Source organism: Neobacillus jeddahensis (assembly GCF_000612625.1).
Classification (GTDB): domain Bacteria; phylum Bacillota; class Bacilli; order Bacillales; family Cytobacillaceae; genus Neobacillus; species Neobacillus jeddahensis.
The window spans coordinates 1-57,671 of record NZ_CCAS010000021.1 but is presented as its reverse complement, the minus strand read 5'-3'; the positions used below and the strand labels follow the sequence as shown (position 1 = coordinate 57,671).

At 39.1% G+C, this 57,671-nt stretch carries 44 protein-coding genes (1 of these 44 running past the window's edge); 8 read left to right on the top strand and 36 right to left on the bottom strand.

The annotated features are described in order from the left end of the window. From TY15_RS24245 to TY15_RS24240, 12 genes are all read right to left on the bottom strand, one after another. Positions 1-3,683 carry the start of an InlB B-repeat-containing protein gene (locus tag TY15_RS24245; RefSeq protein WP_042374473.1) on the bottom strand. It extends 5,692 nt beyond the left edge of the window, so only the first 3,683 of its 9,375 coding nucleotides appear in the window; it begins with the start codon at positions 3,681-3,683; the stop codon falls past the left edge of the window. A 219-nt stretch (positions 3,684-3,902) separates the two neighbouring features. After that, entirely contained in the window at positions 3,903-6,947 is a 3,045-nt protein-coding gene (locus TY15_RS11545) for a hybrid sensor histidine kinase/response regulator (protein ID WP_040207305.1), read from the bottom strand. Further along, positions 6,944-8,083 carry a response regulator gene (locus tag TY15_RS11540; RefSeq protein ID WP_042374472.1) on the bottom strand — a complete coding sequence of 380 codons (1,140 nt, stop codon included), beginning with the start codon at positions 8,081-8,083 and terminating at the stop codon, positions 6,944-6,946. Before TY15_RS11540 ends, TY15_RS11545 begins: the two co-directional genes overlap by 4 nt. 715 nt (positions 8,084-8,798) lie before the next feature. Then, complete coding sequence (locus TY15_RS11535) at positions 8,799-9,584, bottom strand: hypothetical protein (protein WP_040207304.1); 786 nt, start codon at positions 9,582-9,584, stop codon at positions 8,799-8,801. Positions 9,585-10,538: 954 nt separating this feature from the next. Next, positions 10,539-11,873, bottom strand: a complete 1,335-nt coding sequence (locus TY15_RS11525) for an MFS transporter (protein WP_040207302.1) — start codon at positions 11,871-11,873, stop codon at positions 10,539-10,541. 24 nt (positions 11,874-11,897) lie between these two features. Then, on the bottom strand, positions 11,898-13,610 hold the full coding sequence (gene ilvD / locus TY15_RS11520) for a dihydroxy-acid dehydratase (RefSeq protein ID WP_198138244.1): 1,713 nt from the start codon (positions 13,608-13,610) through the stop codon (positions 11,898-11,900). Positions 13,611-13,885: 275 nt separating this feature from the next. Beyond that, positions 13,886-15,238, bottom strand: coding sequence for an FAD-dependent oxidoreductase (locus TY15_RS11515; protein ID WP_042374470.1), 1,353 nt, complete (start codon positions 15,236-15,238; stop codon positions 13,886-13,888). A gap of 25 nt (positions 15,239-15,263) precedes the next feature. Further along, on the bottom strand, positions 15,264-15,917 hold the full coding sequence (locus TY15_RS11510; protein ID WP_042374469.1) for a GntR family transcriptional regulator: 654 nt from the start codon (positions 15,915-15,917) through the stop codon (positions 15,264-15,266). Between the two features lie 528 nt (positions 15,918-16,445). Further along, on the bottom strand, positions 16,446-16,661 hold the full coding sequence (locus tag TY15_RS11505) for a hypothetical protein (protein ID WP_040207299.1): 216 nt from the start codon (positions 16,659-16,661) through the stop codon (positions 16,446-16,448). A gap of 533 nt (positions 16,662-17,194) precedes the next feature. Then, complete coding sequence (locus TY15_RS11500; RefSeq protein WP_040207298.1) at positions 17,195-17,485, bottom strand: 3-hydroxyacyl-CoA dehydrogenase NAD-binding domain-containing protein; 291 nt, start codon at positions 17,483-17,485, stop codon at positions 17,195-17,197. A 324-nt stretch (positions 17,486-17,809) separates the two neighbouring features. Next, positions 17,810-18,664 carry a sensor domain-containing diguanylate cyclase gene (locus tag TY15_RS11495; protein ID WP_179301807.1) on the bottom strand — a complete coding sequence of 285 codons (855 nt, stop codon included), beginning with the start codon at positions 18,662-18,664 and terminating at the stop codon, positions 17,810-17,812. Between the two features lie 60 nt (positions 18,665-18,724). Continuing rightward, on the bottom strand, positions 18,725-18,901 hold the full coding sequence (locus TY15_RS24240) for a hypothetical protein (RefSeq protein ID WP_157042259.1): 177 nt from the start codon (positions 18,899-18,901) through the stop codon (positions 18,725-18,727). A gap of 59 nt (positions 18,902-18,960) precedes the next feature. On the opposite strand from TY15_RS24240, the gene TY15_RS11490 reads away from it, so the two are divergent. Next, positions 18,961-19,965 (top strand): DUF3231 family protein, encoded by a 1,005-nt coding sequence (locus TY15_RS11490; RefSeq protein ID WP_040207297.1) that lies wholly within the window; start codon positions 18,961-18,963, stop codon positions 19,963-19,965. Positions 19,966-19,994: 29 nt separating this feature from the next. On the opposite strand, the gene TY15_RS11485 is transcribed toward TY15_RS11490, so the two are convergent. Continuing rightward, complete coding sequence (locus TY15_RS11485; RefSeq protein WP_179301819.1) at positions 19,995-20,966, bottom strand: NAD(P)H-dependent flavin oxidoreductase; 972 nt, start codon at positions 20,964-20,966, stop codon at positions 19,995-19,997. A 421-nt stretch (positions 20,967-21,387) separates the two neighbouring features. Between TY15_RS11485 and TY15_RS11480 the strand changes: the two genes are divergently transcribed. The 4 genes from TY15_RS11480 to TY15_RS11465 all read left to right on the top strand — a co-directional run bounded on the left by TY15_RS11480 (position 21,388) and on the right by TY15_RS11465 (position 24,397). Beyond that, positions 21,388-21,579 (top strand): hypothetical protein, encoded by a 192-nt coding sequence (locus TY15_RS11480; RefSeq protein WP_244440916.1) that lies wholly within the window; start codon positions 21,388-21,390, stop codon positions 21,577-21,579. A gap of 344 nt (positions 21,580-21,923) precedes the next feature. Further along, positions 21,924-22,253, top strand: coding sequence for a YolD-like family protein (locus tag TY15_RS11475; protein ID WP_040207296.1), 330 nt, complete (start codon positions 21,924-21,926; stop codon positions 22,251-22,253). An 11-nt stretch (positions 22,254-22,264) separates the two neighbouring features. Continuing rightward, positions 22,265-23,530 carry a Y-family DNA polymerase gene (locus TY15_RS11470; RefSeq protein WP_040207294.1) on the top strand — a complete coding sequence of 422 codons (1,266 nt, stop codon included), beginning with the start codon at positions 22,265-22,267 and terminating at the stop codon, positions 23,528-23,530. Between the two features lie 165 nt (positions 23,531-23,695). Further along, the gene (locus tag TY15_RS11465; protein ID WP_040207292.1) at positions 23,696-24,397 is read left to right on the top strand and encodes a metallophosphoesterase family protein; all 702 of its coding nucleotides are present in this window, start codon (positions 23,696-23,698) and stop codon (positions 24,395-24,397) included. 692 nt (positions 24,398-25,089) lie between these two features. On the opposite strand, the gene TY15_RS11455 is transcribed toward TY15_RS11465, so the two are convergent. The 12 genes from TY15_RS11455 to TY15_RS11405 all read right to left on the bottom strand — a co-directional run bounded on the left by TY15_RS11455 (position 25,090) and on the right by TY15_RS11405 (position 38,861). After that, a complete protein-coding gene (locus tag TY15_RS11455; RefSeq protein ID WP_040207321.1) occupies positions 25,090-26,172 on the bottom strand; it encodes an NAD/NADP-dependent octopine/nopaline dehydrogenase family protein in 1,083 nt (360 codons plus the stop codon). 89 nt (positions 26,173-26,261) lie between these two features. Then, entirely contained in the window at positions 26,262-27,266 is a 1,005-nt protein-coding gene (locus tag TY15_RS11450; RefSeq protein WP_042374467.1) for an ABC transporter ATP-binding protein, read from the bottom strand. Next, complete coding sequence (locus tag TY15_RS11445; protein WP_040207289.1) at positions 27,251-28,210, bottom strand: ABC transporter ATP-binding protein; 960 nt, start codon at positions 28,208-28,210, stop codon at positions 27,251-27,253. Before TY15_RS11445 ends, TY15_RS11450 begins: the two co-directional genes overlap by 16 nt. Before the next feature lie 78 nt (positions 28,211-28,288). Then, entirely contained in the window at positions 28,289-29,221 is a 933-nt protein-coding gene (locus TY15_RS11440) for an ABC transporter permease (RefSeq protein WP_052353757.1), read from the bottom strand. 32 nt (positions 29,222-29,253) lie between these two features. Continuing rightward, a complete protein-coding gene (locus TY15_RS11435; protein ID WP_040207288.1) occupies positions 29,254-30,189 on the bottom strand; it encodes an ABC transporter permease in 936 nt (311 codons plus the stop codon). 120 nt (positions 30,190-30,309) lie between these two features. Next, positions 30,310-31,929 (bottom strand): ABC transporter substrate-binding protein, encoded by a 1,620-nt coding sequence (locus TY15_RS11430; protein ID WP_052353756.1) that lies wholly within the window; start codon positions 31,927-31,929, stop codon positions 30,310-30,312. 246 nt (positions 31,930-32,175) lie between these two features. After that, positions 32,176-32,325 carry a lyase family protein gene (locus TY15_RS25315; protein ID WP_142305384.1) on the bottom strand — a complete coding sequence of 50 codons (150 nt, stop codon included), beginning with the start codon at positions 32,323-32,325 and terminating at the stop codon, positions 32,176-32,178. Positions 32,326-32,552: 227 nt separating this feature from the next. Then, on the bottom strand, positions 32,553-33,266 hold the full coding sequence (locus TY15_RS11425; protein WP_040207286.1) for a GntR family transcriptional regulator: 714 nt from the start codon (positions 33,264-33,266) through the stop codon (positions 32,553-32,555). Positions 33,267-34,129: 863 nt separating this feature from the next. Beyond that, on the bottom strand, positions 34,130-34,345 hold the full coding sequence (locus tag TY15_RS11420) for a hypothetical protein (protein WP_040207285.1): 216 nt from the start codon (positions 34,343-34,345) through the stop codon (positions 34,130-34,132). A 726-nt stretch (positions 34,346-35,071) separates the two neighbouring features. After that, entirely contained in the window at positions 35,072-36,496 is a 1,425-nt protein-coding gene (gene araA / locus TY15_RS11415) for an L-arabinose isomerase (RefSeq protein WP_040207283.1), read from the bottom strand. A 36-nt stretch (positions 36,497-36,532) separates the two neighbouring features. Next, positions 36,533-37,228 (bottom strand): L-ribulose-5-phosphate 4-epimerase, encoded by a 696-nt coding sequence (locus tag TY15_RS11410; RefSeq protein ID WP_040207282.1) that lies wholly within the window; start codon positions 37,226-37,228, stop codon positions 36,533-36,535. 22 nt (positions 37,229-37,250) lie between these two features. Then, positions 37,251-38,861: a xylulokinase gene (locus tag TY15_RS11405; protein ID WP_040207280.1), complete on the bottom strand. Its 1,611-nt coding sequence runs from the start codon at positions 38,859-38,861 to the stop codon at positions 37,251-37,253. A 291-nt stretch (positions 38,862-39,152) separates the two neighbouring features. On the opposite strand from TY15_RS11405, the gene TY15_RS11400 reads away from it, so the two are divergent. Then, positions 39,153-40,244: a GntR family transcriptional regulator gene (locus tag TY15_RS11400; protein ID WP_040207279.1), complete on the top strand. Its 1,092-nt coding sequence runs from the start codon at positions 39,153-39,155 to the stop codon at positions 40,242-40,244. Between the two features lie 396 nt (positions 40,245-40,640). Here TY15_RS11400 and TY15_RS11395 read toward each other — a convergent pair whose 3' ends face one another. From TY15_RS11395 to TY15_RS11370, 6 genes are all read right to left on the bottom strand, one after another. Then, a complete protein-coding gene (locus TY15_RS11395; RefSeq protein WP_040207278.1) occupies positions 40,641-40,895 on the bottom strand; it encodes a hypothetical protein in 255 nt (84 codons plus the stop codon). Between the two features lie 193 nt (positions 40,896-41,088). Next, entirely contained in the window at positions 41,089-42,312 is a 1,224-nt protein-coding gene (mmsB, locus tag TY15_RS11390; protein WP_040207277.1) for a multiple monosaccharide ABC transporter permease, read from the bottom strand. Further along, positions 42,312-43,874, bottom strand: a complete 1,563-nt coding sequence (locus TY15_RS11385; protein WP_040207276.1) for a sugar ABC transporter ATP-binding protein — start codon at positions 43,872-43,874, stop codon at positions 42,312-42,314. The genes mmsB and TY15_RS11385 overlap by 1 nt, the downstream gene beginning before the upstream one ends. An 86-nt stretch (positions 43,875-43,960) precedes the next feature. Next, positions 43,961-45,169, bottom strand: a complete 1,209-nt coding sequence (locus TY15_RS11380) for a substrate-binding domain-containing protein (RefSeq protein ID WP_042374463.1) — start codon at positions 45,167-45,169, stop codon at positions 43,961-43,963. 1,044 nt (positions 45,170-46,213) lie between these two features. After that, a complete protein-coding gene (locus TY15_RS11375) occupies positions 46,214-48,211 on the bottom strand; it encodes a glycoside hydrolase family 127 protein (RefSeq protein WP_040207275.1) in 1,998 nt (665 codons plus the stop codon). A gap of 55 nt (positions 48,212-48,266) precedes the next feature. Further along, positions 48,267-49,619: a glycoside-pentoside-hexuronide (GPH):cation symporter gene (locus tag TY15_RS11370; RefSeq protein WP_040207274.1), complete on the bottom strand. Its 1,353-nt coding sequence runs from the start codon at positions 49,617-49,619 to the stop codon at positions 48,267-48,269. A 382-nt stretch (positions 49,620-50,001) separates the two neighbouring features. Here TY15_RS11370 and TY15_RS11365 point away from each other — a divergent pair, with 382 nt between their 5' ends. Beyond that, positions 50,002-50,955 carry a helix-turn-helix transcriptional regulator gene (locus TY15_RS11365; RefSeq protein ID WP_040207272.1) on the top strand — a complete coding sequence of 318 codons (954 nt, stop codon included), beginning with the start codon at positions 50,002-50,004 and terminating at the stop codon, positions 50,953-50,955. 314 nt (positions 50,956-51,269) lie between these two features. Here the strand turns inward: TY15_RS11365 and TY15_RS11360 are convergent, their stop codons facing one another. The 3 genes from TY15_RS11360 to TY15_RS11350 form a co-directional block, all read right to left on the bottom strand. After that, positions 51,270-51,461 (bottom strand): hypothetical protein, encoded by a 192-nt coding sequence (locus tag TY15_RS11360; RefSeq protein WP_040207270.1) that lies wholly within the window; start codon positions 51,459-51,461, stop codon positions 51,270-51,272. A gap of 101 nt (positions 51,462-51,562) precedes the next feature. Continuing rightward, positions 51,563-52,015, bottom strand: coding sequence for a MarR family winged helix-turn-helix transcriptional regulator (locus TY15_RS11355; RefSeq protein WP_052353755.1), 453 nt, complete (start codon positions 52,013-52,015; stop codon positions 51,563-51,565). Between the two features lie 234 nt (positions 52,016-52,249). Beyond that, complete coding sequence (locus tag TY15_RS11350) at positions 52,250-53,881, bottom strand: P-loop domain-containing protein (RefSeq protein WP_052353754.1); 1,632 nt, start codon at positions 53,879-53,881, stop codon at positions 52,250-52,252. Positions 53,882-54,779: 898 nt separating this feature from the next. Here TY15_RS11350 and TY15_RS11345 point away from each other — a divergent pair. Next, positions 54,780-56,027, top strand: a complete 1,248-nt coding sequence (locus tag TY15_RS11345) for a DUF4153 domain-containing protein (RefSeq protein ID WP_040207269.1) — start codon at positions 54,780-54,782, stop codon at positions 56,025-56,027. A gap of 256 nt (positions 56,028-56,283) precedes the next feature. Here the strand turns inward: TY15_RS11345 and TY15_RS11340 are convergent, their stop codons facing one another. Both TY15_RS11340 and TY15_RS24650 read right to left on the bottom strand, forming a co-directional pair. Beyond that, positions 56,284-56,634 carry a VOC family protein gene (locus TY15_RS11340; RefSeq protein ID WP_040207311.1) on the bottom strand — a complete coding sequence of 117 codons (351 nt, stop codon included), beginning with the start codon at positions 56,632-56,634 and terminating at the stop codon, positions 56,284-56,286. Between the two features lie 756 nt (positions 56,635-57,390). Beyond that, the gene (locus TY15_RS24650; RefSeq protein WP_096911882.1) at positions 57,391-57,534 is read right to left on the bottom strand and encodes a hypothetical protein; all 144 of its coding nucleotides are present in this window, start codon (positions 57,532-57,534) and stop codon (positions 57,391-57,393) included. Positions 57,535-57,671 lie beyond the last annotated feature (137 nt).

Below are 57,671 nucleotides of genomic sequence, written 5' to 3'. Positions count from 1 at the left end.
TAAAACTGTAAAGCAGGAATGGCCTGTAAATATGGATAAAGGTTTGCATCTATTGCCCAAATATTCAGGAAGTCCCATCTAGCAAGTTCAAAGGTTAATCTCGATTTCATATCAACAGTGGACATCGGAATGCCTTTGCCTGTATCTACTTGGCCTGTTGCTTCTTTATCATAAAAACTAGCTTGTACATCGCCATCAAAATTATCTCCAACAAGACCACCCACAGAGCTAACTCCAGTTACTTTTCCGGCAGCATAACTTTCACTAATATTAGCACGCATATTAAACCCAACAAGACCGCCTACCTGGACTTTACCCGTAACTGATCCTTTTGCATAACTATTGCTTATATATGTTCCCAGCAGAGCACTCGAGCCATCATTAATCCCGATAAGACCACCAATAGTAGTTGCTTCATTCATACCCGTCACTTTTCCAGTGGCATAGCTGCTATCTACAATCCCATGATTTTCACCAACAAGACCGCCTACAGTATAGTTTCCAGTGATTGTAGCTGTAGAAAAGGAATTCACAATGAAAGCTTCTGTTGAATTGCTGCCTGCTAAACCGCCTACAATACCAAGACCCGTTACATGGCCGGTTACATAGCTATTCAGGATGGCCCCATGATTGTAACCAACTAATGCGCCAATACCAAAACCATAAAGGTCAATATTGACAGCAACTAAACCAACATTCTCGATCATTCCACTATTATCAGCAAATAAACCGATCATTTCATTTATCGAAGCGCCTTGAATAGTAAGTCCTTTAATAACATGTCCATCACCATTCAAAGTTCCTGTAAATGGACTGAACGAATTCCCGATCGGCTCCCAATTTGAATAGTTGCTTAAATCGATATCATTTCCTAGCTTGTAAGAGGCACTTAAGTCCTCACGAATCCGATCAAATTGCTCTGCAGTTTTGACAATATACGGATCCTCTACCGTCCCAGACCCTTTCATCGCATTTGGATCGATCCACTGTGCATATAAAGTGACGTCTTGGTCACCCATATTAAACGTTTCATCTGCAGTATAATCTGTCCCGCTGCCATCCGCTTTTGTATTCCAATGATCGAAAACAAAGCCTGTCTGGACTAAATCTCTGCTGTTTCCTATAACTGTGATCGTGTCACCATTCTTATACTCTGTGCTATCACTTGGAACAGCTCCTCCTGTAGCACCATTAGCGTCATAGGATACCGTATACGTCATCTCTTTCCATTGTACGTACAAGGTGATATTTTGCTCACCCATGCTGAACGTATCATCTGCAGCGTAGTTCGTTCCGCTTCCATCAGCTTGTGTATTCCAGCCAGCAAACGTATACCCTGTTTTTACTAGATTCTCAGAGTTCCCTTTTACTGTAACAGGGTCACCGTTTTTATATTTAGAGCTATCAGCAGGAGCCAGTCCTGCAGTTGCACTGTTCACATCATAGGTTACACGGTAAGTTTTAACCACCTCAAGTGACCGGAGATTTGGATAGTCTCCTTCACTGATATCCCAAATGGTGTCAAAATCCCAACCAAAGTCGACGAAAAACCATTTAGTCTGCATATCTTGTGTTGGAAGCGCGTCACCTTTGCCCGTGTCCGATTGTCCGGTTGTTACCATATCGTAGAAACTATTACTTTCAGGACCTCTGTTTACTCCGATTAAGCCGCCTGTAGAAGAGGTTCCTGTAACTTTTCCTATAGCATAACTACGAGTAACCCCCCCTGCATTTTGCCCAATCAATCCACCGACATTTGTTTTTCCTGTTACATTCGCTTTTGAAAAACTGTCACTAATGATATATTGAGAATTAAAGTTAATAATATTATTACCAACTAATCCTCCCGTATTGCTCGCATAGGCGTACGATGTTGCTACACTTCCAGTTGTAAAGCTTTTCGTAATCTTTCCGCTATTTGTTCCAACTAGACCGCCTATGTCATTGCCCCCACCTGTTACAATTCCATTTGCATTACTATCACTAATCGTTCCTATATTAGTTGCAACTAATCCTCCAGCAACACTAGAAGTTCCAGTAACCGTACCACTTTTCAGGCTACTATTACTAATCGTTCCGTAATTTATTCCTGCTAAGCTACTAACTCTAGAATATCCCGCTACATTTACATTTTCTAAAATTACATTTTTCACCACTCCATCTGAACTAATAGTGGAGAATAGCCCAACATCTGAAGCACTACTATTCATTTTCAGCCCGGTAATAACATGATTGTCCCCATCAAAACTACCTGTAAAAGTAGGATTGGTACCGATCGGCTGCCAGTTCGAGAACCCACTTAAATCAATGTCATTTCCTAATTTATAATGAGCGGTTACATCATATCTCAGACTATTAAGTTCATCTGCAGTAGTAATAATATAAGGATCCTGCTCTGTACCTGATCCATTCATGGTAAAGACAACTTTCCATTTGGCATACAGGGTGACATGCTGATCGCCCATAATAAACGTTGTATCTGCAGGATAATTTGTCCCACTTCCGTCTGCCTTCGTATTCCAACCGCTAAAGGCAAAGCCCGTCTTTTCTAAAGTGCCGCTATTCCCTTTAACCGTAACGGTTTCGCCCTTTTTATAGGATGAATCGTCGATTGGAACCGTTCCTACCGTAGCCCCGTTCAGATCATATGTCACCTGATAAGTACGTTCAACTCCAAAAGGTAAAAGTGTAGGATACTGTCCAGCTTGGATCCCCCAGGTATTGCTAAAATCCCAGCCAGAAAAAGTTGCTTTTTTTTGCATATCTGCCGTGGTCATTGGAGTTCCATTCCCATAGCTAGTTTGACCTGATGTCTGTTGATCAAAATAACTAGACATCACATAGCCGCCATTACTGAAACCAACTAAGCCACCAACATATGTATTTCCAGTAACTTTTCCAGTTGAGTAACTAGATTTCACCGATCCATTGTTAATACCAGCTAATCCACCGACATACATTGTGCCTGTAACACTAGCTTGTGAGAAACTGTCTGAGATAGCAGTATATTGATAATTGGTCGCCACTAAACCGCCAACTTGTTCCGTTCCCGTCACCGTTCCGGTTGCATAGCTTTTCGAAATCGCTTTCTCATTCTGACCGATTAAGCCACCAACCTGGCGTCCGCCTTTGATTGTTCCACTCGCATGACTATCACTCACAGGTCCAGCGTTTGCCCCAATCAGTCCGCCAATTTGATGGGAGGTTCCTTCTATTGTTCCATTTTCAGAACTACTGTTACTAATGGTTCCCTTATTATATCCGATCAGACTGCCAACCAAGGCCTGTCCTTTTACAGCCGCATTCTTTAAATGGACATTTTTGATCGTGCCATATGTATCGACACTGCCGAACAAACCAACTCCCATAGAGCTACTAGTGATGGTCAACCCACTAATCGTATGATTGTCACCATCGAAACTTCCCCTAAAAGCTTGTCCAGCATACTCCCCAATTGGATTCCAGTTCGTATAGCCACTTAAATCAATGTCATTTCCTAATTTATAGGAAGCATTCAAATTATCGCGAATGCTATTCAGTTCATCCGCCGTTGTAACGATATACGGGTCTTGCGCTGTGCCCGACCCGGCCATAGTCATACCTACCGCATAACTGGATGCAGGAGGCTGAACGAATGAAAACAACATGACACAAACAAGTATCAATGAAAATCGACGTTTCATTTTTTTCTTCCCCTCTTATTTTTATTAAGTTGATGATTTCTAAACTATCCTAGTTCTATGAACCTATTAGCTTATAAATCCACCCTTTTTAATGTGATAAATGTCACCCTTCTACAATTCAACATCATATGACAATATACCTTAAAAAAACCTTAAAAAACCTAAAAAAAACCGAATATATTGTCATAATTTGACAAGTAATTCGGTCTTTTGATTTAATCAATTTTTCTCTGGCTCACAAGGAATCCGCACAGCTACTTTTGTCCCAACGCCTTGCTCACTATAAATTTCCAATCCCAATCCATACTCAACCTTCATTCTTCTCCTAATATTTTCGAGACCTACCCCTTTGTTTTCGTTCGTTTCATTACCTGAACTTTCCAAAAAAACCTCGGTCATTCCTACTCCATTATCCTCAACTTCGATGTGAACATATCCCCCATCTCGATAAGCAGATATTTTCACTGTTCCTCCTTCAAGCTGCTTTCCAATCCCATGCCGGATGGCATTCTCAACAAGCGGTTGAATTAAAAGCGGAGGAATCTTAATATCGTTCATTACAGGATCAATGTGGTATTCGACTCGAATACGATCTCTGAACCGAGCCTTTTCAATCTCAATATAGGATTGAATCAAATTTAATTCCTGGCTGAACGGAACTCGCTTTTGCAAATTATTAAAATGAAAACTTCCCCGTAAATAATCAGCGAGATTTAGCGTTAAATTTCTCGATCTTTCCGCATCCGTATAGCTTGAAGCAACAATACTGTTCAACGCGTTATAAAGAAAATGCGGTTTAATCTGTGACTGCAAGAAAGCTACTTCTAAATTTAAGGCTTTGCTGAATGATTCCTTCATCGCTAGCAAACTACCAATCCTTGCCTTTAATTCGTCCAGGTCAAATGGTTTTGGTAAAAAGTCATTCGCTCCCGCCTCAAATGCAGCCACCTTATCCTTCGGTTGAATGGCTGCTGTTACCATTAGAACAGGAAACTCTGTTAATGAATAGTTTGTACGAATCTCCTGGCAAACCTCATAACCAGACATCCCCGGCATCATTAAATCCAGTATAGCCAAGTCAATCGAATGTGGTCTATTCAGCTGCTCCATCACCTCGTGACCATTTTGGACCGCAATGACATTACAATGAATGGATTCAAGGGTATCCATCAATATCCTTAAATTAGAAAAATTATCATCCGCAATTAGAACCGTATATTTACCTTGCTGTTCCAAATAATAAGGAGTTAGAAAGGAATACTCCGGATGCTTTACAGCTTTACTAGTGTCCTGATACTTTTTATTAGGTTTGTCCCCTATTTTTGCGATCGGAAGAGTGATGGTAAAAGTTGTCCCCTCGCCCTTTGTGGATGTCACACGTATGTCCCCGTTTTGTAGTTCAACAAGCTGCTTGACAATAGTTAACCCCAGTCCTACACCTCGCTGGGTTGCCTGCGACTCCAACGTTTGGAACGGTTCAAAAATAAGCGGAATCTCTTCCTCTTCCATTCCCACTCCTGTATCACGAACGGCAATCTCTATCTTTCCATGTTGGACTTCAGCCAGGACTTTAACAACTCCATTTTCAGTATGCTTAATGGCATTATCGAGTAAGTTGCTGATTATTTGAACGATACGGCTTTCATCCGCAAACACATAAGGTAAATCCTCAGGCACATGATTTTCCAACTGAATATTTCGATCAGTCGCCAGGAAAGAATAAATTTGCAAATTGAGACCAATCGTTGTACGGACATCGACCGGTTCAAAGTTGATGGTCAATTCTCCTTCTTTTAGCTTTGAAAAATCTAAAATGTCATAGACTAACTGTGAAAGCCTGTCTGTCATATTGGTAATCAATTGCAGTCTTTCACGATGTTCATCTTTTAACGAATGAGACGAATCATCAAGCATCGACCTTGATATATTCATAATCCCATGCAATGGTGACTTAAACTCATGGGAGGTTCTCGCAAGAAATTCATCCTTCAATTTATCTGCTTTTATAAGTTGGACAGAGAGTTCTTTAATTTTTCGAAAGGCATTTGAAAATCTAAGGGACATCAATAACGCAAGCATTAATATAAACAGGAACGGTTCAAAGGGAATCACCTTATAAACCGGCACTGCAAAATTGGAATAAGCAGTTTGATTGAGTGCATATGCCATTAAAGCAACCGCCGCAACAGCGAGATAGACACTGCCCTCTATTCGATGGAGAGCTGCTAATACGAAAACATGTGTAACATACAATAACGAAAACGTGATATATCCTGATGTGATTGGTAAAAACATGCCTGTATATAAATGAGTAAGAAAAGTGAGCGCCAACAACCCCATAATCGTTCCGGCTATCAATCCCATCTGAATGGTTCTCTGTGAGCAATATGACTGAAATGCCGTATATACAAAGAGTAACAAGCCCATTCCCGTGCCAATCGAAGATAAAATCTGTATCCGATAATGTAACCAAAAGGGCAGATGAGGGAAAATATCAAAGATTACTCGCTCCCCACTAGCTGCCGCAAACAACGCTGAAAAAATACAGACCAATCCAAAAATAATCAAGGAACTGTCTTCCTTACGCTGTGAATATAACCCAACAAAATATAGACCCATAATCAGAAAGGAGATAACGATAATCCAATCATGGGAGAGTGCCTTATTATCTAAGGCAGAAATTTGCTTGGCTTTGCCAAGATAGATAGGTCCATTTATTCCACCGCTGCCGGGTAATTCATAATTGGCCACTTGAACAATGACTTCATTCCAGCCCTGCTGCAAATTGATATAGCTTGTATAAGGCTTATTCCTTGCTTCATATTCCTCTCTTTTTGCTGGATTTCCACTCTTTCCAATCGTTTTACCATTAACCACAATTCGATTGGCTAATTGAATCGAAGATAATTTCAAGCCATACACTTGATTTGAATCGGTTATTTTAACATGCAAGCGATAGGTCGCCACCCCCAACGACTTCATCTTTTGATTGAATTTCCCAGGCACTTTGATCGTATCCTGATTTAATTTACTTCCATCTGAATCAAAATCAGCCTGGAACAATAGCTGATTGGGGTAGAACTCCCACTCTCCATTTAACGGAACAGACTGGTCTGTAGAAAAATCCCAAGTGGAAAGATTTAAATATCCTTTTATTGCTTTTGGAGTTGGTTTCGTCTGCGAGGTAAAAGCAAAGTACAGAACAAAACAAATCAAGACGAAGATCAAGAAAGTAATAGAAATGGATTGGATCTTTTTTTTCATACATGCCTCTTTAAATGTAATATTAAGTTCAGTTGCTTACATAACTGAACCGTTTCAAGTTCTAATTCCACGCCCAGATCATTTACAGTTTGCTCCAATTGCCTATATACCGCAATGGCTGCATTCCGCCTGCCTGATTCTAGGTATATCTGAATCAATTCCCGGCCATATTTTTCAGAATCAGGGATAATCGTTACTATACACTGTAAACATTCCTCTGCAAGCGACAGATTTTGAGTTTTGAAATATTCATAACACTGGATCAATGCACGAATGTACAGATTCTTTAACTCTACTTGTCTAGAGACTCCCCACTGATAACCAGAGCCCTCCAGATAATCCCCTTTATACAGGTCATTTATTTGCTGAAACAGTGTTTCATCAAAGTCCACATTTGAATTTAGTTCCAGTAATTTCTCTCTCACCATTTGCTCATCACTTTTTAAACCATTTGCAGAAAGGACAAATCCTTTGCCCATTTTCTTTATCTCCACCTGAAGGCCAGACTCTTTTAAATCTTTCCGTAAGTAGGACAAACAAGTATATAAATAGCTTTTTGCCTTTTTCAAATCATGCTGGGGCCAAATGGCTTCAATCATAATATCTGTATCGACAGGCATATCAAGATGATGAATCAAAAAGGCACATACTTCTTTCTCTTTCTTTGTTTTCCATGATAGTGTTCGTTTCTGATCGCCAGGCAAATGGAGAAAAAAACCTCCCATACACTGGATATGAGGTTGGACCATCTCATTCTGAGATTGGTGTTGTTCTAAAGCACTCGGCCCCATTCGTGAAATACATAGCTGCAATCTTTCCAGCGTAACCGGCTTTAGTAAATAATCATTCGATTGAATTTCAAATGCTTCAACGGCATATTCTGAATAAGCCGTTACAAATACAACCATTAATTGAGGGTTGATGGACTTCATTTTTCTGGCAACCTCTGTTCCCTTAAGGCCTGGCATATCAATATCAAGGAAAACAAGATCAATCGCAGTCCCTTCAATGGCCTGTAAAGCTTGGAACGGATCTGTAAAACGTCCGACAACTGCTACATTTTTGTTCTGTTGTAATAATATTTCTAATAGATCAAGTGCGTCCTCTTCATCGTCAATTAGCATCACGCGTAACACTTCACATCTCCCCTTTAGCAGGCATAAATGATAGAAAACTGGAATTTTTTCGAAAAAGTTGTTTCCTTGAATCACTAATGTAATCTAGTGAATTTCCCCCTTAGTAGACATATAAAACAAACCGTTCTTTCATTAGCCTTGTTATTATAGTCTCATTAAAAAAATTCGTAAATAAAATTTTGTTGGAAAAGAACAAGATCGCTAACTTTGTTTTTTTAAAAGACCTGTCCCCCGTTCATTCGAACAAGTTCGATATAGGCTATACTATTCAAACGTTTAATTAGTTATGGGTTGAATGGCATTATAGTTCCACTTTTTCACCCCTTGATGGAAAAAACTTGTCGAAATCCCTCTTTTAAGCCCTTATCCAATCTCCGGATAAGGGCTTTTCGTTGCATAACTAGGAATTTCACGGATAAATTCGTAATATGTCCAGCCTTTTGCCTTAGCTTAGGGTTATTTTCTTATTTTCTAGAAAGTTTTTCCGAAAGAAATAGCGCTCTAACTTCACGTATTATTTCCATTAGGCTTTTCGACAATTTCAAGAAATGTTTCCATGATTATCACCTCCTTCCCAAAAAGGAAAGAAGCGCAGGACGAAATTATACCCTCCGAACAAACATTATCATCAACTTTATTGCAATAACTTTTACTTATTTAAAGTGTTCTGAATAATAGTCAGTCTTAGCCCATAGTACCGCCATATTCTAAGTAATTAACCGGTTTCATCTTCTGGATTCCTATTAAGTTTATCTTTCTTTGGAAACTCAGACCATTTTAAAGGAGGATTCAATAAAATGAATAAACTCCTAAGTAACTTATTTAGCTGATCTCTTTGCTTAATAGATACATAATTCACGTAGTACTTATTTTTAAAACTTTTTTCTATTCTTTTTAATAGGTTTAATACTAAATTATGCATAAATGTATGTGCTTTTTCATTATAATTAGCTTGTAAACTATTATTATATAAAATCTCTTTTACTTGTTCGTATTCTTTCAACTGGTGATCAATTATTTGGCTCAAGCATTTTTTTATATTTTCCTCTGGTATATCCTCAAATGCCTCTTCCTTTGCAGCCTTTTTTATGACATCAATAATGGCTTTATTAATATTTCTATTAATATATAAATCAGCAATAAAATTTTTGTCCTCCTCACTTAGATTTAAACTATGGATATCAGTAAATGCATGTCTGCCGGCACCTGTTTTTTCCCCTCTTCTTATCCATTCCAGATTTACATCCAATCCTTGTATATATTTGTTTAATGTCTTTTCTGTTACATTACATAATCCTGCAATTGACTTCACATCATATTTTTCAGTTTTTAACAAGTGATTTATCATCTTTTCTAACTGATATGCAGTTCTTCTTTTAGTGTGTAATTCCATACTCAGCCGCTTAACAATTCTCTCATCTTCTGATGATAACTTTTCAATAATACAGTCAGCTTTTAGCTTTCCTAAAAATTGAAGGGCAAAAAAAACGCCGATAACCATCAACTAATACATAACAGCCTTTACTTTCTTCCTCGACAATTAACGGTACCCTTAACCCCTGTTTATTAATGCTTAGTTCTAAACCTAAGTCCTTTTCCCTTAATCGAAACTCCGGTTCTAGTCTAATTTGGGATAGTTTAATCCTCATCATCTGCTTGCTCATTCGTAACCACCCATTTCATTTTTATAAATAGGTATTCAATAAGCGAATTGTCCTATTACATTAATCTCAAATAATAGTAAACTATATATCTATTTAATCCGGTAACTTTGAAATTTTCGAAATAATATTGCACACAATCAGGACCGCGGCACGAGCGTTAATCAGAAGAACCTTCCCTTATCGTTCTGAAAATTTTATTATAAGACACTCTATGAATCTCATAATCTGGTGAAATTATGCCCGAAGGGTCCGATCAGCATGAGGGAAAAACAATTACTGCAAAAAAATTAATGATCAAGGATATTAAAGCTGATACGGATAGAATTTATATTAATAAAACAAGGAGAAAGAACTTTGCGCTACTTACTAATATAATGGCAGTATGCTTAATTAAGGTTAGAAAATTACTAATCAGTTTTACTTTTGGGAGGTTTTCCATATTATTATACACAGCCCGAAAAGATTCGATTATGATCGTCCAATGTACTGGCCATGACTATTAAGATGTGTCCTCTGTGGATCGTTTACTTAGAGTACTAGAAGCCACGTCACCTGATTAACCACCAAAAAAGGTAAGAGCAAAATCGCTCTTACCTTTTTTGGCGTTAATTGAATTAATATATCATCGCCTCTCCCAGCCTTTACCACTACTTTAGAAGGCCAGTAATATTTACTAAATAATACTTAGGCACTAGCAGTAACAGTCAACCAAACTAATTCCTTAATGGTCCGAGGGAGATATCCAGCCATCCAAAAAACTTCTAAAATACCGAGGAACCGTCCCCATGGTTTTAATTTGCAGGGGGGATATTTACGGCCTGGCTCCTCTCTTCCGTTTGCTTTGATGTCTTGATAAAGATGGAAGCAATGATACCAACAACCGTACAACCCGTAATGAAGATCCAGCCCATACTATAATCTTTTACACCATTTTGGACAACGACTAAACTTCCAAATATTTTGGCACTGAATGCCGCCACAAAATAGCCAACACCATTAACAAAGCCCATCGCCTTCCCGTATACCTCAGGAGTAAAAATCTCTGCCGGAACTGTCAAAAATGGACCCCATGCCATGTTGGCAAAGAAACCCATACCGCATAAAGCAAGTGCGAGCAGCGTATGATTGGCTTCATTTAGAGTAGCAAGTAATAAAATAAATGGTGTCAAACCAATAAAGCAGGTTAGAATCATAATACGACGATTTCCCCTAAAGACCTTATCTGATAAATAGGAGGAAACAAAACTTCCAATGGCTCCTGCAGCAAAGTACATCGCACTCCAATAACCCATGGTCGCCAACTTAAATCCGAATACATCTGCTAAATAAAGTGGAATCCATGTTAGAGCACCATATAAGACAATTTGCATAACCACGTCAACGAAAACAATTGCAACATAAGTTTTACTTTTAAATAGATCAAAGAAAGTAAAGTTTTTCTTGCTCATGATTTGCTTTTGAAGGGTTTTGGTATCATTAATATCGACCAATCCAGCATCAATTTCATCCTGATAGGCATACTCTAATTCTGCTTTTGAAATCTTTTTATAATGTTCTGGCCGGTCATAAACAAACCAGAGAATGATGACCAATGGTATAATTCCCATAGCTCCAGTGATAAAGAATACAATTCGCCAGTCTGATGCATGGACGGCAATTTGAGTAGCAAAAATACTGGCCCATGCTGGAGTCAAAATCCATGCCCAAGAAAGTAATGCCTGTGCTCTTGCTCTTCCTTCTTTATTAAACCATCTCATGAGAATACGGGCGGAAGGAACAAACTCTGTACCTACAAGTAATCCGAAAATAGCCATCCTCCAGAAGTATTCTTCCTTCGTTTGAATGAATCCCATAAAGGCAGTAAGAGCTGACCACGAAATGACAGAAAAAATAAGGATTTTTTTGGCACCGAATTTATCAGTTAATATACCAGTGATATATTGGCTAGGGCCGTAAAATAGTAACATTAAGAATGCACCTGTACCAATATCAGCCGAGGATAATCCAAGATCCACTGCAATGGAAGGATTTAAGACGCTCGTCTTTACACGATCAAGATACTGGATACTATAAGCCACAAACAACACAATAGCAATTACCCAACGATATCCCATTTTGGCTATCATAATTTTCCTCCTTTAGAAACGGAATTATTTATTTTCTGAAGACTGAATCGGGACTTTGTTCTTTAATGGTGTTCGTTCTCCTAGAACTGCCCCTTGTGAAATAGGTTGAACTAATTGTGCATATTGTGATAACCAACTGGGTTTAAGTTCTCTTTGAATCGGTTTCCAATTTTTAAGCCGGCTCTGAAGCTCCTCTTCTGTTACCTCAAATGAGATCTGCCTTTTGGTTAAATCAATGGTAACTTGTTCACCTTGTCGGAGTACAGCCAATGGTCCACCAGCTGCCGCTTCTGGCATCAACTGTCCAATAACAATTCCCCGATTTAATCCAGACAATTCTCCATCCGTAATGACGGCCACATGCTGTGCATTTCCTGCCCCATTCAATGCCGCTACAAAGCTCGCAGCAAAAACAGTTCCAGGTCCTCCGACTGGACCCATTCCCCGAAGAACAACAACATCTCCATTTTGAATTCTACCATTACCAAGTGCTGCAATTGCTTTATCCTCATCGTCAAAAATAGTAGCAGGCCCACTGAAAAATTGAATCTCATCTGGGACCGCTGACAATTTCACGATCGAACCTTCTGGAGCTAGATTCCCCCGTAAAATGGCAATCCCAGGCTTATGGCTATGTGGTTTCTTCAACGAATGAATTACATTTCCATCATTAACGACAGCGCTTTCAATATTCCCTTCAATTGACTTTCCAGAACTGGTTAAGGTGTCCAGATGAAGGTGTGATTCCAGTCTTTTCATAACAGCCCTCGTACCACCAGCCATTTCCAAATCTTCTGTTCTGTATGGCCCGTTAGGTCTCACTGCCGTGAGTAGTGGTATATGATCTGATAACCGCTCATATGTTGCAACAACATCCATATTTAATTCCGCTTCTGTTGCTACAGCTGATAGATGACGGACGGTATTCACAGATCCTCCGACAGCGAGTGTTACCATAATCGCATTTTCAATTGCCTTTTCAGTGATAATGTCTCGAGGACGAATATCCTCATTGACAAGATCAACAATCCTTTCCCCTGCCCTCTGTGCATATTCATATAGTTTTCTGCTATTCGCAAGGACAGGAGAATTACCTGGGAGTGACATACCAATGGCTTCGGCAATAATATGCATGGAATTGGCAGTACCTAATCCTGCACAAACACCCGGTGTTTGGATGGCTACTTCCGTCATGGCCGTTAACTCATCAAGTGTTTTATGGCCACACTCCACTGCCCCAATCGATTCATAGACATCATCAATATCTACAAACTCACCTGTATGGCATAACCCGCCAATTTGATACCCGCAGGTTAAGAGGATACTAGGAATATTTAATCTAGCGGCAGCCATTAAATGGGCAGGCGTAGTTTTGTCACAGGAAGATAGACAGACCATTCCATCTAAGACAGCCCCCTCTATCATGACTTCTACTTCATTAACAATTAAGTCTCTTGTGGGCATTAAATATCGGGCCTTCTTCCCAGCACTGGTAACAAAATCACTTGGTGCCACTGTACGAACTTCAAACGGCAGCCCCCCAGCCTCACGGATCGCCTGCTGAACTGCCCTCGATACCTCATCCAAATGAATATAGCAGCTTGATAACGTAGATGAGGTGTTAATGACCGCAATCTTTGGCTTTTCAAAATCCTCCTCCTTAATCCCCATGCTTCTCCATTGACTTCTTCGAACAGCCCATCGTGTGGTACCTTTTTCAAAATTACTTCTGTACATGAACATTCCTCCCTATAATAGGTAAATCAACTTTGGTAAATTGGAAATAAAATGAGATTACCAATTTTATAATTTCAGAAAAATTAACCAAAAATTTAGATAATTTAAAACAGACTTTTCCAATGAAGAGAATTAATTGATACTAGTTTAAAAGATTTCTTTGCTTAGTGTAAGTAAAGAAAAGAAGTGCTAACGCATTAAAAGAATCGTTGTGGGATTAATTCATGATGTAGGCTGATAGGATTGTAGTTGCCAAGAAGAAATGATTTCATACCTTATGGAAGTCTAGCCCCATCTTTATTTAGTAGTTCCCGAATTTCCCTCCCATCTATTTTTCGAAGAGATTGCTTCTGTTTAATGGATTCACTCGCGGCAATTCCTGCTGCATGCCCATAAGCGAAACACTGGGCCGTTACTCGCGCAGACGCCAAAGCTTCATGCTCAGCACTAAGGCACCTGCCTGCTACAATGATATTTTCCCCTTTTTCAGGGATAAGTGTTTGAAATGGTACATCATAATAATCATCTAACAACCATTCTACTCTCGGTTTTTCACCAGCATGGAGTTCTATTGGCCAAGGAGAACAAGCAATGCCATCCTCCCGTTTCCGCTTCGATAAAACGTCTTCATTTGTAAGTTTTTCAACCCCTTCCACAGTTCGTGTTTGCCTGATACCTACCTCGACTCCTGTGTCATTGACAAAGAGATTTTCACATCCTCTTATATGCTCTTTCAAAAAGCGTGCATATTCTCTGACCTGCCTGCGGCCAAGATACTCAGCCTCCGTGTGATCAATGGGATTGATGACATTTAATTCCCGCTTATCTTGACCAAGAAGTCGTGTCGCATTGACTAGAAGTTCTCCAGGCCGCGATGTTTTAAACACCCAAATCTTTGATCTAGGCAAATCATACTTTCCAGATTTATTCAATGAATGTATAAGACTTGTTACTTCAGAAGAGCAAATGGTATCATTCCCCCAATATCGTAAGAACGTTTCCACATTCACACCGCCAACCCTAAAGATCATTGTTGGGTTTTGAATTCTCCCTTCATCTCCCATGGAAAAGGCAAATCCCGCCCGGTAGATCACATCAGCATCACCACTTGCATCAATTACAACTTTGGCATGAATCACGGCCATTCCTGATTTGGTATTAATAATGACCCCTTTTATTTGTTCATCCTCCTTTAAGACCCCAACCAGCGAGGTATGATATAAAATATTCACGCCGCTCTCTAACAAAAAATCCTCAGCGACTTCTCGCCAAACAAGTGGATCATGCGTGACAGTCCACGTTTTTCCATATTTAAGAGGGGGAGTAATTCCTCCACGTCGTTCCATTTCAGAACGGAATTTTTCTGTAAACCCAAACACAACCTGTTCTGGTTGCTTCATACGATCACTTGATAAGTACATTCCACAAATGGTTCCCGACAGCCCGGCAACCGCTGCGCCGCCACAAAATCCATACTTTTCGATAAGTATGACGTTCTGCCCGTGCCGACTCGCTGTTTCTGCTGCGGCCACTCCTGCAGCTCCACCACCGACAACTAAAACATCTACATCAGCAAATACGGGCAAATCATGCCTTTTTCCTATAACAACATCTCGTTTCCAGTTCAAAAGGTTCCTCTCCCCTACGTTTTAACTAATTCCCCATTGAATACCAGGTATCGATATTAATTTCATATAGTTTTTCTGTCGAGAACAAAAGATCTTCAAGGGCTTGAAGTGCAATGCTTTCATCTCCGGACGCAACTGCTCTCATCAACTTCACATGTCCCTCATTGATTTCTTTAGTGAGCTCCATATTTAACTTATATTGAAAAAAATACATTCTTCTAGCGAGTGCATGAAGGGGTGTTAAGGCATTCGCTGCAAAAGGATTACGAGAACATTTCGCAAGGAATTTATTAAATTCATCATCAATCCTTACGGCTTTGATATCATCATTTTCAATTGTTGCTGTTTCATAGGCATCCGCCAATTTTAAAAATTTTGTGCGTTCAATTGGCAAAGAAAATTTTGTAGCCCTTTTTACGATTAAGGCTTCTAATACCCTCCTAAGTTCCATTTGTAAAAAAATTTCCTCTGTTTTTATTTCTGTCACCATAATCCCTCTGTGTGGTAATACTCTAACAAGATGGGCCATTTCTAAACGTTTAATGGCCTCTCTTACTGGCATCCTTCCAATTCCTAGCATTTGGCTTATTTCATTTTCTGAAATTAATTGTCCTGGATTTAACTTTAGTGTAATAATCATTTCTTCTAGTTCTATATAAGCCTTTTCAGCTAAATTCATCTTCTTCCTCTCACTTTCCTAACTCTGAGTAAACTTAATCAAGCACAAACATTGATTCCATTTGGCATCACCGCTAAGGATTTAAGATCAACTACTTGCTATCAAAAGGATTTGAGTTCCTCTAATATACAACTAATATATTAGTGATTATAAATCTAAAGCACTTCCAAAATCAAGTATATTTTTACGAAGTTTCAGAATTTTCAATATTACCTGATGGTTATAATTTTTGCTTACCATTTTCATTTAATAGTCAGTGCATGCTACGAGGCTGATTGTTCTATTATTCGACAAAACTGCTACTAACTAAACGATTGTTTAAAATCTCTACCAACGCTGCAATAGAGGAAGTTTCCGTCTTTCACTCTTGCGAAAAGTGTAAACCCGTCCATACAAAAAGAACAATATTTCCTCAGAAATCTATGCGATTCTCAGGATTCAACAATCCTCCACACATTCCCCTTTGAACCGACACTACACAAACGATTAATTTGTTTTAACTCAGGCCTTATCTTACTAAGTGCATCGTTATGAATTTGTAGTTAATTTCAAATGTTTTTCACCTAAGAGAATAATGTTAATATTCCATCTTGGATGCATAACTAAATGATTGTTTTCGTCGAATTCTAAAATCATATGAATTTCATCATCCACAGTTGTAAGAATAGCCATTCGTTTATTTTCAATATCTGTATACGGTTTTAAACCGTCGGCCAGTTCGATTTTCCAATCAAAAAAGTCCATTATCTTGCCTCCATTTACGAATGACGTTAATACGATCTATATAAATATTTTAGCCAGTTCTGCTTTCACTAATCTGTTCCGTTCGTCCAACAAGAAAAAAGATCGCCGTAATAATCTCCATCTTTAATTTGTACACCATTAGTAAAACGAGAGCACAACCACAAAAATAATCTCAAACATAAGATAAACACTCATTAAAAAAATTCCTTTTATCGTCCTATTACTTTACTAAATTTCAGTATGATTTCCTTTTGAACAAAAGAAATATTCCCTTTTCCAAAAAGATGTTTTATGGCAGAAAAGCGTAAATTTTCGTTACATTTTTTACAAAGAGTTGTACTCCCCGACGACTATTAGGTAAAAAGAAACTTGATGTATGGTAGTTGAGATTGAAGGTATTCTGATGCTGGCATGTAATCCAGATTGAGTTCAGCATATTGATGCAGTATCCGCTCAATTAAATAATAAGCCCCATTCTAGTGAGAACGGGGCTATTCATCAGCTACTTTCATCTTATCAGAGCGAGGAAGCACTCAGAAGTCACGATTTAACAGTGGCTTTATCGTGGAATCATTCTGCAAAACAGTAATATTCAGCCAATCCGAAACAGTAATACGGCCAAGAGCCTGATTGCCTTCGAACTCGGTAATAAAATGAAATTCCTTATAGACAGCAAACTGTTCTTGAATTTTTTCCTTAGCCGCCGAAAGCACCGAGATATTTTGCTCAATAATGTGAACGGTTACATCAAACTGAGCTAACAGCTGTGCAATTCCCCTGCCCATCGTCCCGGCACCAATGATGGTAATCCTTTTCGCTTCCACCAATCATTCCTCCTTGCCTAATAAACTAAAAAACCTAGCCCCCATTAAAAATAAGAACACAAAAAGGCCCTTATTTTGCAATGGAAAAGCTAGGTATTCTTAAATTCTATGAAATGGGTAATTCCACCATTAAGAAGATGCTTCTCTTTCCTACAAACGCTATTTTTTAACTTTTCTTACTATCATAATATTGCGATTTAATAGTGACGTCAACAAAAAAGGCCACAGGGACGGTTCTAACGGCTTCTGATGAGATAAAGGTTAACCATTAGAACCGTCCTATGGGCAGACAAAACAGGTCTCAACTTCATAACTGACTTTTTCTTATTTTTTTGCACGGTACATCGAGGCGTCAGCATTTTTAATGAGCATCTCTACCGTGTCTCCGTCTTCTTGGGAAAATGCGGCACCTATACTGGCAGTAATGAAAATGGTATGGCCTTCAATGACAATGGGTTCGGCGATTAAATTCTTAATCTCCTCCAGTAATAGCGTAGAATCAGATCTGCTTTCTATTCTCGATTGAAAAATCGTGAACTCATCCCCGCCCCAACGAGCCACAATACCTTTATCTCCAACTGCGCGTGTCAACCTGTTGGCCACTTCGACAAGAAGCAGATCGCCAATGTCGTGCCCAAAGGTGTCGTTGACGTATTTAAACCCATCCAAATCCAGTAGCATCAGCCCGTGAAGCTCATGTTTGGATTCTTCTAAAAGTATACTGACATGTCTGTTAAACATACGTCGGTTTGGGAGATCAGTTAAGCTATCGCGGTAGGCCAGGTGGGCAATTGTCTCTTCTGCTTCTTTACGTTCTGTAATATCTCGACCTACAGTAATGGTTTGAATAATTTCCCCAGATTCGTCGCGGATATACAGAGCTGTAGTCTCATACCACCGATATTCCCCATTTTTATGCCGAACACGACCGATAAATAGCACCGTGTCTTGATGGATAAACAACATTTTGCGATGCTCTAGGAATTTTTTATGGCAGTCAGGATGATTGAAAGAAGCTGCGAGTTTCCCAATCACTTCTTCCGGAGTATAACCAAGTAATGCTTGCACATTTGGAGAAATATAGGTGAAAAGTCCATCGACTGAAATAGAAGCGATGATGTTTTGGGATTTTTCCGAAATTTTAAAAAACATTTCTTGAATATTAGATATTACATGCATGTTAACTATGCTCCGAATTAGATTTGATTCTATCATTATATTTCCTCATAATACGAAAAATCAAAGGAATTTTTTACCTGTTACTAGCGGTGCCAGACCCCAGATCTTAGTTGCTTCCAACGTTATGAACAGCACCATTTTGGTGGTGACATCGAAACTAATTCCTTCATTGTCCTGAGAAATCAAGCCATCAGAAAAATTTCTAAAAAAGCCGGGAGAACCGTCCCCCTGGTCCATGTGTAAGAACACCCTATTACGGGGATAATAAAAAAAATATGTGTTGGGGGTGAAATATTATGGTTGAACACTTACCTAAAATAACATCTGCTGAAATTTCGATGCTATGGAGTACCTATATTGGTGACACCATGTCGATATGTGTTCTAAAACATTTTTTACAAACTTGCGAAGATCAGGATGTTTTACCTATTATCGAACTCGCCCTTAGCTATTCTGTTGATCATGTAACTCAAATATCCGAGTTATTCAAAAAGGAAGGGATTCCTGTCCCTAATGGATTTGGAGACCAGGATGTTAACTTGCAAGCAAAAAAACTTTTTTCGGATGTAACTTATATGCGGTACCTGCTTCATATGGGTAGAACGGGATTGAATTCATACAGTTTGGCTAAGTCTGTTTCTGCCCGTAAAGATATCCGTACCTTATTTAAACAGTTTTCAAATCAAACGGAAACGTTATTTGACCGTAATACAGAACTAATGCAGGAAAAAGGGATTTTTATCCGTGCTCCTTATATTTCTTATCCTGATAAAGTAGAGTATGTAACAGAAAGAAAATTCATTGGTGGTCTAATAGGTCATCGCCGACCGCTCCTTGGAATAGAAATTGCCCATTTAGGCATTAATATCGAAGTGGCAAATGTCGCGAAAACCATGCTTTTAGGATTTAGCCAAGTCGCTCAGTCCAAAAAAATGAGTGACTACTTTAAAGATGGATATGAATTAGGAAAGAAAATGGTTGAGGATTTTATGATAAAACTAAAAGAGGATGATAATTCTTATCCCTCTACATGGGATTCTACCATTACAAATAGCACAGACCCACCTTTTTCCGATAAATTAATGTTATTTCATGCTAATGTACAAAGTGCTATTGGGATTGGAGATTTTGGATTTGCCATTGCAGCCTCACTACGAAAAGATTTAACGGTTAATTATGAAGGGTATATTCTTAGAGTAGGTACCTTTGCGGAGGAAGGGGCAAAACTCTTAATTGATCATGGATGGTTTGAAAAACCGCCCCAATCCATTGATAGAGAATCACTTAGAAATAAAAGGTAGTTTTGCCTTAACAAAACTACCTTTTAAAATTAAACAAAAGCCGCATATTCAGTTTTGATGTTATTAATGATCGTCTGAACGGGTAGGATTTCGTTAATTTCATGAACTCTTGCTCCCGCAAATACAAGACCATTCTCGCAATCCCCATCCATGGAGGTAACCAAGGAATCCATCGTACAAAAGCGATAAGAGCAGTTTTTCAGGCAATCAATACATTTCTTTATTTTCACCTTTTTATTGTCAGCTATTAGCTCAGTAAAGTGGTTCTTAATGGCACGCCCTTCCAGTCCTACAGTCGTTTTCACCATGACGATATCTTCCTGCTTCGCATGGACATACTTTTCTTTGAAGGATAATGGGGCATCACACTCGTGACTGGCAACAAATCTTGTTCCCATCTGAACACCAGAAGCCCCGAGCCGAATGGCACGAGCAACATCCGCTCCTGTCATGATCCCTCCAGCAGCAATGACAGGAATCTTAACGGCTTCGATGACTTCCGGTAAAATATCGAACAACGGTCTTTCCGTTCCTAAATGGCCACCGGCTTCATTACCCTCGACGACAACGGCAGAAGCACCGAGCCGCTCTGACATTTTGGCTAGCCTGGCAGTGGACACAATCGAGATGACCGGTGTGCCAGATTCTTTGCCCCAACTGTACATATCTCTTGATATTCCCGCACCTGAAATAATGAAATCCACCTTTTCCTCAATAGCTGCCTTCATTTTTTCCGCAAAATCATTCATGGCAAAAAGAACATTTACCCCAATATAGCCCTCACCCTTGATCGCTGCCCTAGCCTTTCTTATATGCAATCGTAACTCTTCGATGCTAATTCCTGTACCAGAAATAATGCCAATCCCCCCGGCATTCGCAACCGCTGATGCCAGCCCACTTAAAGAAATACCTACGCCCATTCCACCTTGCATGATGGGAAACTTAGGCATCATATGACCGATTTTTAATTGTGGAAATTTCAAAAAAATACCCCATTTCATCGTCAAATTGTTTCTTCTCCATTATTGTGCGATGGGGGCTCAGCAAATAGTGACAAATATAATACCTGCTACTAAAATCAGGTGATGATTTCGCAACTGTCACAGAATGTTCAAGAATGACGAAAGAAAAGGTCCAAGCTCATTTCATCGTATGTCTGATAGGCTTAGGAATCTACAAAGACATCTTGTACTATAATAAAATTAATGGTATATAAACATTTTAAACTTCATATTTGCAAAAATAACCATTCCGATAAGCAACAGAAAAAGGACTGCCATTACATTTATCGTATTAAAGTGGATTTCAGCTTCCCAAAATACCGTTCAATGATTTTTCACTAATTGGGGATTTTTTAAGCATCGATGGGTGGGGGTGAAATTTGTTCTCTATATAATCCAAACCATCGTGGGAATCTTTGTTGTGGACAAATTGATGGTAGCAAATATGGAATTATTGGAAACGCAAAAAGAATTAGCCTTAAGTAATCCGGTTTTCATTCAAAATCATGAGATAAGGCAAGTTGCGGTCTATTTTCAAGTTATCGTCACCAGTTTCATCTTTATTATTTCATTTCTAAAACCGTGGAAAAAGAAAAAAATTCAATCGAAATAACTGACCATCTCGTTAAAACTCCCCTTATTTTTAAGAAAATATGGGTATTTCCCAATTTAAGCGAAATTTTTCCGTTTATTTATGAAAATGACACTTGGATCTGAAACGAACTCCAATTACCCACAGCACAGAAAAAACGAGAGGCATAAAGAGTCTTACCACCAAAAGCATCCGAATGGACTGATTCGGATGCCTTTTTATGCTGTTGGATTGGGCATTCATACTAGGAGCTGCTACTTTTGCCCAGCAGCTCCATTTCCATTATTTCACACAAACATTTGTTCGTTTTTAAGTTGTATTCGAACATAAGTTCGCATATACTAAGTAAAAAGGAGATGTCATTTATGATTAGAGACCGTGGAGCTATTAAATGGACGTCAATGATGTTGCCCGAGCACGTAAACAGTCTGAAAGAAATTTTAGTGGATGAACAAAAAGTAAAACAGCCAGAACTGGATGAACAGGCTATCCAAGAGTTTGAACTTATTATTTGCGAGGCAATGGCCTTTAATAAGCAAGTCACACTAAAATTTTATGAGAATGGATTTATAAAAACGGTACCTGGATTTGTGCATTTTATTGATCATTTAAAAAACAAAATGGTGATACGTGATTCACGCGATGAATTTCACCATATCCCCTTCCACCAATTAGTTAACATCCAACCAGAATGAGGTATGACAACATGATCGACTATACTCAGTTTCCAGAACGTAAAATATTATGTATCGATATGAAAAGTTTCTATTCGAGCGTGGCAGCTGTTGACAAAGGGCTAGATCCACTCACCTGTTACCTGGCTGTGGTCGCCAATACAGATCGATCAGGCAGTGTCGTATTAGCAGCTTCCCCAGCGCTAAAAAGGGATTATAAGATAAAAACGGGGTCCCGGATGTTTGAGATCCCAAACGATCCAAAAATTTTGATCGTTAACCCTAAAATGCGCTTATTTGTTAGAGTCTCAACTGAGCTGACTAAGCTGTTTTATCGCTATGTGCCACCCTCTGCTGTCCACACATACAGCGTTGATGAAAGCTTTCTTGACGTAAAGGGATTGGAAAAGATATGGGGCACCCCTGACGAGATAGCCGCGCTTATCCAGGCCGATATTCGAAAGAGTTTTGGTTTGCCATGCACGGTAGGAATAGGACCAAATATGCTGATCGCGAAGTTAGCATTAGACCTAGAATCAAAAAAAGCCCCTAACGGGATTGCCGAATGGACATACGATGACATACCAAGAAAATTATGGCCTCTTCAGCCTTTATCTGAAATGTGGGGAATCGGAAGCAGAACACAAAAAACGTTGCATAGCATGGGGATTTTTACTGTTGGCCAATTGGCGAGATTTGACCTATCGCTACTGGAAAAGAAATTTGGGATTATGGGGAACCAATTGTATCACCATGCCTGGGGAGTGGATTTATCTGAGATTGGGGCCCCCATCGTGCAAGGGCAAGTCAGTTTTGGGAAGAGTCAAATTCTCTTACGCGATTACAAAGAGGAAAAGGAAATTAAGGCTGTGGTCTTGGAAATGTGTGAAGAGGTTGCGCGGAGGGCAAGAAACGCCCGAAAAGTCGGTCGGACGATTAGCTTTGGACTAAGCTACAGTAAAGACGAATTCGGGGGTGGCTTTCTGCGGTCGAGAACAATAGAGGAACCTACCAATGTGACGATTGATATCTATCAGGTTTGTCTCGAATTAATGAAAGAAAATTATCGAGGGCAAACGGTACGGCAGATCTCTTTATCGATCGGTAAACTATACGATGATTACGAGATGCAGCTTGATCTATTTGATGTAGATGGATGGAAAAAACGTGCACTCGGATATACAGTAGATAAAATCCGGAATAAGTTTGGTTCAGCTGCCCTTTTACGCGCTGTCTCTTATACGGCCGCAGGCACAGCAAAACATCGTGCATCACTCGTCGGTGGCCATCAAGGTTAACCTCTCACCCTCATCGGTGAGGGTTTTTGGTTTGTCACAAAATACCCGTAAAAATTTACAACAGGAGAATTACATCATCCGAGGCGTGACAGGCACCGGAATGGATAGAGTATGATAGAATCATTAAAAACAACGATTGTACCAGTTCATTAGGAGGTGTGACGATTGAAACGAATGCTTGCCATCAGTGACATACATGGGGATTTAGAAAAATTCGAACGTCTTTTGGCGCTTGTTCAATATGACCAAGACCGGGACCAGCTATTGTTATTAGGTGATTTTGTCGATCGCGGGCCCGATTCGAAAGCCGTTTTAGATAAAGTCATTCAGCTGAAAAGCGAGGGAGCGATTGCTTTAATGGGAAACCATGAAAAGATGATGATAGATGCTTTTCATGGGGATCCGATGAACTTGAAAAGATGGTATTACAATGGCGGAATAAAGACGCTTCAGAATTACGGCTATGAAATGGAAAAGGACGATGCCGAGTATTGGTATACTACGGACGAAATGCCGGAGCCTATTCAAATGAATAATAGTATCCGAACACATCTTGAAATCCTAAAAAAGTTTCCATACTACTATGAAACAGACACCCACATCTTTGTACATGCAGGTGTTCATCCAAATACACCAGTCGCTTCAACTGAACCTCATACACTCGTGTGGATTCGCGAGGAGTTTCATAAGGGATACAAGGGAGAAAAGACGATTATATTTGGACATACACCGACAACAGAATTGCACGAAAGCAACGATGTCTACTTTGGCGATAATCATATCATTGGAATCGATGGCGGCTGTGCATATGGTGGAAGATTGTATTGTCTAGATGTTGAGAGTTCGCAGGTTTTTTATGTTGAATAAATTGGTTGTCCCGTATCTTAACTAGGTCAAATAAATACAACGCGTAGTTCATTCCATCACTCTTCACCTGCAATGTAGGAAAGGGTTATCTGCGTTTCAATAACAGGTGAACACTTTATGAACCCCTTCATCACCTCGTCCTTTGCGAAGGCTTTATGTAAAGCCCGCGCCTTAGTACTTCTACGATACCCAAGATTAGCGGGGGAAAGCGAATATTCACTTTTCACCTTTGTGGGCTTTTTTAGAGGGAAGGTCAAAAAAACGCCTTCAAAAAGGAATTTTGAAGGCGACTTTTGTATTTTTGAATGGGTTTGCTATCAATTTGAAGGAAGTTCTATAATTTCATGACTAGATTTAGTCTTCCCCTTCTATAAAATAAAAGTAGAAGTGCTGCTAACACTTCTACCTGCAACTACAAAAGTCAGGGTGTTGGTTGTCAAAGTATATTATTTTCGGGAACCACCCTTAAGCTGGCGACGGCGTCGGGCACTTTTCTTGTTGTCTAGGACGTTTTTCCGAAAGAAATATACGCCTATTTCTCGCAGAATCCCCTTCCGATCTATGTTCTACTGCATTAATTACCTATCAATCTTCGAGATTTGACAAAATTCGAGGCGTGCAGGCACCGGAATTTTGAAAGAGCCAGCGGAACCGTCCCCACGGCCCTAATCATTTACTTAATATTCAGTAATTTAATGATATGCTTTTGTATTTCCTTTTAAGTATTCAACAATTTCTTCTGGTGTTTTATCGTCCAGTCCTAAATCCGTTAATTCCAAGGCATTTGCTCGGAGATTTTCTTTTCTAATGATGGATGCCAGTTCAATGAGTAAATTGGATGCAGGCGTTTCTACACCCAACTTTTCGCCTAACTTCACCATGGGGTGCAGCCCATAAGGAATATCTTCATAAATATACCGATAATTTAACGTTGACGGTGCTTTACCATTCTTATATGCTGGATTATTTTGCAGTGCATCGTATATATTATCTTCATCCACATCATAGAATCTATGAAGAAGTTCTGGACAAGTAGATAGATTGATATTTAATTTTTTGCCGATTTCTAATCTTTCATTTTCAACTGCCTCAATGACATTGACAACAGACGGGGTGGCACCCTCTGGGTAAAAGAGAAAATCTCCCTTCGATTCTATTCTACCAGTATTTAATAACGCTATAGGTACATGAAATTGAGGATTCAAATTGTTTAAGGTAGTCGTAAGAACACTGTCCGTAGCAACTAATTGTGGATAAACTTCATTTAGTCTTTCCTTTACGATGGAAGCGTCAGTTGCAGGCAGAGTAGCAAACTCTAAATGTTGCTTGACCCCTCTAATATTCACATGCCCCGGTTCAATATAGCGGCAAGCATAAATAAGAGATTCCGTTTCAGCAACATACACTTTTTTATTCATGCCGACTTCGTTAAATATATTTCTAAACTCAAGAGCTCCCCAATAGCCCGGGAATATCATAATAATCTGATTGTCTTGAAGATACGGTGCAATAGAACGAGCAACACCTTTATGTGCAGTTCCAGTAGTTGTCACCATGATGACCTCGGCATCACTCATAGCAAACTCCAAATCTGTTGTTGCAGTAACAGGGGCAAATCCGTCAAGAACACCCTCAGCTTTAATACCGCCCTTTTCTTTGATTTTTGCGATTAATTCAGTTTGAATATCATATAAAACAACTTCATGATTTAAAAGTGTGATATGTGCAGCCATACTTTGACCGCCGTTTCCAGCCCCAATAATAGTAAATTTCATTTTATTATCCCTCGATTTCGCTGATATTTTTTGATCTACTTTTTTAGAACGAAAGAACTTCTGAACGAAAACACTAACTAAAATGAAACCTAAGCCAATTGCCCGCTTTCCACCAAATGACATGCCACGGAATGGTTGGGGGTCACTTTCATAAATTCAGGATATACCTCCTTACATTTATCTGTTCTATATGGGCATCTAGGGTGAAAATGACAACCTGTTGGAGGGTTTTCCGGACTGGGAACATCCCCTTCCAAAACGATTCTTTTCTTTGTAAATTTGGCCTTTGGGTCTGGTAAAGGGATCGACGACATGAGCGATTTTGTGTAAGGGTGCTGTGGATTTTGATAGATTTCCTCTCGTGTACCCATCTCGATAATTCTTCCAAGATACATGACCGCGACATGATCACTAATATGTCCGACAACACTTAGGTCATGTGAAATAAAGATAAACGTCAAATTGAGTTTTTCCTGTAACTCTTGCATTAAATTCAACACCTGCGACTGAACTGACACATCCAAAGCGGATACCGGTTCATCACAGATAATGATCTCGGGATTTAATGCCAAAGCTCTGGCAATTCCCAGTCTTTGTCGTTGTCCCCCTGAAAATTCATGAGGGTATCGATATAAATGATGGGCACCTAAGCCTACCATTTCTAATAATTCGACCACCCGATCTTCCAGTTCCTGACCTGAGGCGATTCGATTAATGACAAGGGGTTCGGCGATAATCTTTTTAACAGTCATTTTCGGATTTAATGAACTAAAGGGATCTTGAAAAATAATTTGTATATTTCTCCTTACTTTTTTCAGTTTCCGTTTATCTTTACCAAAAATGTTTTCCCCATTAAAAAGGATTTCACCTGAAGTGGGGGTCACAAGCTGAATTAAACTCATTCCTGTTGTGCTTTTCCCACAGCCCGATTCGCCTACGATACTGAAGGTTTCCCCTTTTTTTACCGAAAATGTGACATCATCGACGGCTTTGACTTTACTAATGGCCCTTCCAAGAAATCCCCCATAAATAGGGTAATAGGTTTTAAGATTCTTAACTTCCAATATCGTGTTATCCGTTACAGTTTGTGCCAACACCGTACCCTCCTTCCGTCACTTGTGATTTCCAGCTCGGGTGCTTCTTTGCGACAAATATCGGTGGCAACCTCACACCGTGGATTAAATCTACATCCTTGGGGCATCGCGTCCATGTCGGGTACGCTCCCTTTAATGACATGCAATTTCCCCCTCGCATCACCCAGTCTCGGAATGGAATCCATTAAGCCTTTCGTATATGGATGTTGTGGATGTTCAAATAACTCTTCCACCGAACCTTCTTCCACGACTTGCCCGGCATACATGACAATCGCTCTTTGGCAGGTTTCAGCGACAACCCCGAGATCATGGGTAATCAAAATGACGGTTGTATTGAACTGTGTTTGCAATTCCACAAGTAAGTCTAATATTTGGGCTTGAATCGTGACATCCAAAGCGGTAGTCGGCTCATCGGCAATAATGACTTTTGGATTACACGCCAACGCCATGGCAATCACCACTCTTTGTCTCATGCCTCCTGACAACTGATGTGGATATACTTTGAGTTTGGCCTCAGGGTCGGGTATTTTGACTTTCGTTAACATTTCAATGCATTTTTTCCTAATTTCTTCGGAATTTAAATTAGAGTGTATTTTGAAGATCTCACCAAGTTGATTTCCAATGGTAAAGGAGGGGTTCAGGGTTGTCATTGGCTCCTGAAATATCATGGCAACATCTTTTCCCCTTACTTTGTTCATTTCCTTCTGACTGAGGTTAGTCAAGTTTTTTCCTTGTAAAAGGATTTCTCCCGATACTAAACTAACGACGGGCTCAGGGAGCAGCCCCATGACGGTCAGTGCTGTCATACTTTTCCCACAGCCACTTTCGCCAACAATCGCGACGGTTTCACCGCGTTTTACTGAAAAATTAACCTGATTTAAAATTAATTTTTGATTGTCTTTTGTTCCAAGGCCAACACTTAAGTTTTTAACATCTAATACCATGTTTATTTCACCCCTCTCGTCGTAAAAGTCACTCGTCATAACGAAGCTGGACTATTCATTTTATACAATGATTCGTGTTTAACCCCGCTTGCGTATAATATACGGGTCTGAAGCATCGCGGATCGTATCACCAATCAAATTAAAAGCAATAACTGTAATCATTAACGCCAGTCCCGGAAAGATGGCGAGACTCGGAGCCGTAGTTAAATAGGATAACGAATCTTTTATCATGTTTCCCCATGTCGGTGTAGGTGGTTGAATACCGATTCCCAAAAAGCTGAGGCTTGCTTCAATTCGTATCGCCGAAGCCATGTTAAGCGTTACAACAACAAGTAATGATCCCATTATATTCGGTAAAATATGAACGACCATAATCCGAAAACTGCTTGCCCCACTCGCTATAGCAGCTTTTACATACTCCGATTCTTTGATTTCCAAAGCCGGGCCACGCGCAATTCTTGCACAGCTGGGTACTAGACCAATGCTTAACGCGGTTACTAATGTTGTCATATTTGATCCTAGAGCGACAAGTAACATAAGTCCAAGTAATAACATCGGAATGGACATGATAGACTCTATGATCCTCATGAGGATTTCATCGAACTTTCCGCCCTTGTAGCCGGCGAATATGCCAATTGCGGTTCCGATTACCCCACTTGCCAAGACAGATAGTAATCCAACCGTTAGTGAGGTTTGGGCACCGAAGATAATTCGACTCAATATATCGCGACCGTAGGCATCAGTTCCAAGCCAATGTTCCGCAGAGATGCCTTGCACCCTTTGCGTAATATTCTGCGTTAAAGGGTCATATGGCGCCAGTATAGGTGCTGCAATGGCGGCAAATATAATCAATACTAAAATAACTAAGCCTGATATACCTAAAGGACTTGTTTTAAAAACTTTCCAATAAACTTTCGATGGATTGGAAGACTTCGCCTTTTTATCAACTGGCATCTGATTATTTTGTGCTAACACGCCTTCGTTGTTCTCTTTTAACTTTGCTTCAATCATCTTGGCCCTCCTTTTCTCTCAAATTTGTTTTTTTATTTGGCTCTGATTTTTGGATTAATGACGGAGTAACTTAAATCAACTAATAAATTAACAAAAATAATGAGAATGGCGAATAAGATTAAACAGGCTTGAAGAGTCGGATAATCACGGGTTTTTATGGCACCTACAGCTAAACTTCCCAAGCCCGGTCTACTGAAAACAGTTTCAGTTAAGACGGCCCCGCTAATCAAGGTTGTAATATCCAAGCCAATAACGGTGATGACAGGAATTAACGTATTTCGTAAAATATGTTTACCTACCACCTTACTTTTTGGAAGTCCTTTTGCACGAGCTGCACGTACATAATCTCTATTCACCTCTTCAAGCATGCTTGCCCGCGTAATTCTCATCACTAAGGCCGCATTAATAAGTCCTAAAGAAAAAGCCGGTAATACCAAGTGATGCAAATTCTCCACTATACCCTTACCAGCTCCCAATGAAGGAAATAATGGGATTTTAAGTGAAAAGGCGATTAACAATAACAGTCCGAGGAAAAACGCCGGCATTGAAATACCGATTAGGGCCCCCAATCTGAAGAAACCATCAATGAATGTATTTCGTTTTACAGCCGTAATGATACCCACGGGTATTCCTATCAATGCACCGATAAACACTGCAGCAAGTGCTAACTCCAAAGTATGGGGGATCAAACTGAGGAGCTGTTCGGTAACAGGTCTTCCCGTGGTTAATGAGTTACCAAAGTCACCTTGAATAATATTGACCGCGTAATGGATATATTGCTCCCATATAGGTAAATCGGTACCTAATTTCGCTTGTAAATTTGCGATTTGTTCGGCACTTGCAGAGTCACCTAATATCAATACGGCCGGATTACCGGGCAGTACCCGTAATACAAAGAAGATAATCGATACAGTTAATATAACCGTAGGGACGGTGAAGATAATTCTTCTTACGGTGTATTGAAACAATGATCATCCCCTCCTTTCCATTTAATAAGTACTATCTAATAATTAGAAACACCTGTTTGAATGGTTGGGCTTGCACCTTTTGGATGTGCAGGCCCATTTGGAAATGACGGCTACACAGGACTATTGTTTTATGTCTGTTGTTTCGTAGATAGGATAGCCGTCGAACATGGATCCAAAGGCGCCATCTACTGGCTTATAACCCAGATCCACTTCATTTCTGCGCATAAATGGATGTCCTTCTTCAGCTATCGGAATAGCAACCACATCTTCATTAATTTGTTCTACAATTTGTTTGTATAGTTGTTTTTGTTGTTCAGGGTCTGCCGTAACCCTGACTGTTTCAAGTAATTCATCCACTTTATCGTAATGGATAAAATTCGTAACAGCTGTATCCTTTCCAACTGTCGCTGGACCATAAAAGAATTGGCTCAGAGGGAAATCTAAATATGGCTGCCGAACGTAACCGTAGATAACAACATTATTCAAATCTTTACGTATATTGGCTTGATAGGTGGCATGGTCAACTTGTTCTATTGGCATTTCAATTCCGACTTTTCTTAGTTTATCTTGCGCCCAAATCGCCACGTCCAGATGATTCTTATCCGTTGTCATATACTGTTTCGGCAAGGTTAACCCATTTGGATATCCCGCTTCTGCCAGCAATTTCTTTGCCTTTTTTGCGTTATTTCCAATTAAATCCACCTCAGTTGATCCAAAGTATGAGCTAGGCAAAGGTGAAGTAGGAATGCTTGCCGCGGTAGTACCCAGATACCCCTTAACATATTCGGATGCGTTTAGTGCATAGGCAAATGCTTGCCTTACCCGTATATCATCGAATGGTTTCTTTGAGGTATTGAGATAGATTGCCCGAAATACTTTTGGTTTAGGGACCTCAATGGAAAAGTTATTACTTTGTTTCTTTTGTTCAACCCAATTTTTATCCGCTTGCCCATTTCCTAAATGAAGTTCCCCATTTTCTACGGCTACTTCAATCGCAGTCGGGTCATCCATCATGATATAATCGATACCGTCCAATTTCGGCTCTCCCCGAAAATAGTCGGGATTTTTAACCAGAACAACTTTTTCTTGTGTGCGGTATTCCTTCAACATAAAGGGACCGGTACCAATCGCAATGTTCATATGATCGTCACCCGCTTCTTCAATGGCTTTCCGACAAACAATATTACCTCCATGGTAATTAAGAACTTTCATCAAGAATCCATTGTCCGGATGTTTCAAGGTGAAAATAACCGTGGAATCACCATCTGTTTTAACACTGTCCACATTGGAATATTCAGATTGCCACGGTGAGCCCGTTTTAGGATCCATGACCCTATCAAATGACCACTTTACATCTTCAGCCGTTAATTCCCCATAACCTTTATGCCACTTCACTCCTTTGCGGACGTGAAATGTCCAAACCGTTTTGTCTTCATTAGAGTCCCAACTTTCAGCCAAATCGGGTTCGATCTTTTCGAGATCAGTTGTACCGGGTGCAAAGCGAACGAGCCCATTGTATATAGAGGATATCACGGTTACCTCTGGTGTCGTAGCCGACCAATGAGGATCCAGTTTTTCGGCTTCTCCCACGATTGACACACGTAATATTTTTTTATCCGAACTTTTTTGACTCGTTTTGTTACCCGCGAGTTCGGAAGTTTCTCCAGAAAAACAACCCGATAAAAGCATGGAAACCATGACAAGCAAAACAATGCCAATAGAGAACTTTTTATTCCTCATAATCCTCATTTCCCCCTGCAGATTGGTTTAGGTAAATCTTTTTTCTCCATTTTGTCCTTGTGTGTCCTTCACAAAGGGCGGAGAAAATGGATAATTCCATTCCTTCAAACGCGTATCATACCCTATAATAAATTGCAAAAATGACCCATTTTCAGCGTAAGTTGAAAATTCCTTGCACACATTGTTTAACATTCTTCGCCTTCATCTTTCTAAATTTTGTAAATACATCACTCCTTTCAGTAACCCTTATTTGCAGATCCCCACACCAAATTCATTTGTTGACCATATGTACAGGTCATGGCTAAAACGACTTAAGTTACTCATTAAAATATTCATTGCTGAAGGTGCCTCTAATACGTAATCTTTAGAAGCCACAACGTCAATTGAATTTTCCATTGGTAGTGTAATTCCAGGAGTTTAGAAGTTTCCTTGCGGTCGATTTTAAATGATGATTGTCTAGTTGAGGAATTGTATAAAAAGTATTTAGTCTCTTTCAACCGTTGGTGAAATCGCTTACAAACAGTAGACTAATGTAACTGGTTCAGCCTGCTGCATATGAGACTAGTCTGTCATAACAGTATCGAGCGAGTTTTCTGCAATTTTCATAGTTTCTTCCCGAAACCTCACTCTTCTGAACTAAATAGCAACTTACATCTGTCACCTCTAAAAATAGCAGTACTTAACATAACAGGTTCTCCCTGTGTTGACATTAATAGCTTTGTTATTTTTAACGCCGGTTGGTTTTGCTCAACCTCTAATATTTTGCTCGCATAAGAATCTATTAGTACTGGTTCAATATAGTTTTTATATCTTGTTAAGGAAAGCCCATACTTTTCTGCTAAAAGCTCATTGATTTTTCCCTCAAGATTATTTTCAAGTAAGTCAGGTACGATTCTTACAGGAATATAAGATTGTTCAATTGCTGCCGGCTCTTCATTAAATAACCTTAAACGAATAATTTCATATACTTTTTCATTATCTTTTATATTAAGCGCTTTGAATTTCCCAGGTGTACCTTCTATAACCTTTATACTTATTGGAGTATGTTTATTTCCTAGCTCTTCTGGATAAGAGAGGCTAATAAAGTTCCCCTCAAATTTGGGCTTAGAAACAAAAGTACCAACCCCCTTTTTTCTTGTTAAAATACCTTCATTAACCAATTCCAAAATAGCTTGCCTTATCGTTGATCTACTGACCATAAAATCCTTTGCTAAATCAACCTCATTCGGTATTTTGTCCCCACTTTTCCATTCCCCATTATCAATTCCTTCCCTTATTAACTCTTTTATTTGGTAATACAATGGAATGCCACTTTCTTCGTTAATGATAGCTTTCATCTTAATTCCTCTTTATTCAAATTTGTTTTTAGTTCTCCGTTTATTATCTTTTTAACATATCTTAATTAACTGTACTATTGAAAGTTTAGCGAATTGGAATATAGATAGTAAGCCTTATGGTTAACGACCTTAATAAAATCGTTGTATGTACGAATGTCCGTATGTCTGTACATATTCGTATTATAAAACACTATTTTTCAAAAAACAATTAAAATTTAGAATTTTTTATATATTTTGTTTTCTTGCAATTAGTAGTTCTAAATTTCAAAAAGCCTAGTTGAACAATATGAGATAAGTATTAGAAATAAAGAATTAACGAGAGAAATATATCATTTATTCTTTTCAAAAGTTCGTCATTTAGGTTGCGATACAGCAATGTGCATTACTTCTCCGGTTAACGAAGGTTCTGTTTCATATCATAAGCCAAGGGGTTTTTCTGTAACTTTAGGAATGGATTATTCAAGTAACAGGAAAGACCGTATTTTAGTTTCTAAATAGATGTAAATGTTGTATTTATCGACAAGACTGCTATTAACCAAACGATTGATTGAAATTTCTACCAATGCTGCCATAGAGGACGATTCGGCCTTTCATTGATGCGAGAATTGTATACCCAACCATACAAAAGGAACAATATCTCCTCAGAAATCGATTAGATTCTCCGGATTCAGCAAGTCTCAACATATTGCCCTACGAGCCGACACTACACAAACGATTGATTAGTAATAACAAAGCTTATCAGACAACGGATTTATCTTTTCTCAACTCGAACTTTGTCGATAAAACCTAATTAAAGATACCTTTTGCTTAAGTGGCAGTTTGGAGTAAGTTGCTATCAATCTCATATCCTACCTAACACAGTTTCAGGATTGGCTTACCAATACTTTGTCCCACTTCTCACGCAATATGACTTCGACATAGGATGCATTTCGTTGCAACACCACATTGGTTGGACGAAAACAATAAAAAGCACCATTTTCTTTATCAGAACGTGACCGGTTATCAATCAATTCATTTAATGCTTCAATATGATCAAGCCATTCTCTTAATGCAAAATCTGCGAGAACAGCTTGATTCATATTTTCATCTAAGCCGAGACGGTCAAAAGGTATTTTGATGGTGATACATGGTTTATCCAGTGTGAGTTTATGTGTCGGTTCAACGTAAAGGCAACATCATTATTCCAATAGATGGGATCTTCATAAATCAGACCGTAAGATGCCCGGCTGGATTGTAAGGAGCGAAAATATTGAGCGAGTCTTTTAATAAAATATCATCCTTTCATATTTGGAAAGCGGTGAATAACGGAAAACAAAAAAATAACAGCCACTCCATAAGTGGCTGTCATAGATCGGCAAGAAAGCTTAAACGTTCCTTCTGCCTAAATATAAAAAGCCCTGAGAGTGAATCCTACCCTCAGAGCCTAATGTATTTGAACAAAATATCTAAAAAGCAATATGAGGATAAGACATATATTTTTTGGTTTCCATTATCCTCACCTCATTACGATTTATTTTTAAAGAAACAAAAACATAACATTAATTTGACCATTTGACAAGAGGTGCATCGTGTCTTGTTTTTTTTGGATACGGTTCACCATAATGTATCTAAATAAGGTCTTCTGTTATACCCCTCTAAGGAATACTATCTAAAAGTAAATTTTCCACCGAAGATGGCAAACACAGCTTCTTGAGACATGGAAGCTGTCATGATTGGCACGCAAATGGTTCCGTTACTCTTATCCAATTTTAGGAACAATGGATTTTCCAACCAAGGAAGCAACGCCGCCTCGAAGGGCTACGGCATTACTTAATCACTACATACTCCAAATCAACCAGTTTTGCGTAACTAACAATTTGGTCTGTTGTTAAATTTAATGAAACAACCGTATGGTGTCCGCCGCCATTTTCAATCCAAGCTTTTACTCCATCCTGGAAGTCCGGCTTAATTTTCCAAAGCACACGGGCAACCGGAAGTTTTGGAGCTGGCACAGTCGGCTCGAATGCCGAAACTTCGCTGATCAAAAGTTTATAATGGGTACCGAAATCAGCCATTGAAACAACGACACCTTCTCCTGCTTTACCGTCAAATACTAAACGTGCCGGATCTTCACGATTGCCAATTCCTAATGGAGAAACGATAATTTTTGGTTTATTGCTTGCTAAAGATGGATCGACTTCAAGCATATGGGATTGAAGAGCGGATTCTTGATCCAAAGCTAATTCATAGGTGTAATCTTCCATGAAGCCGGTTGATTGGTTACGGCTCATGACTTTAAGTAAACGATCAAGTGCCGCAGTTTTCCAATCTCCTTCTCCGGCAAAGCCGTATCCTTGCGCCATCAAACGTTGAACCGCAAGACCAGGAAGCTGTTTCATTCCATACAAATCTTCAAAGTTAGTAGTGAAGGCATTGTAACCGCCGTCATCAAGGAAGCGTTTAATCGCAATTTCATAGCTTACTTGAACTCTTACGCTCGCTTCCCAAGCTTCTCTGCTGTAAGTACCATAATCAAATTCATAAAGGTCTTCATATTCAGCAAATAATGCATCAATTTCTTCGTCCGTGACAGCATTCACGTATTGAACCAGATCTCCAATACCAAAGTAGTCCACTGTCCAGCCAAATTGAATTTGTGCTTCCACTTTATCTCCTTCAGTAACGCCAACGTTTCGCATGTTGTCACCAAAGCGGGCAACTTTGATGTTGAAGCTTTCGTTATAAGCAACCGCTACGTCCATCCATTCGGCAATTTGCTTTTGCACTTCAGGACGCTGCCAGTAACCGACAACTACTTTATTTTGTTTTTTCAAACGGGCATTGATGAAACCATACTCACGGTCGCCATGAGCAGATTGGTTCAAGTTCATGAATTCCATATCAATCGTAGCCCAAGGAATGCTTTCATTAAATTGTGTTGCTAGGTGAAGCAATGGTTTCTGTAATAATTTTGTACCGCGAATCCACATTTTTGCAGGTGAGAAAGTATGCATCCAAGTGATCACACCGGCAACCTCGTCACGATAGTTGACTTCTTTCATAATACTGGTGATTTTATCTGCACTAATAGCTAAATCCTGCAATACAATCAGATATGGTAAAACGCCGCTTTCATTTAAGGCATCGGTCATCGTTTGTGCATGAGCTTTGACTTCTGCTAACGCTTCTTCCCCATAAAGATGCTGTGAACCTACAACAAACCAAAATTCTTTTTTACCTGTTGTTGTCATAATGGATCCTCTTTTCTTAGATTAATAGTTTTTTAGTTATTTTTGCCCGTAATAGGCATGCTTCCCATGTTTTCTCAGATAGTGCTTGTCTAAAATACTTTGCGGTAATAATTCAGAAAAACTGTTTAATTGTCGGGCAAACAAATTCATTTTCGAAACTTCCTCTAGCACTACACTATTCATTACCGCTGTTTTTACATCTTTGCCCCAAGTAAACGGCGCATGACCATGCAGCAGGACACCGGGAACTGCTAAAATATCCAGCCCGCGCTCTTCAAAGGTTTCGATGATGACTTTACCGGTTTCCACTTCATAACCGCGGTCAATCTCCACTTGTGTCAAAAAGCGGGCACATGGAATGGAGCCATAGAATGTGTCTGCATGAGTCGTTCCCATTGCTGGAACATCCAGACCGGCTTGAGCCCAAACCGTCGCCCAAGTTGAATGAGTGTGCACGATGCCGCCGATTTCCGGATAATGTCTATATAGCACGGCATGAGTGGCTGTATCTGATGAAGGGTTCATCTCACCTTCCACAACATTTCCATCTAAATCAACAACCACCATGTCACTCGGTTTCATTTTTTCATAATCAACACCGCTCGGTTTGATGACGAACAATCCGCTATCACGATCAATCCCACTTGCATTGCCCCAGGTGTATTTGACCAGTCCATACTTTGGTAATTCCAAATTGGCTTGAAATACTTCTTCTTTCAGTCTATCTAGCACGTAATTCCCCTCCGTTTCCCGCTCATACCGTCAATTTTTCAACGGCAGCCTGTTCAATCACTAAGCCTTTTTTGTATCGTTCAATGAATACTTCAAACCCTTTAACGTCAAATCCATCAGGAAAAAATTCCAGCCTCTCAACCTCTTCAAAAACCTTTTTGTCGAGGAAGTCGTCTAAACTTTCATTTTTCTCTTTGGTCATCATGTATGAAGCAAGAATGGCCATTCCCCATGCTCCACCTTCTCCGGCTGTTCCCATAACGGTGACAGGAGTATTCATGGCAGCGGCGATAATTTTCTGGCCGACAACAGGGGTTTTAAATAAACCACCATGAGCTAAAATACTGTCAATCGCCACGCTTTCATTCTTTGTTAAAATATCCATTCCGATTTTCAAAGCACCAAAGGCAGTATAAAGATGCGTCCGCATGAAGTTCGCTAAATTAAAGCGGCTCTCAGGTGTCCGGACAAATAGCGGCCGTCCTTGCTCCAACCCGGTAATATTTTCACCTGAAAGATATCCGTAGCTTAGTAAGCCTCCACCATCCGAGTCAGCTTCGAGTGCTTTATTCAGCATCACCCCGAATAACTTATTGGTGTCAACCGTTTGTCCCATTGCCTCATAAAACTCACGGAACAATCCCATCCAGGCATTCAGATCACTTGAACAGTTATTAGCATGTACCATTGCCACCGGACTACCGCTTGGTGTCGTGACCAAATCAATTTCTGGATATACCTTTGAAAGTTCTTTTTCTAATACAATCATCGCAAAAACAGAAGTTCCGACCGAAACATTCCCGGTCCGTTTCCTCACACTGTTCGTTGCAACCATCCCAGTTCCGGCGTCACCTTCCGGCGGACAAAGTGGAATGCCCGGTTGTAAATTTTGTGAACGATCCAGAATCTTCGCTCCAACTTCAGTTAATGAACCTGCTTGTTCTCCAGAGATGTAGACTTGGGGCAGAATATCTCTCAGCTCCCAGTGATACCCCTTTGGTGCAATTTGTTCATTAAACTGGTTCACCATAGATTCATTGTAATCCAGCGTTGATTCATCAATCGGGAACATGCCTGAAGCATCTCCAATGCCAATCGCTTTTTTACCGGTTAGCAGCCAGTGAATGTATCCAGCTAAAGTGGTAATAAAATCAACGCGAGGCAAATGTTTGTCGCCGTTTAAAATGGCTTGATAAAGGTGGGCAATACTCCACCGTTCAGGGATATTAAATTGAAATAGATTGGTTAATTCTTTTGCTGCGGCACCGGTTGTTGCATTACGCCAGGTCCGAAACGGAACAAGCAGTTCACCAGTGTAATCAAAAGCCATATAACCGTGCATCATGGCAGAAATCCCAATAGAACCAATGGTTCGAATGGTAACACCATAATTCCGTTCAACTTCTTGCTTCATTTCACTATAAGCTGTTTGCAAACCTGTAATAATATCAACTAAGTTGTATGTCCAAAATCCATCTTCTAAGCGGTTTTCCCACTCATAACTTCCAAATGCGATTGTTTCAAAATTTTTATCAATCAACACCGCTTTAATACGTGTGGATCCGAATTCGATTCCTAGAGAAGTCCCTCCCGTGGTAATCGCTTGTTTAATATTTGCTCGATTCGTTTTCACCGTTAATCCCCTCTCTGATAGCGATTTCAATATCGTCTGTAAACTAAGAAGGCGCTTTCCTTTTACAAATCTAGTATATTTTTTGTGCGTACATTTGTCAACCGAAATCATTATATGTACCTACAAATATAAAATGTTATGTTATCCTTAAATTAAGGGACATTTCATCAGATTTTTTTAAAAAAACTATGGCTATGTTTCCGTTTTCATAAAACTGTGATAAAATATGTCCATACAAATATTCCAAGTTAATCAATTAGCACGTGAACAACTATGAAAGATGTGAGTGAGATGAAAACAAAGTATCAGGTCATCATTGATGATATAAAAAGTAAAATTCTTTCCGGGGATTACAACATCGGCGAACAAATCCCCACTGAATCCGTCCTGCAGGAAAAGTACAATGTCAGCAGACACACGGTTCGAAAGGCCATTTTAGATCTGGCGAATGAGGGATTCCTAAAAAGTGAAAAAGGCTCCGGCACCTATGTCAGCAACAAATATCAATCAAAATCAACTAGAGGCTCCACGAATAAAACCATCGGGGTCATGACGACCTACATTTCTGATTACATTTTCCCGTCTATTATTCGCGGAATTGAAACAAGATTGAAAGAGGATAATTATTCGTTGCTGTTAGCCAGTACCAATAACGATGTAGAACAAGAAAAAAAGGCTTTGGAAATGATGCTGGCATATGGCGTAGATGGTTTGATCATTGAACCTACGAAAAGCAATCAATACAATCCCAATATTGCTTATTACCTATCGTTCAAGGAACAAGATGTTCCATTTATCATGATCAATGCGTTTTATGAAGAATTGGATGTGCCTTTCCTTTGCCTCGATGACACGCAGTCCAGCTATCTCGCAACAAAGGAATTGATTTCAAAAGGCCACATGCAAATTGGACTCATTGCAAAAATAGACGACCTGCAAGGTAAGTATCGAATGAAGGGGTATATCAAAGCGCTTGGTGAAGCCAAATTGCGCTTTCAACCGGAGCAAGTGCTTTCATTCACGACAGAGACAAAGCCGGAGCTGTCTCAAAACTTGAAGAAGTTCCTGATTGAAAATAGAGACATGCTAACAGCCATTGTTTGCTATAACGACGAGGTAGGGTTGGAGGTGGCAAATGTATGCAGACAAATTGATCTTCCTGTCCCGGAAAAACTATCTATTATCGGCCAGGACAATTCCTATATTGCCAAAAATGCAAATATCAAGTTAACCACATTGACACACCCTCAGGAACAAATGGGACGTGATGCAGCTGATTGGGTCATAAAAAAATTGCAGGGAAAAAAAGACCTGCCAAACGAAACCTATTATCAGCCGGTGTTGATTGAAGGGGAAACGGTGAAAGAATTAGACGTAGAATAATCTTCGAGCGCATGATTGGCCATAAGGCCTTTGCACAGCACATCACATGAATATGAATTCATGCGATGTGCTGTGCATTTTTTTCATAAAAATTGAATTTTCTAATGTAGAGGCAATAAAGCAATGTGTAATAAATGGAGATGGTGGCAGCAAAGGAAGTAGAACGACAGCAGCTTGCTGCCCTTCATTGAGCGGTCAAACATTCGAGATTACGACACAGAAGATAAGTGGATTTCGCCAGTTTTAGGGGATTTTATAGAGATAACAAAAGAATATATTTTTAAAAAAATTCAGTAGGTGGGGTTTACCAATCAGGTGGTGCAGAGTAACCACCTGATTCCCCAATTTTCAGCTTGCTGAAACAAGTTCACTTTTAAATTTTTCAATTCAAAAGAATCACTCAGTTTCTATTTTCTCCTGTTCCAGATTCGTTCTACCGTCGTTTTTTACAGGTTTCTCTTTCATCTTCCACATTTGCACTGCAGAGTATGCGGTGTACAGAATGACAATAATAATGCACCCATAAAAAATGAGATTTAACGACGACCACATTTGACCTTTTTGTCTATCTTGAAGCATTGCTTGAACTAGCCATGCGAAACACGTAATAGAGGTCAAGGCATATAAGCGCGATTTTGCTTTATCGTTCATTCTTCTCCCTCTTCAAACCCAAATTTCTTCATTACAGGAATGCTCCTTAATTTTTTAGGTAATCTATTGAATCTGCTTGATAGTCAATAGTCTGTGGCGATATAAATATTATCTCACGGCTTACCTAAACCCCAACTATTCAATAATCTTATATAGAGAGAGTCAAGGAAATCAAGTCCTATTCACTAATATATTAGCGTTTTTTGCGCTTGGACATAATGTCTACCGCAACTGCTAGGAGTAGCACAAGACCTTTAATGGTTTGAATTAATGCAGAATCCACCCCCATAATCGACAGTCCCTGGTTAATAACCCCCATTACAACTGCACCAATAACAACACCTGGTACAGTTCCAATACCACCTGTAACAGCAGTGCCGCCAACAAAGCAGGCCGCAATAGCATCGAGCTCGAAAGAATTACCAGTTGCAGCTGATGCGGAACTCAAACGCGAGAGCATCGCAATGGCTGCAATAGCAGAAAGAAGTCCCATGTGAATGAAGAGTGAAAAATCGACACGACGAGTGTTAATACCCGAAAGAAGCGCTGCTCGACGATTTCCACCAACCGCATAGACGCGACGACCAAAAACCGTACGAGTCAAAATAAAGTTATAAGTAAAAACAAGAACTCCAACGATAACCAACATAATTGGGATACCGCCTTGAGTAGCATTCCCAGAAGATGCAAATTCAAATGTAAGTGCCGCGATTACTACTGATGCAATAGCAATCTTGATGTAGGTTGCGTTGATAGGCTCTGGAACCAGTCCCACCTTAGAGACTTTGGCACGCTTACGAAGTTGAGTCCACGCAAAAGCGACAATAGCAAGGATTCCAACAACAATACTCAAACCATCAAATGGTCCCCACCACCCAAGAATATTTGGGAGATAGGCTGAAGCAATGGCATTAAATGACGTATTGTTGACTGGGATAGATGCATTAATCATCGTGGTTGCAAGACCTCGGAAGATAAGCATGCCCGCTAAAGTGGTAATGAAACCTGGAATTCCAACAAAAGCAACCCAGAACCCTTGCCACACTCCCACGAGAAGGCCAATAAGCAAACCTACAATAATTGCTAAGAACCAATTAAGATGTGCATTCTGCATAAGCAAAGCTATGCAACCACCGATAAATCCTACTAAGGAACCAACTGACAAATCAATATGGGTTGCAATAATTACCATAACCATACCAACTGCAAGGATGATGACGTAGGCATTCTGCTGAATTAATTGAACAATTGTATTCGGCTGGAGTAATAATCCTCCAGTCAAAATTTCAAATACGATAATGATGACGACGAGTGCACCAACAATTCCGTATTGGCGAGCGTTTGAAGCAAAAGATGCTAACACTGACCCTTTTTTTATATTTTCTTTTTTCTGAGGTGTTAAAGATGCTGAACTCATTATTCTCCTACCTTCTTTAACTGAGTCTTTTCTTGAGTCATACCCTTCATGAGGTACTCCTGAGTAAATTTTGTCTTCTGGACGTCGTCCGTGATGACGCCCTGACTGACTGTATAAATACGATCACAAATACCAATAAGCTCAGGAAGTTCAGATGAAATAACAATGACTGCCTTGCCTTCATCAGCAAGTTGATCAATGATTTCGTAAATTTCGTATTTAGCACCAACATCGATACCCCGTGTTGGCTCATCAAGGATTAAAATATCTGGATTAGAAATAACCCATTTTGCTAAAACTACCTTCTGTTGGTTTCCACCTGATAGATTAGAAACCTGTTCTTCAATGCTTGGTGTTTTGATATTGAAGTCCTTGCGATACTTTTCAACAGCAATACGTTCAACGCCATCATCCATGACACCATGTTTTGAGTGCTTGGTAAGGGCTGCCAACAAAGCATTTTCACGAATATTCTGCAATAGATTGAGACCATACCCCTTGCGGTCTTCAGTTGCATATGCAATGCCTGCTCCAATTGCCTTCTGGACTGTCGATGTGTCAGTCTCTTTACCATGCACATAGACTTTTCCAGACACAGCTGAACCATAAGTATGACCAAAGATGCTCATCGCCATCTCTGTGCGACCTGCCCCCATGAGTCCCGCAAGTCCAACAATCTCACCTGCACGCACATAAATATTTGCATGATCAACAATCACACGCTGCTGATCAAGTGGATGATGAACTGTCCAATTCTCCACACGAAAGATTTCATCCCTAATATGGGAAACATGGTCGGGGTAAAGATTGGTAAGTTCGCGACCGACCATTTTATGAATAAGTTCATCCTGATCAAGTGGATTCTCTTTTGAGTTCGTCAACCAACCAACCGTGGAACCATCGCGAATAATCGTCACATTGTTGGCAATGGCTGCAATTTCATTCAACTTGTGAGAAATAATAACCGATGTAACGCCTTGGTTATCACGCAAATCACGAATGATTTGCAGTAAATGAGCCGAATCTTCATCATTCAAAGCTGCAGTGGGCTCATCGAGTAACAGAAGTTTAACTTCCTTCGATAAAGCTTTCGCAATTTCCACGAGCTGCTGCTTACCCACACCAATATCCATAATCTTAGTGTCAGGATTTTCTTGAAGACCAACTTGCTGCATCACCTTAATGGCATCGGCGCGAGTTGCTTCCCAATCAATCACGCCATTTTTCTGACGCTCATTACCGAGATATATATTTTCAGCGATTGAAAGGAATGGGCTCAATGCCAATTCCTGCTGAATCACTACAATACCTAGTTCTTCAGAATCCTTGATTTTTTTAAAGTTGCATTCTTTACCATCATAAAAAATAGTGCCCGAGTATGTACCACTCGGATACACTCCTGAGAGTACATTCATCAATGTCGACTTTCCAGCACCGTTCTCACCACAAATTGCATGGATTTCACCACGAGCAATCTCCAAATTCACATTTGTAAGGGCTTTAACAGGACCAAAAGTTTTAGTGATGTTTTGCATCTGTAATATCATTGGAGAATTTGACATATTACACACCTCGTTTGAGTTGGATCCTCGTTGGGAATATCTCAAGATTTAAACAAACACCTACTAGTAATTTTATAGCAACTTTGCTACTTAATAATCGGAGCAGCGATATCTTTCTGATATTGAGCTTCGGTGATGAATCCAGCCTCAACTTCATAGTGTAAACCTTTTTGTTCACCGGTTGGGTTCTTAACTAATTCATCTGACTTCAACAGCCAAGTTGGAACTTCTTTCTTACCATTGTCCATTGGAGCATCGGTTGATTTCGGCTTCTTGCCATCAGCAATCTGGGTCAAGATTGACGTTGTCTGATCTGCGAGTAGGGCAACATTCTTGAAGACAGTCTGTGCCTGTGCACCGTACGTGATGTTGCTGATAGCGATATCCATACCATCCTGGCCGGTGATGACTGGCCACGCAGATTTGTTCTGTGGGTTTGAAGCAGTGTATGGAATAAATGGAGACATATCAGGACGTGCATTCTTGATTGACTTCATAACACCAAGTGAGATTGCATCATATGGAGAAAGGACAGCGGCGAGTGGCTTATCTCCAAGCTTGGTCATAAATGCATCCATTTGCTTTTGTGCTTGGGTTTGATCCCATGCGTGAACAGAAATCTTCTTCCAATCTGCATCTGTAGTGTCTTTTGTTACAAGACCTGATGGATCAACCAATTGGCCTGACTGGAAGTAAGGCTTTAGCAAATCCCAAGCCCCCTTGAAGAAGTAAGGTGCATTGTTATCATCATCCGAACCAGCAAAAAGTGCAATGTTCAGGGGTTCATTCTTACCACCGTTACCCTTCAAATCAAGCTTATCGATAATGGTATTTGCCTCAAGGATACCAGTGCGTTCAAGATCGAAAGTCACATAATAATCCACGGCTTTGGTATTCATTACTAAGCGATCATAAGAAACGACAACGTCGCCTTGTGATTCTGCCTGCTCAACTGCCGGCCCAACAGCAGTGCCATCAACGGCTGCAACGACAATTGCTTTTGCACCAGCAGAAACCAGATTGTTGATATCATTTGACTGCTGTGATGGGCTGTTATTTGCATACGCAAGCTTAGTCTTGAATCCTGCCTTTTGGAGATCCTTAACCAAATTGGCGCCATCAATGTTCCAGCGCTGATCAGCTTTGGTAGGCATTGAGATACCAATCAAATCACCTTTTTTAAGCGAGGTACTTGTTGATGCTGAAGAACCACGGGTAGTAGTGCTACAAGCTGCCAACACTGCAACACTAGTAATAGTTATAATAGCCGTATTTGCTAATCTTTTAAAATTCATTTTAAATTTCCCCTTTTTTGTTTACATTTTAAATTCTAATATTTGAGAAATAAAAATACGTTCTAAAATTGATATTTATCTTGAAAACGTTTTAAAAAATAAAAACTAAAAACACTTCAGAATACGCTCAAAATAAGTGTATTCTGGTGGAAATCAACTAGAAAGATTATTCTTTTCCACTAACTTTTTTAAAAGTCAAGTTTATAGACTCATAGGATGTCGTGGCACTTCACCAATTCCTGAATGGAACTAAAAGTTGTACGGACTTATCAATTGCTATATAGCCATGTATCATCGCACTAAACCCAATTAAGCCAACTTATTTAAAGAAAGACCCCATAATGATTATAAACATCGGCGACTATTGCACGATAACTCAAACGTAAGCCCTTCCAATTCTCTTCTAAAGAATAGGTCCAATAACCATTTCTACTAACTCTCCTTTTATTCAGGTTGGTATTTATCCGTACATATTTAGGGGCTGAATTCGGTAATCTGAAGTTATTGTTGTCCTAACTTTCTCCATATTTTATATTCTCCCTCTTTTTAAAATAATAACGCTTACAAATAATGTAGTATTTTTGTACGTACATGTCAATAAAAAAATAATTTTTTCTTTTTTAGATGTACGTATAAATATTATTATATAAAATAACAAATCTATATTACTCTCTTTAAATTTAGACTAAGTAACAAATTTTACAAATGAGATTTCGACAAATTTAAATAAAAGTATCCTGATAGTATGAAGGATTAAGAAAAACCGGGCAAAAAATCGTCCAGTCCCCTTTGTTATAGGGCACAAAGCTACCTTTATTTCCAGTTAACCATCCTTTAGGCAGACTTCTCCCTTGTATTCATAGTAACACTCACACCTAGGGCAGACGAGAGGGTCTTTCTTTCCCTCTTGCTATTATACAAATTCAAAAAAACATAAATGACCTAAGCGAACAATACCTGTCACTGTTCGCTTAGGTCACTTTAAGCCGAGCATTATTCAAAAAGCCCTTGATTTAATCATCCAATCAAGGGCTTGGCTTTCTCTTACTCTTTCGCTGCCCAAACCAGCATTTCCCCAGGAGAACGGTTTGCCCAGCAAAAATAAGGGATAAATGTAACTTTTTTATCTTCATATTCTTCATCAAGATCCATCGAATATAATTGATTATCCCATTCCTTTTGAACTAATCTCTTTTCTGCATTAACTTCGATAATCCCCACTCCTCCAAATAGGGTATTATCAAAACGGTAGCTAAATGGCCGATTTTTAGGAATTCGAATAAGATGTAAGTTTTCTCCATTATCTACTTCTTCTAAACAGTAAATAAATGGCCCGCGCTGGATAGCGACTTTATTTAAATCCGCTCTAACATTTGGATTCGCTGCCCATTCTTGTACGCTCATATCAAGTGATAGGACCAATTCATCGTTACACTGCCATTCTCTAAAAATAGTAATAAAGCCGTTATTAGATGTTTCATTTATTTCTACCCCATTTAAAATAAGTTTAAATGTTTTGGACCAACTTGGGATTCGAACGGCCAAACCGAATGTAGCAGGAGCATCTGGTTGGATATGAAACTTTATGTCTCCATCCCATGGATAATTAGTTTCTTGTCGTAGATTAATATGGATATCCTTCACTATTACACTCGTTTGATTGGCTAAATATAAGTTCGTATAAATAATATCATCTTGAATGGTGTATATATATTTATTAAGTGAAGTCAATAGGCGTGCAAGGTTGGGAGGGCAGCAAGCGCACCCAAACCACTCGGGACGAGTTACCTTAACATGGCTTTTACCAGGATCCGTTTCGCTGTTCTCAGGCTTCACTTCTAACGGATTAACATAAAAAAAATGCTTGCCATCCAATGCCATTCCACTAATAACTGAATTATAAAGTGCCCTTTCCAGGGTATCCGCATAAGAGCCATTTGCTTCATTTTTAAGCATATTATAAGCGAAGAATATTAATCCGATTGATGCACAGGTTTCACAGTACATCGTATCGTTTGGTAAATCGTAATCAGAAGTAAAGGCTTCCCCATCAACCGTTGAGCCAATCCCGCCCGTTATATACATTCTTTTATTTACAATACTTTTCCACAGCCTGCGGCAGGCCTCTAGCATTTCCTTATCATCACTTAAATAAGCCACGTCTGCCATCGCTGTACAAAGGTAGACAAGTCGTACCGCATGTCCTTCTGCACTTTCTTGATCAAGGATTGGCTTATGAGCTTGGTAATAGCTTAGCGGTCGATGACTCATTCCTTCAATTACTGCTCTTTTGCCTGTATCTTCTTTTCTTTGCCTTTCAAAAAAAGTTGGATCTGTTCCACGCTCATACAAGAAAAATTTACTTAACTCCAAGTATTTTCTTTCCCCTGTTATCTGATGGAGTTTTGCTAAAGCGAGTTCAATTTCTTCATGACCATCATAGCCTTTTATTTTGCCAGATTCATGACCGAAATTAGCATCAATACAATCTGCCAATAGACAGGCAACCCTTAGGGCTTTTTCATTTTTTGTGGTTTCATAGTAAGCCACTGCTGCCTCAATATAATGGCCAGCACAATATAATTCATGACTCTCTGCTAGCATTTTAAATCTTCTTTCAGGTTCTTCTATAGAAAAATAAGTATTTAAGTAGCCATCTTTTTCTTGAGCAAGTTCCAATAAGTCAATCACTTCATCCGCTAATTCCTTTAATGCCTCATCGTAAGTATGGTGCAATGAACAGGCTACTGCTTCTAACCACTTATACACATCACTATCCTGAAAAACCCAGCCATAGTGTCTGCCTTCTTTTAATCCAGCCGCAATTTTAAAATTTTCGATGGCATGGCTTTTTTCTGATGGGATGGTTTCATCATTGCGTTCTTTCACAATGGTTATATCGGCCTTATCATTTAGGACATTCCATTGATAGGGAATCATTTCTTTCCTAACAATCTCCAAATAACGTGACCAAAATTGGTCAGTAATTTGCAATTCTTGAATGTGAATAGAGGAGCTATTTTTTACATACGTCTGGGACATGATAAAACTTCCTTTCTTTCGTAGTGAATACTGTCTATTTACTTTGTTGCTAAACTCAACTAGCTTTTTTAGTAGTTAGGTCACTTTGTATTTGAAATTCATTTTTTTCATATTTACCATAGAAGAGCATTGGAATAATTCCAAGAGCAAAGATAATCGTTGGAAGCCAAATAAAAGAAAATTGTATCCCAAACAGAGAGGCGCTGGATTGCACGGCGTTGGGAACATAACCGAAGGCACCCAAAATTTGTGTTGGGATAAATCCGCCAATACCAGCCCCTGCTTTAATACAAAATGCGCTGCCTATTGCCGTTAAAAATCCGCTAGCTCGAATCCCTGTTTTCCATTCACCGTAATCCACGGTATCGGAAAGCATTGCAAAAGGCATAGAACAAGCAATTCCAGAGCCAAGACACCCAATAACCCATCCAATAATAATAACAGTAAGTGATGCTCCAGCCATGAACATAATCATTTGTCCAACTGCGGCAAGAAGGAAACCAATCATCATTGTTGAACGTTTTGAGGAGAACTTCACGATAAATGGTACGGCAGCCATACTAAGTACCTGTATGACGGAGATACCATTTATAAGCGGGACTAAATCTTTATTTCCAATATTGTATTGAAAATAATAAACAAGTGTAGAAGTTCTAACGGTTAGAGCAATCCAAAACAACAAATTAGCTGATACAATAATAAACCATGGCCAATTCCCTTTTACTGCCTTAATACTCGTTTTTACAGGAATTGCTTTGATTTTTTCTGTGTTAATTTCTTTTAAGTCTGCGAATGCAATTAAGAACATAACGACAGCGATGATGGCAAATAAGCCGACAGTTAGGGAGAATCCTTTTTGATCATTACCGCCACCCAAAAAAGCAACTAAAGGAAGAGTAAAAGTAACGGCTGCAAAGTTTCCAATGTTACCGCCAACCATACGGAAAGAATTCAGAATCACTCGTTCATTCGGATTTCTTGTTAGATTTGGCAAGATGGAGGTAATGGGTGTAGCAATACCGGTATAACAAATTCCTGCAAAAATATAAGTGACAGTAGCGTATACAATTTTCCAAGTTCCATCAAGATTTGGCGTTGTGAAGGTGAGAACGGTAAATACTGCAAACGGAATACATAACCAAAGAAAATAAGGGCGGCTTTGACCATATTTTGATTTTGTTCGGTCAATAATGAATCCCCAGATAGGTGCATCAATCGCATCTAATAATCTCGTTAGTAATAGCAATGTTCCGGCTACGCCTACTGATAGACCGAAAACATCTGTGTAAAAGTACAACAAATAGCCACCGATAATGCAATATAATAAGTTACCTCCAGAATCTGTTAATGCATAACTGATACGGCGGTGAAATGGAACTTTGTCTGATAAAAGAGTTGAATTAGCCATAAATGAAGCCTCCTGAAAATGGAATTCAAATATTTTTGAAAGCGGTATTAATAGAGCGTTTACGCAGAAAACAATAATGGCCATTATTGGAAGAAGAAAGATTCCCTTCATCTATAACGTTATTGTAAACGCTTTATAACATGGAAGAGAACTGCTAAAAAAGTAGTTTTGGTGGTTTTTTCCGACTTAACAAATGAATTATGAAATAGCCATAATACATTTAACACCTATATAAATCTGCATTTTATCTGGTTATTTGTGATATAATTACATATATTATTGTTTTCTCTTCAGTAAAGGTAGATAAAAACGATTTTTGGTTTATTAATTAGTAATTTCTATTCGATTATGAGGCAAGAATATTAGGAATAGGTGATGAAAAATGGATTTACTGTGGAAAATCAATATTGAAAGACCGCTGGCGTATTATAAGTGTGGCCAATTTGTTAGTGCTGAAGATTGGAAGCATAAGGAAATGCTGTTAAGCAGAGATTTTGAATTAATCATAGGAATACATCACTCTATTTATATACAAGTTGAAAGTAGGCAATATGAAATACAGCCCGGTGACGTATTACTAATTCCTCCAGGAGTTCCTTATTTTGGTTATCTCCCATCTCAAAAGGGTGCAAGTTTCTTCTGGCTTCATTTTTTTCCTCGTTTGGAAACGGTTTCATATTCAAAGGAACAATTAATCAACCATTTAATGGCTTCTGAAATTGACTGCCATAAAGCCATTATTAATAGTTCTATATTTCTACCAGCATACTTTCGAGTCACTTATACAGATAAGCCTTATATATTGATGAAGCAGATTTTAGACATTGCTAATGCGTCTTACTACAGTACATTTGCTGTTGATTATGTAGTGACAGAACTATTAATTGAATTGACTGAACAGTATCATAGGCAGTTACTGCATAGCACGACCAACCATACAGAGAATTCCCAAAAATTCGCTCAGATTTTAGAATGGATTCGTGTGAATATTTATGAGGACTTAAGTGTAAAGGAAATTGCTGATTCATTCTCATTTAATCCTGATCATTTAACCCGCCTATTCAAAAAAAACCTTAGGATGAGTACGATCAGATATATTAATACCTTAAAGATCAACAAGGCAAAGGAACTATTATGTACAACCAACAAAACAATCAAAGAGATTTCCTATGATTTAAAATTTAAAGATGAAAAGTACTTTATGAGGCTATTCAAAAATTATGAAGGCATTACCCCAAGCCAGTTTCGAGATGCTTATATCCATACCTATATTAATACACTTTCGGTAGATCCTGATATTCCGGTTCCAGCACATTTATATCAGTCTTATACTTAGTTCAACTTATATCGGGGCGTGACAGGCATCGGGATGGGATGGGTATTTCCTCCCTCTCAACAGGAATACTTTTATGTATAATGGGGATATAATAAAAAAGAGAAATGCGTCAACACTTCTCCCTGCAACCTCTATCGTCAGGGTGGTGGTGGTCAATGTTGGTTATTTATGCGAACCACCCTTTTGCTCCCGACGGCGCAGGGTGGTTTTCTTGTTTTCAGCTGCAACTCAATTCTATCATTTCCTATCTTTCTAAAAACCCATCAATCTTCGACAAATATCGGGACGTGACAGGCACCATAGCCAAAAAAGAACTATTGATTATCTATAAAAGAAATATTCCCTTTTCCGAAAAGATGTTTTATAGCAGAAAAGCGTATTTTATCGTTACATTTTTCACAATGATAATATTTTGTCTTTCCTTGTTTGTAAAGTTTGTATTGATAGCTCCCTTCAGGAAGTTCAAACTTTTTTAAACATCCACTACACGTAACATAGTAAGACATTTTTTATCCCCCCCTTTTCTACATGGATCAATTTATAGCTATAGGGATTCAGATGACAAGATCATTCTAACAAAACTTACTTCCCCCACCGTAGAAATTCTCTATTCCTCTGACAATAATTCATACAATTCTTCTTGAATGGATAATAATGACTCTATTTTTTCCGGTGCTAATTGTGCTAAAGCCCGATTCATCCTTTGGAACAAACCACTTGGGTCCTCAAAGATTTGTTGAACCTGTTGTTCACCTTTCGCCGTTAGTTTAAGTTGTACTTCCCGACGATTATTTTCTGGTATACTTCTTTCTATTAAACCGGCGGAAACTAATCCTTCAATACTCGTACTAAGTGTACTTTTTGAAAATTGGAGATGTTCAACTAATGTTTTCTGAGGCATAACGACCCCTGCTTGAATGACTTGTAATATCCAGAATTGTGGCATGGTTAAATCACTATTTGAGATAGCCTCTAAACCCCATTTACGGAAAAGCTTATGCATTTCTCTGAAAGAAATAAGCAATGCTTTTGTTTGGCCACTTTGTGGATTGCTTTCCATTTCTAAAACCCACCTTTTCGTTCAATTATAAACAGTACGTAATCAAATAGTTCAAAAACGAACAGTTCGCCTTAACACGAGTATACCTCTAATAAAAATGATGTCAATAGGCGAACCTTAACCTTAGTTTTATCCAGAACAAAAAGGAGCGGGCTATTTAAGAGATAACTTCAGAGTGTCTAAATATCGGTGCCTGTCACGCACCGATAAAGATAATCAACATTTATGTCATAATTAGAGGTGTTCAGCGGGCTCAATCTGAATGGAATTCACATGTTTCATTCGGTTTATGACAGATAATACTTCATTCATTCTAGGTAATTCAAGCCATCTTTCGAAACCAGGAAAAAAGGCAGAAAATACACTATCCACTCCGTCTCTCTCCATATCTTCGAGAGCTTTTTGGATCTTTTCATGAAGGAAGATGTGGCGCCCCTGATTATTTATAGCTATTTTTCGAATTAAAAAGGCAATAGCTGCAAGCTGGGCCTGTGATGTGACATTGTAAAGCCCTCTGATATCAATTTGTTCATCACCTATCATCATGTATCCCATCGTTGAAACCATCAGCTTTTCTGTACCACTTCCCTGTGGATAGCTCGAAAAGTGATCGGTGGTTATTTTCCTTTCTATCTCCCATTTTGTAAGGGGGATACGTTCTTGTGGTTGGTCGTGTTCACATAAACTTTTTGCTTCCTCGGTTACGTTTTTTGGCTCAAAATTGTCCATCAGGATAATTTGATCGGCTACGGATAAAAATTCCCCGCTACCTCCAATCACAAGAACGGAAGATACCCCAACAGCCTCATAAAGCTCCCTGACACGTTCCGTAAAAGGTGTAATCGGTTCATGCTTGATTAATGAACGCATTTTGCTGTCTTGAATCATAAAATTGGTCGCACTTCTGTCTTCATCAATAAGAAGAAGCTTACACCCGAAGTTGATTGCCTCCATAATATTTGCGGCTTGAGAGGTGGAACCGGAGGCGTAGTCAGTCGAAAACAGTTCAGCCGAACTATTGGGTATCCATTTTATAAAAGGCGTAATATTGATATTTTTTATGGAACGGCCTTCCTCTGCAGCTATTTCCATTGCACTTTGATCTGTGATCACAAATTCTCGTCCGTCACCCATAATGTGATTGTAAATCCCGGAATTGAGCGCATCCAGCATTGTGCTTTTACCTGAATAACCACCGCCGGTGATGACCGTCACACCCTGTTTTATTCCCATTCCTCGCCAACCACCAATTTCAACTTCAACATCTTCCGGGGATGTAAAAGGCATGGCACCCTCTAGTGGCCCGCTGTTGTCTTGATTTCTTGGCAAAATGCTGCCATTCCCAATAAAGGCACAATAACCACTGGATTTCAGCCATTCGCGAATCATAGTTTGCTTTTTTACCAATTCATAGGCATCATTTAATTTGATGAGATCAAACTTGGCAATAAACTTCTCCACTTCTTTTGGAAGCAGTTTGCAGAGCATGCGCATCGCTTTATTATTATTCTTGAATGGAAGTTGAACGGTAATCATTAAGCATAGATACCATTTTTCCGAGATGAATTCGACATAGGATGCATTACGTTGCAACACCACATTGGTTGGACGAAAACAATAAAAAGCACCATTTTCTTTATCAGTACGTGAGCGGTTATAAATCGATTTATTTAATCCCTCCATATGATCAACCCATTCTCTTAATGCAAAATCTGCGAGAACAACTTGATCCATATTTTCAGTTAAGCCGAGACGGTCAAAAGGTATTTTTATGGTGATACATGGTTTATCCAGTGTGAGTTTATGTGTCTGTTCAATGTAATAAGCAACATCATTATTCCAATAGATTGGATCTTCATAAATCATCCCGTAAGATGTCTGGCTGGATTGTAAGGAGCGAAAATATTGAGCGAGTCTTTTAATAAAATATCATCCTTTCATATTTGGAAAGCGTGAATAATGGACAACAAAAAAATAACAGCCACTCCATAAGTGGCTGTCATAGATTGGCAAGAAAGCTTAAACGTTCCTTCTGCCTAAATATAAAAGCCCTGAGAGTGAATCCTACCCTCAGAGCCTAATGTATTCGTAAATAAATATCTAAAAAGCAATATGAGGATAAAACGTATATTTTTTGGTATTCATTATCCTCACCTCGTTACGATTTATTTTTATAGCAATACAAACATAACATGAATTTAACCATCTGACAAGAGGTGCATCGTGTCCTGTTTTTTGCAAAAAATTAATAACAATTTGTGACCGACAAACCTTGATTTCACGCAGTTTCTTCAACTTTCTAAGCGGTTACTTTCCAAATTAAACAGATTATTATGCGGTAAGCTTTATAGCTTACTGCTTTTTTACATCTTATTCCCTTCTGGATACAACTCACCATTTTTCTATACGCTTCCATCGGGCAGTTTTTATGATGAGTTCATAAAAAACATTTGAAGGAGAAGGTGAAACCATGATGGGAAATTTACTATTATTGATCGCTTTGATTTTCGAGATTGCTTTTGCAATCTACTAGTAAGTTGCTATCAATCTCATATCCTACCAAATGCAGTTCAGGATTGGCTCGGGGCGTGGCAGGCACCAAAATCCAAATAGATTAAAGTTATAGAGCATTTTTGTAATGAGGAATGTATTTATTTTTGTCCAAAATACCAATTTAACAACAAAAATACCACTAAATTTAATAAAAATTTATTGTTAATCAATAAATAGCATGTTAATATCAAATAAACAGGGAGGGAAAACCATGGACATAGACAATTTGATTATTGAAAATATTGCTAACCCCCATGTGCTGGAGAGAATGTTTAGAAATGACCCCAAAGCTTTTAAAAAATCATTCTTACACGCCTGGGAACAAAATCCTGATTCGCAGGTTCTTGCCGTTTGGTATGAAAGATTGCATTTCAAGGAGACGGCGCATGCAGAAAAAGCTTCCTTGCTTCAGAGAGGTTTCTTATTCATAGGCATTTTAGCCATTTTAGCTGGGATAAGCACCAGAATCATTTTCCATTATGTCGAACAGCAAGCAATTGCCCCAATTAATCTTGCTTTTGGGATTCTTCCCTTTATTGCAGCCTATTTCGTATTTAATAATGCTCCCAAAAAGAATGTTCTTTATATCCTTGCATCCTTGTTCCTAATCTCCGGGTTATATCTTAATATGCTGCCATTAAATAATAAAGACAGTATTATCCTTGCTTATTTACACCTTCCTATATTTTTATGGGGATTGCTTGGGCTTGCATTTACAGGAAATGAATATCGGGAAGGCAGCACGAGATTAGCCTATCTTAAATTTAATTTAGAATTTTGCATACTCTACGCCAGCATGGCCATTAGTGGAATGCTGTTAGCAGCATTAACCATGCAGTTATTTAGCTTTGTCGACTTGGATATAGAAGATTTTTATTTTAGAAATGTCGTGTTATTTGGTGCTGCAGGTCTTGCAATTGTGGCTACCTACCTAGTATCAAAGAATCTTAAACTTGCTAAGAATATTACACCGTATATAGCTAAAATTTTTAGTCCTCTTGTCTTAGCTACATTATTGGTCTATCTTATAACGGTTATTTGGATCGAAAAAAATCCATTCTTGGATCGCAATTTCCTGATAGTCTTCAACGGAATCCTCCTTGGTGTATTGGTCGTTACCATATTTTCCATTACCGAAAGCGGTTCAGATGAGAAAAAGAACATTTCTGATTATATAAATTTCGCCCTAATTGTTCTTGCTCTTATCATTGACAGTGTGGCTTTGTCAGCCATCGTATTCCGACTTTCTTCTTACGGGATTACACCCAACAGGCTTGCTGTTTTAGGCGTAAATATACTTATCTGGGGAAATCTGATTTGGATTATGGTCTCCTATATGCGTTTTCTACAAAACAAAACCGGACCTTCCACCATCCAAGATGCGGTTACTAAGTATCTGCCGGTCTACGGACTTTGGGCAGCTTTCGTTGCATTTACTTTTCCTTTAATTTTTAATTAGAACGGCTCCCTTCATATAGCGATGCTGTTCTTCCTTATAAAAGCCCAAAATGAACAAGTTTTTCTTCATAACCTGTTCATTTTGGGCTTTTTATATATTCTAAAAAAAAACGCATTTACTTATGATACGATTCACCACTATTAATGCTGGACTCTATCCTCTACAACCTGCCCTAAACATGAAACAGGCACGCGGATTCATCTTTCGATAATCGCCCCCGTTTGAGGAAGTTCAACACGTCTGATATATCATTTGTTTATAGATGGGTAAGAATATTGACTAACTTCCCGAATGGATCTCTTACATAAAAGCGACGAACCCCCCATGGTTCTTCAACTGGTCCATACTCAATTGGAATCCCTGCTTCTTTTATGCGGGTGAGTGCTGTATCAAGATCATCAACCTCAATTGACAAGTCAGGTGCTAATGTTCCAGATCCTCCCTCAGAAAGGAAACTGATTTCAACAGCCATTTTCTCATGTGAACCGTAGGTTGCAATAAATCCGTGATTCATTAATTGATCAAGTCCAAGTATTTCCTCGTAGAATTGCTTTGCTTTAGAAATGTCCTGCGTCTCTACATTGGCAACAATTCGTTTAACCTTTATTATTACCACCTCCCAGTTACTATTAAATTCTCTAATTACTACAGATTATCCTTGTTAAAAAGAACCATGGGGACGGTTCTGGTGGTCAAAATTCGACGCTTCCCTTACATAGGACGATAAAAGCCTTCATGCCCACGTAACTGGGTCAACCACTCAATATTGAAAAGAAAAAGTAAGAGCAGGGTGGCTCTTACTTTTTTGTTGAACTCAAGCTATATTCTAATTATCCCTATGTATCGACAAGACTGCTATTAACCAAACGATTGATTAAAATCTGTACCAATGCTGCCATAGAGGAAGATTCGGCCTTTCATTCATGCGAGAATTGTAAACCCAACCTTACAAAAAGAACAATATTTCCCCAGAAATTGATTAGATTTTCCAGATTCAACAAGCCTCCACATATTGCCCTACGAGCCGACACTACACAAACGATTGATTAGTAATAACAAAGCTTACTAAACAACGGATTTATCTTTTCTCCAATCGAACTTTGTCGATAAAACCTAATTAAAGATATCTTTTGCTTACGTTGCAATTTGAAGTAAGTTGCTATCAATCTCATATCCTACCAAAACTCAGTTTCAGGATTGGCTCGGGGCGTGACAGGCACAAGAATAACAGAGGAGGCAGGGAATAGTCCTTCTCAACAAGAATATTTTTATGTATAATGGACATATAATAAAAAAGAGAGAAGTGTTGCTAGCACTTCTCTTCTGCAGCCTCTACCGTCAGGGTGATGGTTGTCTAGGTTAATTATTTATTAGAACCACCCTTTTGCTTGCGACGGCGTAGGGTGGTTTTCTCGTTTTCTAGAACATTCTTCCGAAAAAAATATGCACATACTTCCCTCGCAATTCCCTTCAGAACTTCTCGTAGAATTTCAAGAAATGTTTCCATGATGATCACCTCCTTTCCTAATAACGGAAAGAAGAGACAACCAACCACCCCAACAATATTCAACTGCAACTATATTCTATCACTTTCCATCACTCTAAATAACTATCAATCTTCGACAAAATCCGAGGCGTGACAGG

Coding starts and splice junctions, on each gene's coding strand:
- TY15_RS11365 (WP_040207272.1), top strand. CDS start 50,002: ATGGATTTACTGTGGAAAATCAATATTGAAAGACCGCTGGCGTATTAT.
- TY15_RS11400 (WP_040207279.1), top strand. CDS start 39,153: ATGAAAACAAAGTATCAGGTCATCATTGATGATATAAAAAGTAAAATT.
- TY15_RS11375 (WP_040207275.1), bottom strand. CDS start 48,211: ATGTCCCAGACGTATGTAAAAAATAGCTCCTCTATTCACATTCAAGAA.
- TY15_RS11430 (WP_052353756.1), bottom strand. CDS start 31,929: ATGAGGAATAAAAAGTTCTCTATTGGCATTGTTTTGCTTGTCATGGTT.
- TY15_RS11385 (WP_040207276.1), bottom strand. CDS start 43,874: ATGTCAAATTCTCCAATGATATTACAGATGCAAAACATCACTAAAACT.
- TY15_RS11455 (WP_040207321.1), bottom strand. CDS start 26,172: ATGAAATTTACTATTATTGGGGCTGGAAACGGCGGTCAAAGTATGGCT.
- TY15_RS11420 (WP_040207285.1), bottom strand. CDS start 34,345: ATGAATCAAGCTGTTCTCGCAGATTTTGCATTAAGAGAATGGCTTGAT.
- TY15_RS24240 (WP_157042259.1), bottom strand. CDS start 18,901: ATGGACCAGGGGGACGGTTCTCCCGGCTTTTTTAGAAATTTTTCTGAT.
- TY15_RS11535 (WP_040207304.1), bottom strand. CDS start 9,584: ATGGTTATCGGCGTTTTTTTTGCCCTTCAATTTTTAGGAAAGCTAAAA.
- TY15_RS25315 (WP_142305384.1), bottom strand. CDS start 32,325: ATGGAAAATTCAATTGACGTTGTGGCTTCTAAAGATTACGTATTAGAG.
- TY15_RS11545 (WP_040207305.1), bottom strand. CDS start 6,947: ATGAAAAAAAAGATCCAATCCATTTCTATTACTTTCTTGATCTTCGTC.
- TY15_RS11475 (WP_040207296.1), top strand. CDS start 21,924: ATGATTAGAGACCGTGGAGCTATTAAATGGACGTCAATGATGTTGCCC.
- TY15_RS11445 (WP_040207289.1), bottom strand. CDS start 28,210: ATGGTATTAGATGTTAAAAACTTAAGTGTTGGCCTTGGAACAAAAGAC.
- TY15_RS11495 (WP_179301807.1), bottom strand. CDS start 18,664: ATGCATGTAATATCTAATATTCAAGAAATGTTTTTTAAAATTTCGGAA.
- TY15_RS11505 (WP_040207299.1), bottom strand. CDS start 16,661: ATGGACTTTTTTGATTGGAAAATCGAACTGGCCGACGGTTTAAAACCG.
- TY15_RS11425 (WP_040207286.1), bottom strand. CDS start 33,266: ATGAAAGCTATCATTAACGAAGAAAGTGGCATTCCATTGTATTACCAA.
- TY15_RS11490 (WP_040207297.1), top strand. CDS start 18,961: ATGGTTGAACACTTACCTAAAATAACATCTGCTGAAATTTCGATGCTA.
- TY15_RS24650 (WP_096911882.1), bottom strand. CDS start 57,534: ATGGAAACATTTCTTGAAATTCTACGAGAAGTTCTGAAGGGAATTGCG.
- ilvD (WP_198138244.1), bottom strand. CDS start 13,610: ATGTACAGAAGTAATTTTGAAAAAGGTACCACACGATGGGCTGTTCGA.
- TY15_RS11355 (WP_052353755.1), bottom strand. CDS start 52,015: ATGGAAAGCAATCCACAAAGTGGCCAAACAAAAGCATTGCTTATTTCT.
- TY15_RS11380 (WP_042374463.1), bottom strand. CDS start 45,169: ATGAATTTTAAAAGATTAGCAAATACGGCTATTATAACTATTACTAGT.
- TY15_RS11485 (WP_179301819.1), bottom strand. CDS start 20,966: ATGAAATGGGGTATTTTTTTGAAATTTCCACAATTAAAAATCGGTCAT.
- TY15_RS11360 (WP_040207270.1), bottom strand. CDS start 51,461: ATGTCTTACTATGTTACGTGTAGTGGATGTTTAAAAAAGTTTGAACTT.
- TY15_RS11395 (WP_040207278.1), bottom strand. CDS start 40,895: ATGAACGATAAAGCAAAATCGCGCTTATATGCCTTGACCTCTATTACG.
- TY15_RS11370 (WP_040207274.1), bottom strand. CDS start 49,619: ATGGCTAATTCAACTCTTTTATCAGACAAAGTTCCATTTCACCGCCGT.
- TY15_RS11345 (WP_040207269.1), top strand. CDS start 54,780: ATGGACATAGACAATTTGATTATTGAAAATATTGCTAACCCCCATGTG.
- TY15_RS11440 (WP_052353757.1), bottom strand. CDS start 29,221: ATGATTGAAGCAAAGTTAAAAGAGAACAACGAAGGCGTGTTAGCACAA.
- TY15_RS11350 (WP_052353754.1), bottom strand. CDS start 53,881: ATGATTTATGAAGATCCAATCTATTGGAATAATGATGTTGCTTATTAC.
- TY15_RS11510 (WP_042374469.1), bottom strand. CDS start 15,917: ATGAATTTAGCTGAAAAGGCTTATATAGAACTAGAAGAAATGATTATT.
- TY15_RS11470 (WP_040207294.1), top strand. CDS start 22,265: ATGATCGACTATACTCAGTTTCCAGAACGTAAAATATTATGTATCGAT.
- TY15_RS11525 (WP_040207302.1), bottom strand. CDS start 11,873: ATGATAGCCAAAATGGGATATCGTTGGGTAATTGCTATTGTGTTGTTT.
- mmsB (WP_040207277.1), bottom strand. CDS start 42,312: ATGAGTTCAGCATCTTTAACACCTCAGAAAAAAGAAAATATAAAAAAA.
- araA (WP_040207283.1), bottom strand. CDS start 36,496: ATGACAACAACAGGTAAAAAAGAATTTTGGTTTGTTGTAGGTTCACAG.